General features: G+C 66.2%; 55 protein-coding genes (2 of these 55 only partly in view). 15 read left to right on the top strand and 40 right to left on the bottom strand.

The features are described 5' to 3' along the window. A protein-coding gene (locus tag O1A05_RS08365) for an SLC13 family permease (RefSeq protein ID WP_270104781.1) crosses the window boundary here: on the bottom strand, nucleotides 1–371 show its start. It extends 1,240 nt beyond the left edge of the window; the window shows 371 of its 1,611 coding nt (coding positions 1–371); its start codon is at nucleotides 369–371; its stop codon lies off the left edge, out of view. Between the two features lie 161 nt (nucleotides 372–532). Then, nucleotides 533–1,474 carry a hypothetical protein gene (locus O1A05_RS08360; protein WP_270104780.1) on the bottom strand — a complete coding sequence of 314 codons (942 nt, stop codon included), beginning with the start codon at nucleotides 1,472–1,474 and terminating at the stop codon, nucleotides 533–535. 137 nt (nucleotides 1,475–1,611) lie between these two features. On the opposite strand from O1A05_RS08360, the gene xseA reads away from it, so the two are divergent. Both xseA and O1A05_RS08350 read left to right on the top strand, forming a co-directional pair. Beyond that, nucleotides 1,612–2,874, top strand: coding sequence for an exodeoxyribonuclease VII large subunit (gene xseA, locus O1A05_RS08355; RefSeq protein WP_270104779.1), 1,263 nt, complete (start codon nucleotides 1,612–1,614; stop codon nucleotides 2,872–2,874). Further along, nucleotides 2,874–3,224, top strand: coding sequence for an exodeoxyribonuclease VII small subunit (locus O1A05_RS08350; RefSeq protein WP_270104778.1), 351 nt, complete (start codon nucleotides 2,874–2,876; stop codon nucleotides 3,222–3,224). Before xseA ends, O1A05_RS08350 begins: the two co-directional genes overlap by 1 nt. Here O1A05_RS08350 and O1A05_RS08345 read toward each other — a convergent pair whose 3' ends face one another. The 4 genes from O1A05_RS08345 to O1A05_RS08330 form a co-directional block, all read right to left on the bottom strand. Further along, entirely contained in the window at nucleotides 3,225–3,566 is a 342-nt protein-coding gene (locus O1A05_RS08345) for a hypothetical protein (RefSeq protein ID WP_270104777.1), read from the bottom strand. It lies immediately after the preceding gene. Between the two features lie 65 nt (nucleotides 3,567–3,631). Then, nucleotides 3,632–4,444, bottom strand: a complete 813-nt coding sequence (locus O1A05_RS08340) for a hypothetical protein (protein WP_270104776.1) — start codon at nucleotides 4,442–4,444, stop codon at nucleotides 3,632–3,634. Next, nucleotides 4,441–5,412: an ABC transporter ATP-binding protein gene (locus tag O1A05_RS08335; protein ID WP_270104775.1), complete on the bottom strand. Its 972-nt coding sequence runs from the start codon at nucleotides 5,410–5,412 to the stop codon at nucleotides 4,441–4,443. The genes O1A05_RS08340 and O1A05_RS08335 overlap by 4 nt, the downstream gene beginning before the upstream one ends. Before the next feature lie 15 nt (nucleotides 5,413–5,427). Continuing rightward, a complete protein-coding gene (locus O1A05_RS08330) occupies nucleotides 5,428–5,787 on the bottom strand; it encodes a GntR family transcriptional regulator (protein ID WP_270104774.1) in 360 nt (119 codons plus the stop codon). Nucleotides 5,788–6,178: 391 nt separating this feature from the next. Between O1A05_RS08330 and O1A05_RS15720 the strand changes: the two genes are divergently transcribed. The 3 genes from O1A05_RS15720 to O1A05_RS08320 are packed head-to-tail and all read left to right on the top strand — an operon-like array spanning nucleotide 6,179 to nucleotide 8,427. Further along, complete coding sequence (locus O1A05_RS15720) at nucleotides 6,179–6,232, top strand: chloramphenicol resistance leader peptide (RefSeq protein WP_011113070.1); 54 nt, start codon at nucleotides 6,179–6,181, stop codon at nucleotides 6,230–6,232. Between the two features lie 21 nt (nucleotides 6,233–6,253). Beyond that, nucleotides 6,254–7,429, top strand: coding sequence for a chloramphenicol efflux MFS transporter Cmx (gene cmx, locus O1A05_RS08325; RefSeq protein ID WP_005297378.1), 1,176 nt, complete (start codon nucleotides 6,254–6,256; stop codon nucleotides 7,427–7,429). Further along, nucleotides 7,429–8,427: an IS481-like element IS5564 family transposase gene (locus O1A05_RS08320; RefSeq protein ID WP_270104773.1), complete on the top strand. Its 999-nt coding sequence runs from the start codon at nucleotides 7,429–7,431 to the stop codon at nucleotides 8,425–8,427. The genes cmx and O1A05_RS08320 overlap by 1 nt, the downstream gene beginning before the upstream one ends. A gap of 104 nt (nucleotides 8,428–8,531) precedes the next feature. Here the strand turns inward: O1A05_RS08320 and O1A05_RS08315 are convergent, their stop codons facing one another. From O1A05_RS08315 to O1A05_RS08295, 5 genes are all read right to left on the bottom strand, one after another. Continuing rightward, on the bottom strand, nucleotides 8,532–9,098 hold the full coding sequence (locus tag O1A05_RS08315) for a type 1 glutamine amidotransferase domain-containing protein (RefSeq protein ID WP_270104772.1): 567 nt from the start codon (nucleotides 9,096–9,098) through the stop codon (nucleotides 8,532–8,534). Between the two features lie 93 nt (nucleotides 9,099–9,191). After that, nucleotides 9,192–10,115 carry a PPK2 family polyphosphate kinase gene (locus tag O1A05_RS08310; RefSeq protein WP_270104771.1) on the bottom strand — a complete coding sequence of 308 codons (924 nt, stop codon included), beginning with the start codon at nucleotides 10,113–10,115 and terminating at the stop codon, nucleotides 9,192–9,194. Next, nucleotides 10,105–11,331 (bottom strand): pyridoxal phosphate-dependent aminotransferase, encoded by a 1,227-nt coding sequence (locus O1A05_RS08305; RefSeq protein WP_270104770.1) that lies wholly within the window; start codon nucleotides 11,329–11,331, stop codon nucleotides 10,105–10,107. Before O1A05_RS08305 ends, O1A05_RS08310 begins: the two co-directional genes overlap by 11 nt. 71 nt (nucleotides 11,332–11,402) lie before the next feature. Further along, the gene (locus O1A05_RS08300; RefSeq protein WP_270104769.1) at nucleotides 11,403–12,473 is read right to left on the bottom strand and encodes a hypothetical protein; all 1,071 of its coding nucleotides are present in this window, start codon (nucleotides 12,471–12,473) and stop codon (nucleotides 11,403–11,405) included. After that, nucleotides 12,470–12,910, bottom strand: coding sequence for an NUDIX hydrolase (locus O1A05_RS08295; protein WP_270104768.1), 441 nt, complete (start codon nucleotides 12,908–12,910; stop codon nucleotides 12,470–12,472). Before O1A05_RS08295 ends, O1A05_RS08300 begins: the two co-directional genes overlap by 4 nt. Before the next feature lie 64 nt (nucleotides 12,911–12,974). On the opposite strand from O1A05_RS08295, the gene O1A05_RS08290 reads away from it, so the two are divergent. Further along, on the top strand, nucleotides 12,975–14,825 hold the full coding sequence (locus O1A05_RS08290; RefSeq protein WP_270104767.1) for a tetratricopeptide repeat protein: 1,851 nt from the start codon (nucleotides 12,975–12,977) through the stop codon (nucleotides 14,823–14,825). On the opposite strand, the gene O1A05_RS08285 is transcribed toward O1A05_RS08290, so the two are convergent. The 3 genes from O1A05_RS08285 to O1A05_RS08275 form a co-directional block, all read right to left on the bottom strand. Beyond that, nucleotides 14,822–16,075 (bottom strand): aminoglycoside phosphotransferase family protein, encoded by a 1,254-nt coding sequence (locus O1A05_RS08285; RefSeq protein ID WP_270104766.1) that lies wholly within the window; start codon nucleotides 16,073–16,075, stop codon nucleotides 14,822–14,824. The genes O1A05_RS08290 and O1A05_RS08285 overlap by 4 nt on opposite strands. Then, nucleotides 16,053–17,066, bottom strand: a complete 1,014-nt coding sequence (locus tag O1A05_RS08280) for a hypothetical protein (protein ID WP_270104765.1) — start codon at nucleotides 17,064–17,066, stop codon at nucleotides 16,053–16,055. The genes O1A05_RS08285 and O1A05_RS08280 overlap by 23 nt, the downstream gene beginning before the upstream one ends. Before the next feature lie 95 nt (nucleotides 17,067–17,161). Then, a complete protein-coding gene (locus O1A05_RS08275; RefSeq protein WP_270104764.1) occupies nucleotides 17,162–17,806 on the bottom strand; it encodes a GNAT family N-acetyltransferase in 645 nt (214 codons plus the stop codon). A gap of 63 nt (nucleotides 17,807–17,869) precedes the next feature. Between O1A05_RS08275 and O1A05_RS08270 the strand changes: the two genes are divergently transcribed. Beyond that, nucleotides 17,870–18,493, top strand: a complete 624-nt coding sequence (locus tag O1A05_RS08270; RefSeq protein WP_270104763.1) for a 5-formyltetrahydrofolate cyclo-ligase — start codon at nucleotides 17,870–17,872, stop codon at nucleotides 18,491–18,493. A 23-nt stretch (nucleotides 18,494–18,516) separates the two neighbouring features. Then, nucleotides 18,517–18,792 carry an FmdB family zinc ribbon protein gene (locus O1A05_RS08265; protein WP_270104762.1) on the top strand — a complete coding sequence of 92 codons (276 nt, stop codon included), beginning with the start codon at nucleotides 18,517–18,519 and terminating at the stop codon, nucleotides 18,790–18,792. A gap of 10 nt (nucleotides 18,793–18,802) precedes the next feature. On the opposite strand, the gene O1A05_RS08260 is transcribed toward O1A05_RS08265, so the two are convergent. The 7 genes from O1A05_RS08260 to guaB form a co-directional block, all read right to left on the bottom strand. Then, entirely contained in the window at nucleotides 18,803–19,027 is a 225-nt protein-coding gene (locus O1A05_RS08260; RefSeq protein WP_270104761.1) for a hypothetical protein, read from the bottom strand. Next, nucleotides 19,027–23,013: an AAA domain-containing protein gene (locus O1A05_RS08255; protein WP_270104760.1), complete on the bottom strand. Its 3,987-nt coding sequence runs from the start codon at nucleotides 23,011–23,013 to the stop codon at nucleotides 19,027–19,029. The genes O1A05_RS08260 and O1A05_RS08255 overlap by 1 nt, the downstream gene beginning before the upstream one ends. Nucleotides 23,014–23,174: 161 nt before the next feature. Next, entirely contained in the window at nucleotides 23,175–24,779 is a 1,605-nt protein-coding gene (guaA, locus tag O1A05_RS08250) for a glutamine-hydrolyzing GMP synthase (RefSeq protein ID WP_270104759.1), read from the bottom strand. 48 nt (nucleotides 24,780–24,827) lie between these two features. Further along, entirely contained in the window at nucleotides 24,828–25,391 is a 564-nt protein-coding gene (locus tag O1A05_RS08245; protein ID WP_270104758.1) for a DUF3817 domain-containing protein, read from the bottom strand. Then, a complete protein-coding gene (locus O1A05_RS08240) occupies nucleotides 25,388–26,350 on the bottom strand; it encodes an SURF1 family protein (RefSeq protein ID WP_270104757.1) in 963 nt (320 codons plus the stop codon). The genes O1A05_RS08245 and O1A05_RS08240 overlap by 4 nt, the downstream gene beginning before the upstream one ends. A gap of 48 nt (nucleotides 26,351–26,398) precedes the next feature. Continuing rightward, nucleotides 26,399–27,535: a GuaB3 family IMP dehydrogenase-related protein gene (locus tag O1A05_RS08235; protein WP_270104756.1), complete on the bottom strand. Its 1,137-nt coding sequence runs from the start codon at nucleotides 27,533–27,535 to the stop codon at nucleotides 26,399–26,401. A gap of 32 nt (nucleotides 27,536–27,567) precedes the next feature. Continuing rightward, complete coding sequence (gene guaB, locus O1A05_RS08230; protein ID WP_270104755.1) at nucleotides 27,568–29,112, bottom strand: IMP dehydrogenase; 1,545 nt, start codon at nucleotides 29,110–29,112, stop codon at nucleotides 27,568–27,570. A gap of 179 nt (nucleotides 29,113–29,291) precedes the next feature. Here guaB and O1A05_RS08225 point away from each other — a divergent pair, with 179 nt between their 5' ends. Further along, nucleotides 29,292–30,761 carry a TIGR01777 family oxidoreductase gene (locus O1A05_RS08225; protein ID WP_270104754.1) on the top strand — a complete coding sequence of 490 codons (1,470 nt, stop codon included), beginning with the start codon at nucleotides 29,292–29,294 and terminating at the stop codon, nucleotides 30,759–30,761. On the opposite strand, the gene O1A05_RS08220 is transcribed toward O1A05_RS08225, so the two are convergent. Both O1A05_RS08220 and O1A05_RS08215 read right to left on the bottom strand, forming a co-directional pair. Next, nucleotides 30,743–32,209: a dicarboxylate/amino acid:cation symporter gene (locus O1A05_RS08220; protein WP_270104753.1), complete on the bottom strand. Its 1,467-nt coding sequence runs from the start codon at nucleotides 32,207–32,209 to the stop codon at nucleotides 30,743–30,745. The genes O1A05_RS08225 and O1A05_RS08220 overlap by 19 nt on opposite strands. A gap of 85 nt (nucleotides 32,210–32,294) precedes the next feature. Then, the gene (locus tag O1A05_RS08215; RefSeq protein WP_270104751.1) at nucleotides 32,295–32,849 is read right to left on the bottom strand and encodes an AEC family transporter; all 555 of its coding nucleotides are present in this window, start codon (nucleotides 32,847–32,849) and stop codon (nucleotides 32,295–32,297) included. Here O1A05_RS08215 and O1A05_RS08210 point away from each other — a divergent pair. Further along, nucleotides 32,830–33,225 carry a GntT/GntP/DsdX family permease gene (locus O1A05_RS08210; protein ID WP_270104750.1) on the top strand — a complete coding sequence of 132 codons (396 nt, stop codon included), beginning with the start codon at nucleotides 32,830–32,832 and terminating at the stop codon, nucleotides 33,223–33,225. The genes O1A05_RS08215 and O1A05_RS08210 overlap by 20 nt on opposite strands. Here the strand turns inward: O1A05_RS08210 and O1A05_RS08205 are convergent. The 3 genes from O1A05_RS08205 to groES form a co-directional block, all read right to left on the bottom strand. Further along, nucleotides 33,222–34,202, bottom strand: coding sequence for a 2-hydroxyacid dehydrogenase (locus O1A05_RS08205; protein WP_270104749.1), 981 nt, complete (start codon nucleotides 34,200–34,202; stop codon nucleotides 33,222–33,224). The genes O1A05_RS08210 and O1A05_RS08205 overlap by 4 nt on opposite strands. Nucleotides 34,203–34,312: 110 nt before the next feature. Further along, nucleotides 34,313–35,908, bottom strand: coding sequence for a chaperonin GroEL (gene groL / locus O1A05_RS08200; RefSeq protein ID WP_270104748.1), 1,596 nt, complete (start codon nucleotides 35,906–35,908; stop codon nucleotides 34,313–34,315). Between the two features lie 106 nt (nucleotides 35,909–36,014). Continuing rightward, nucleotides 36,015–36,311, bottom strand: a complete 297-nt coding sequence (gene groES / locus O1A05_RS08195; RefSeq protein ID WP_270104747.1) for a co-chaperone GroES — start codon at nucleotides 36,309–36,311, stop codon at nucleotides 36,015–36,017. A gap of 213 nt (nucleotides 36,312–36,524) precedes the next feature. Here groES and O1A05_RS08190 point away from each other — a divergent pair, with 213 nt between their 5' ends. Next, on the top strand, nucleotides 36,525–37,856 hold the full coding sequence (locus tag O1A05_RS08190) for a THUMP-like domain-containing protein (RefSeq protein ID WP_270104746.1): 1,332 nt from the start codon (nucleotides 36,525–36,527) through the stop codon (nucleotides 37,854–37,856). A 6-nt stretch (nucleotides 37,857–37,862) separates the two neighbouring features. Here the strand turns inward: O1A05_RS08190 and O1A05_RS08185 are convergent, their stop codons facing one another. From O1A05_RS08185 to O1A05_RS08170, 4 genes are all read right to left on the bottom strand, one after another. Next, on the bottom strand, nucleotides 37,863–38,618 hold the full coding sequence (locus tag O1A05_RS08185) for an iron ABC transporter ATP-binding protein (RefSeq protein ID WP_270104745.1): 756 nt from the start codon (nucleotides 38,616–38,618) through the stop codon (nucleotides 37,863–37,865). Further along, a complete protein-coding gene (locus O1A05_RS08180; protein WP_270104744.1) occupies nucleotides 38,615–39,697 on the bottom strand; it encodes an iron chelate uptake ABC transporter family permease subunit in 1,083 nt (360 codons plus the stop codon). Before O1A05_RS08180 ends, O1A05_RS08185 begins: the two co-directional genes overlap by 4 nt. After that, complete coding sequence (locus O1A05_RS08175) at nucleotides 39,690–40,736, bottom strand: ABC transporter permease (RefSeq protein WP_270104743.1); 1,047 nt, start codon at nucleotides 40,734–40,736, stop codon at nucleotides 39,690–39,692. The genes O1A05_RS08180 and O1A05_RS08175 overlap by 8 nt, the downstream gene beginning before the upstream one ends. A 109-nt stretch (nucleotides 40,737–40,845) precedes the next feature. After that, a complete protein-coding gene (locus tag O1A05_RS08170; protein ID WP_333481974.1) occupies nucleotides 40,846–41,871 on the bottom strand; it encodes a siderophore ABC transporter substrate-binding protein in 1,026 nt (341 codons plus the stop codon). A gap of 326 nt (nucleotides 41,872–42,197) precedes the next feature. Between O1A05_RS08170 and O1A05_RS08165 the strand changes: the two genes are divergently transcribed. Continuing rightward, nucleotides 42,198–43,379 carry a glutamate--cysteine ligase gene (locus tag O1A05_RS08165; protein WP_270104742.1) on the top strand — a complete coding sequence of 394 codons (1,182 nt, stop codon included), beginning with the start codon at nucleotides 42,198–42,200 and terminating at the stop codon, nucleotides 43,377–43,379. Between the two features lie 15 nt (nucleotides 43,380–43,394). Here O1A05_RS08165 and tsaD read toward each other — a convergent pair whose 3' ends face one another. From tsaD to rarD, 10 genes are read right to left on the bottom strand one after another with little or no spacing between them, the layout of a single operon-like run. Beyond that, entirely contained in the window at nucleotides 43,395–44,513 is a 1,119-nt protein-coding gene (tsaD, locus tag O1A05_RS08160; RefSeq protein WP_270104741.1) for a tRNA (adenosine(37)-N6)-threonylcarbamoyltransferase complex transferase subunit TsaD, read from the bottom strand. A 10-nt stretch (nucleotides 44,514–44,523) separates the two neighbouring features. Then, nucleotides 44,524–45,096: a GNAT family N-acetyltransferase gene (locus O1A05_RS08155; protein ID WP_270104740.1), complete on the bottom strand. Its 573-nt coding sequence runs from the start codon at nucleotides 45,094–45,096 to the stop codon at nucleotides 44,524–44,526. A 13-nt stretch (nucleotides 45,097–45,109) separates the two neighbouring features. Continuing rightward, nucleotides 45,110–45,820 (bottom strand): tRNA (adenosine(37)-N6)-threonylcarbamoyltransferase complex dimerization subunit type 1 TsaB, encoded by a 711-nt coding sequence (gene tsaB / locus O1A05_RS08150; protein WP_270104739.1) that lies wholly within the window; start codon nucleotides 45,818–45,820, stop codon nucleotides 45,110–45,112. Between the two features lie 5 nt (nucleotides 45,821–45,825). Further along, nucleotides 45,826–46,392 (bottom strand): tRNA (adenosine(37)-N6)-threonylcarbamoyltransferase complex ATPase subunit type 1 TsaE, encoded by a 567-nt coding sequence (gene tsaE, locus O1A05_RS08145; RefSeq protein ID WP_270104738.1) that lies wholly within the window; start codon nucleotides 46,390–46,392, stop codon nucleotides 45,826–45,828. Further along, entirely contained in the window at nucleotides 46,389–47,591 is a 1,203-nt protein-coding gene (gene alr / locus O1A05_RS08140) for an alanine racemase (RefSeq protein WP_270104736.1), read from the bottom strand. Before alr ends, tsaE begins: the two co-directional genes overlap by 4 nt. Before the next feature lie 7 nt (nucleotides 47,592–47,598). Beyond that, a complete protein-coding gene (locus O1A05_RS08135; RefSeq protein WP_270104735.1) occupies nucleotides 47,599–49,182 on the bottom strand; it encodes a bifunctional ADP-dependent NAD(P)H-hydrate dehydratase/NAD(P)H-hydrate epimerase in 1,584 nt (527 codons plus the stop codon). A gap of 2 nt (nucleotides 49,183–49,184) precedes the next feature. Next, nucleotides 49,185–49,535, bottom strand: a complete 351-nt coding sequence (locus O1A05_RS08130; RefSeq protein WP_270104734.1) for a holo-ACP synthase — start codon at nucleotides 49,533–49,535, stop codon at nucleotides 49,185–49,187. A gap of 10 nt (nucleotides 49,536–49,545) precedes the next feature. Further along, the gene (gene glgX / locus O1A05_RS08125) at nucleotides 49,546–51,723 is read right to left on the bottom strand and encodes a glycogen debranching protein GlgX (protein WP_270104733.1); all 2,178 of its coding nucleotides are present in this window, start codon (nucleotides 51,721–51,723) and stop codon (nucleotides 49,546–49,548) included. Further along, a complete protein-coding gene (gene glmS / locus O1A05_RS08120) occupies nucleotides 51,720–53,591 on the bottom strand; it encodes a glutamine--fructose-6-phosphate transaminase (isomerizing) (protein WP_270104732.1) in 1,872 nt (623 codons plus the stop codon). Before glmS ends, glgX begins: the two co-directional genes overlap by 4 nt. 52 nt (nucleotides 53,592–53,643) lie before the next feature. Further along, nucleotides 53,644–54,603 (bottom strand): EamA family transporter RarD, encoded by a 960-nt coding sequence (rarD, locus tag O1A05_RS08115; protein ID WP_270104731.1) that lies wholly within the window; start codon nucleotides 54,601–54,603, stop codon nucleotides 53,644–53,646. 167 nt (nucleotides 54,604–54,770) lie between these two features. Here rarD and coaA point away from each other — a divergent pair, with 167 nt between their 5' ends. The 3 genes from coaA to mscL form a co-directional block, all read left to right on the top strand. Beyond that, nucleotides 54,771–55,682, top strand: coding sequence for a type I pantothenate kinase (gene coaA / locus O1A05_RS08110; protein ID WP_270107534.1), 912 nt, complete (start codon nucleotides 54,771–54,773; stop codon nucleotides 55,680–55,682). Between the two features lie 7 nt (nucleotides 55,683–55,689). Then, the gene (locus O1A05_RS08105) at nucleotides 55,690–56,514 is read left to right on the top strand and encodes a M15 family metallopeptidase (RefSeq protein WP_270104730.1); all 825 of its coding nucleotides are present in this window, start codon (nucleotides 55,690–55,692) and stop codon (nucleotides 56,512–56,514) included. A gap of 153 nt (nucleotides 56,515–56,667) precedes the next feature. After that, nucleotides 56,668–56,678, top strand: partial view of a large conductance mechanosensitive channel protein MscL gene (gene mscL / locus O1A05_RS08100; protein WP_270104729.1) — the 5' end (the start) only. Its footprint extends 418 nt past the window's final position; only the first 11 of its 429 coding nucleotides appear in the window; its start codon is at nucleotides 56,668–56,670; its stop codon lies off the right edge, out of view.

The following is a 56,678-nucleotide window of genomic DNA, read 5'->3' as shown; positions in this document are numbered from 1 at the left end:
AATCCGCCCATGAACAGGAAGATGACGTTGTTACCGTAGCTGGCGCCGATGGTGTCGACGCTGACGCCGCCGTCAGACTCCTCGGCCGGCACCAACACCGGAAAGATGATGAGCGGCAGTAGCGCGGTGGCCGGAATCGGCACGGCCTCGGTCATCCACCAGATCGCCATCAGCACCGCGGTGGCGGCGGTGAGCCGCGGCCAGACGCCGATGTCGCCGGGCATGATGAAGAACAGGAGGGCGGCGACGAACAGGCCCAAGCTGATGCCCAGCACGCGACGTCGCCAGGTAGTGCGTTCCAGCGGTGGGGTCTTCGCGCCGGGCGAAAGCTCCCGCTCGTCCGTACTGGGGTGATATTCCTGGGGGCTCATCGGGATTCCTCACGGTCGACGGCAACGTGCCCCGTGATGGTCCACATCGACGGGGACGCCCTGAGTCTACCCACCCCGCGCGTGATATGGACCACATCGTCGTCGCCGCCGACCGTCTTGAGGCTATCTTGAGGTTCAGGCAGCAGCCATTCAGGAGCAGGTCAGCGGCGGGTCATTGCGGTGACGGCGGCTGTGATCAGACCGATGAACACCGCCGCGGCCCCGCCGACCATCACCCACATGGTGTCGGGCAGCAGCACGGAACGAAAGCCGCCCACCAACGCCTCCACCATCGCCGATTCTGCGGTACCTTCCGCCGCGGTGGTGGCCTGGGTGAACTGCTCCTGCAGCCACCAGCGCGCCGCTGCTCCCCCGGCCAGCACGGCAGCGCCACCGAAGAGCCACACCAGCGACCGGCCGCGATAGGGCGCGACCATCAGGGCCACGAGGAACAGCACGACGGCGGCACCGGCGGCCCACATCCAGTACCCGACGACCGATTCGACGAACGCCAGCTGCCGCGGCGACACATCCTCGGTGGCCGGGAACCCGGTGGTCACACTCAGATCGTCGGGCACCTCGGCCACCGCGTCGTCGATCATCGCACCGATCTGATCCCCGAAGGGCAGCCCGGACACGGCGTCGCGCAGTGATGAGGTCAGCACCTCGGCGGAGAGCTGGGCGAGCGGGCCGATGTCCAGGTCCAGTTGGGCGGCGTCGTCGGGCACCTCACGACCGGCGTCGAGCTCGGTGCGGATGGCGCGCAGTTGCTCCACCCATCCAGTACGCGTCTGCTCCAGGGACGCCGACCAGGCCTGATCAAAACCCTCGTCGGCGACAATGTTGCCGGCCAGCGATCCGGTCACCTGCGACACCATGTCGGCGGCGAATCCGGGGGCGACGTCCTCGAGCGCTTGGCCCGCGGCAGAGCCCACCAGCTCCGGGGCAGCCTCGCGCAACGCCTGCCCCTCCGCCGAACTGGCAGCGATCTGCTGGAGCGGTTCCGGGGTGTGCAGCACGGCGTCGATGCGATAGCTGGCCACCGCCAGCACCGCGAGCACCCCGCTGAGCACGGCCAACAGCGCGGCAAGAACATGTCGCATGAGTCTCCTTCGACGTCGTGGGGGCTCAGGCGCGGCACGATTCGCCATCGAGAGCCGTTTCTACGATACGACGTCGGACTGAGACGATACTGTGGAAACGCAGTGCCCGCACGACCAGACCACGGAGAGGAGCACCGATGACCGAGCCAGTGCCTGGCACGGCCGGCGAAACGTCCGCCGAGAGCCCGTGGCCGCTGCGGTTGCTCTCCGAAAACCTGAAGGCCTACCTGGATCGCGCCCCGACCACCTGGATCGAGGGGCAGCTGATCGAGCACAAGGAGTCCCGGGGGCACTTGTGGTTGACCATGCGGGACCTGGATGAGGATTACTCGATGCCGGTGACGGTGTGGCGCTCCACCGCGGCGCGCCTGGGCCCGGGCATCGAGCAGGGCGCCCGGGTGGTGGCGGCGGTCAAGCCGAACTTCTACACCAAGACCGGGCGGCTGAACCTGATTGCCTCCGAGATGCGCCCGGTGGGTCTGGGCGACCTGTTGGCCCGAGTGGAGCGGTTGCGGCGTTCCCTCGACGCCGAGGGGCTGTTCTCTCCCGCATTGAAGAAGCCGCTGCCGTTGTTGCCTGAGCGCATCGGACTGATCACCGGGCGCGATTCCGACGCCATGAAGGACGTGCTGCGCAATACGCATCTGCGCTGGCCGGCCGCTGAGTTTGAGCTGCGCCCGGTGGCGGTGCAGGGTCCGACGGCGGCCCGCGAGGTGATGGCCGCGCTGGCCGAGCTGGATGCTGATCCGCGCGTCGACGTCATCGTGATCGCCCGAGGCGGCGGCGCACTGGAAGAGGTGGTGCTGCCGTTCAGCGATGAAGCACTCGTGCGTGCGGTGGCGGCCGCGCAGACCCCGGTGGTGTCGGCCATTGGTCACGAGGCGGACCGCCCGGTGCTCGACGACGTCGCCGATGTGCGCGCATCCACCCCGACCGATGCGGCCAAGCGCATCGTCCCCGACGCTGGCGAGGAACGCGCCCGCATCAACGACGCCCGGCTGCGGCTGGCTTCGGCGGTGGAGCGGCGCGTGCGGCAGGAAGCTGAGCACCTGCAGCAGGTGCGTTCCCGGCCCGTGTTGGCCGCCCCGGAGACCATGATCACCCAGCGTCACGAGGACCTGGTGCGTCTGCGTGATCGTGCCCGTCTCACCTTCACCGGTGCCCTGCGCCGCGAACACGACGTCGTCACCCAACTGCGCGCCCGGGTGCGCTCGCTGTCACCCCAGCACACTCTGGACCGCGGCTATGCGGTGGTGCAACACGACGCGGCGGTGGTGCGCGACGCCGCCGTCGTCAGCCTCGGCGATGAGCTCGACATTCTGCTGGCTGCCGGTCGACTCTCCGCCACCGTGTCGGGTAGTGCCTCGGGCACGACTCCCATCGAACCGAAAGGATCCTGATGACCTCCGCGAATTCTGATGCCCACCCCGAGCCCGGCCCCGGAGCTGGCCCTGCCGAGTCGGCGGTCGAAGGGTTCTCCTCCGCTGACGTCTCCGATGTGGTGACCCTGAGTTATGAGCAGGCACGCGCCGAACTCGTCGAAACGGTGACCCGGCTGGAGGCCGGTGGCGCCGGGCTCGAGGAGTCGCTGGCCCTCTGGGAGCGCGGAGAAGCGCTGGCCCAGCGGTGTGAAGCGTGGCTCGACGGCGCCCGGCGCCGACTCGACGAAGTGCGTGCTCAGGCCGGCGGCGAGGTTCCGGTGGCCGAGGGCGGATCGCCCGAGGCAGCGGACGGAAACAACGCCGGCTGATCAGACCCGTGGCGCGACTGATGTGACCCTGAACGCGGTTGCGTGAGCCGGTTCGGTTTCCACCCCCGTTGTCGACGCAGGCGCGGCCACCGTATTGCCACCATCGAACATGATGCACCTCGCACCACGCCGCGGATTCGTGGCCGCGGATTGCAGGGCACACCGTGCCTCGTGCCCGGCCTCGAAGGGAGAGATATTGGCACTGTCCTGCAGGAATCCCTTGGGGTCCCGGTAGCCGATCTTCCCTGCGGCGGGCAGGCCAAGCAGCTCGGACCTGTCCCGCGGTGAGTGGAAGGCATCCGCGGTGACGCCATCCAGCCGGGCCTGCACCCCGGCAGCCACCCCGCCCCGGAATACTCCGGTGACGGGGTGATGCGTAGAGTGACAGCGTCAACTGCGCAGTGGGTTCAGATCGTCGCCTTGCGGATCAGCGCGTAGTTGAGCACGGCGAGCAGCACGACGCCGAGCCCGAACCACGCCGCCAAGGTCAGCGTGGTCTGATTAAGGAACCAGAGCCACACGGACATCCATCCCTCCTGCAGGGTCACGACGGCCACCCAAGCCAGCAGCACGAGGACGACACCGATCATCACGATCCAGAGGTTCACCAGGGAGACCCGGCGGTAAAGGATCGCCCAGAAGAACCCGAAGAGCATAAAGAACAGGCACAGCACAGCACCCAAGACGCTCACGCCAAGGATTCCAGCACTGTCGGTGAACACAGGAGCGTCGAACACGTACACGTGCCGCCCCAGCCCGTCGGTCAGCCGCTCGATCACCGCACCCAGCGCCACGAAGGCGCCGAAGCCGACCGAGACCAACCCGAAGGCGAGGAATGCGCCCAGCACGTAGACACGACGCGAATAGCTCAGCGCCATCGAGAAGGGGAAGGTGTGCGATGCCGCATACGCCGCCATGAAGGCCAAACACCAGATGGTGGCTTGGGCCGCACCCGGTGCGATCAGCGGATCCTCGATCGGGTTGCGGTCGTCGATCTGGGCATCAATCATCAGCAAGATGCCGACGCCGATCGCCCACGAGAGCCCCATCACCATCAGCGGCACCCAGATCAGCGTGGAAGGTACCGCGAACTGCAGGCGGAACGCGGCGGGAACCCGAGCGAAGCTGGAGCGCTGTTCGGGTCGTTGGCCCGGGGCACTCGCGGTCACGCCCGTGTGGTCGGTGCGGGAATGGTTGTTGTTGGTCACGGTGGCATTCATCGCCGGTCCTCCAGAGTCAGGTCGTCGGACAGCGCAGCATCCATGGAAACCCCTGCGCCCACGGGCTCCGTGCGGTCGGCCCGCCGGGTGAGGTGCACGATCAGTTGCTGCAGCGAGACCGGTACCAGGTCGAGGTCCAGTTTCCGCACCAGCTGGTGCTCCTGCTCGCTCAGGGCTCCCAGCACGGTCATGCGCACCATGCGGCCCAGTTCCTCTTGGTGTAGCACTTCGCGGTTTCCCACTACCTGGGCGACGGCGTCGGCTCGCCCCACCACGGTGACAGCGCGGTCGCGCAGTTCCTCGGCGGATTCGTCCACCAGGATGGCGCCGTCGTCGATCACCACGACATTCTCAATCAGGTGGGCAATCTCGTCGATCAGGTGCGAGGAGATCACGATAGTGCGCGGGTGGGCGCTGTAATCCTCGAGCAGCCGGTCGTAGAACAGCTGGCGAGCCACGGCGTCCAGACCCATATAGGGCTCGTCGAAGAACGTGATCGGCGCCCGGGAGGCAATGCCAATAATGACGCCGACGGCGGATTTCTGCCCGCGCGACATCTTCTTGATCCGGGTTTTCATGGGCACCCGGAAATCAGCGATCAGCCGCTGTGCCAGCTCCTCATTCCAGAGCGGGAACGCTTCGGATGCCGCACGGAATGCGTGCCGAGCCAGGGCGTCCTCGGGGTAGCGCTGCTCCTCGCGGACGAAGCAGATACTCGGCATCACCTGCTCGTTTTCGTAGGGGCTCTGCCCGAAAATGCGGACCTCCCCCTCGGTGGGCCAGTCCTGAGCGGTCAGCAGCGACATCAGGGTGGTTTTGCCGGCGCCGTTGCGCCCTAGCAGTCCGTGGATCTGGTCACGCGCCAGGCTCAGCGAGACGCTGTTCACGGCGACGGTGTCCTTGAAACGCCGGGTGACATGACGCGCTTCGATGGAGACGGCGTCGCCCGGGCTGTCGTGGATCGACATGGTGTTCTCCTCGGTTCAGGACCGGTCGCGTTCGCGGATCATGGTGATCACCGCGTCGTCGTCCAGCCCGATGGCCCGCGCCTCGCTCAGCAGCGGGTTGAGGTAGTGGTCCGCGAATCGGGTGCGGCGCTCCTGACGCACGATCTCGCGTGCACCAGAGGCGACGAACATGCCCAAGCCACGACGCTTGACCAGGATCCCCCGGTCGACCAAGAGGTTGACCCCTTTGGCGGCGGTGGCGGGATTGATCCGGTGGAAAGCGGCGAGTTCATTGGTCGACGGCGCGCGCTCATCTTCGGCCAGCGATCCATCGAGCACGGAAGACTCGATCTGCTCGGCGATCTGCACGAAGAGAGGACGTCCATCGTCCATCACCCACCACCTTTCACGTGCCTGTCAGCATCGTACGCGAGGTCACCACCTCTGTGGTTCATTACTCTACTAATGAACCATGGAACCGGGCCATCCGTCAAGCACGACTACAAAATCCTCAGCAACTCGAAGTACCTGAGTCTTACCGATAGCGTGAACTCATGACCAAGCACAGAATATGGCGCTCTAGGTGTGATGTCCAGGGACGTTGTTCTGGCCCCCGCCCGTAATGACACCGTGCCGATTCAAGAAGTATCTGTCCAGACCGCTTGCCATTGAAGGCATGTTAGAGTTTGGGGCATGTCGAGTCCCGAATCAGACAGGTCAGGGGTTGTCGGTCACACCGCCAGCCCCTTGAACCACTAGTTACGACGCCCACGATCTGTGTGGGCGTATGTCTGGCGTACCCGGGGCGCTGGCCGTGGTGACAAGAAGAACCATTTCTTGATCTCACACCTCGGAGTACTCGATGCCTTTTGCCCTTTACATGCTTGCCCTGGCGGTCTTCGTCATGGGCACTTCAGAATTCATGCTCGCGGGATTGCTCCCCGCGATCGCGACCGAACTTGACGTCTCGGTCGGCACTGCGGGCCTGCTGACCTCCGCATTCGCAGTCGGTATGGTCGTCGGCGCGCCAGTGATGGCGGCATTCGCTCGCCGTTGGCCACCGCGGCTCACATTGATCGTTTGCCTTCTCGTGTTCGCGGGAAGCCACGTCATCGGAGCGATGACACCAGTGTTCTCTCTCCTGCTCATCACCCGGGTGCTCAGCGCTCTCGCAAACGCAGGATTCCTCGCCGTAGCACTGAGCACGGCCACTACCCTCGTGCCAGCGAACCAGAAGGGGCGTGCACTGTCGATCCTGCTCTCCGGCACGACGATCGCAACCGTCGTGGGCGTCCCCGCCGGGGCACTGCTCGGCACAGCGCTGGGCTGGCGAACGACGTTCTGGGCGATCGCCATCCTCTGTATTCCCGCGGCCGTTGGAGTCATTCGTGGCGTCACGAACAATGTTGGTCGGAGCGAGACTAGCGCGACCTCACCAAGGCTCCGTGTCGAGCTCAGCCAGTTGGCGACGCCGCGGCTCATCCTGGCCATGGCACTCGGAGCGCTGATCAACGGAGGGACCTTTGCGGCATTCACCTTCCTGGCACCCATCGTGACCGAGACCGCGGGCTTGGCCGAAGCGTGGGTGTCCGTCGCGCTGGTGATGTTCGGCATCGGATCGTTCCTTGGCGTCACGATCGCAGGACGACTATCAGATCAACGACCTGGCCTCGTGCTCGCAGTCGGCGGACCGCTATTGCTGACAGGCTGGATCGTGTTGGCAGTGGTCGCATCTCATCCCGTTGCGCTTATCGTCCTCGTCCTCGTTCAGGGATTCCTGTCGTTCGGCGTCGGCAGTACTCTGATCACGCGTGTGCTGTATGCAGCATCGGGTGCGCCAACGATGGGCGGTTCGTACGCAACCGCAGCATTGAATATCGGAGCTGCAGCGGGGCCCGTGCTTGGTGCGCTCGGGCTCGCGACCGGGCTGGGGCTGCTCGCGCCGGTTTGGGTCGCTTCGGTGCTGACAGCGATCGCTCTCGTCATCATGCTTCTCACCAGACGCGCGCTTACGAAGACCGCGGCGGAGGCCAATTGATGACCCATCCGAACGCTCTTCTCACTCCTCGTGCCCGTCTCCGGTTAGCTCGGCTGATTGTCGAAGACGGCTATCCGGCCACGATCGCCGCAAAGATGTTCATGGTCTCCCCGATCACTGCCCGGAAATGGGCAGGCCGCTACCGGGAAGAGGGTGAGTTTGGGATGCAGGATCGCTCCAGCAAGCCGCACCGGATCCCAGGCAGGACGCCCGAGCATGTCAAGAAGAAGATCATCAACCTGCGCTGGCGGCTTCGACTGGGGCCAGCCCAGATCGCTGCGCGACTTGGTCTCTCGACGTCGACTGTTCACGCGGTCCTCGTCCGTTGCCGCGTGAACCGCCTCTCGCATATCGATCGTGTCACTGGCGAGCCATTGCGGCGATATGAGCATCCTCATCCGGGATCGTTGATTCATGTCGATGTCACGAAGTTCGGCAACATCCCCGACGGCGGTGGACATCGTTACGTAGGTCGGCAGCAAGGCGCACGGAACAAGCTCGCGACTCCGGGATTACCACGAGGAAAAGATCACAAGCCGCGCACCGGGACGGCGTTCGTTCACACAGTCATCGATGACCACTCCCGCGTCGCATACGCAGAAATCTGGTCGGATGAGCAGGCGAGCACAGCGGTGGGAGTTCTCGAACGCGCCGTGGCCTGGTTCGCCGAACGAGGCGTGACCGTCGAGCGAGTCCTATCCGACAACGGGTCGGCATACAGATCCCACGCATGGAGGGACTTCTGCGCTCGGCTCGGCATCCGACACAAGCGGACACGCCCCTACCGGCCGCAGACGAACGGGAAGATCGAGCGATTCCACCGCACGCTCGGGGACGGCTGGGCCTATGCCAGGTTTTACGGTTCAGAGGCCGAACGACGCCTGGCGCTGCCCGGCTGGCTCCACTTCTACAACCACCACCGACACCACTCTGCGATTGGCGGCGTACCCTTCGACCGACTCAACAACGTCCCTGGACATCACATCAGGGTTCCGTGATCGGTGCCGTGATCCTCTTCGGCGGAACGGACGTTAAGATGAACGGCGCCTGCACTCTGTGGTGGAGTGCAGGCGCCGTCGTCGTGGGACGTGTGGGGCTAGGGTCAGGTGGTCTGGTCCTGGTGCTTGCCCTCGGCGGCTTCCTCGACGAGCTTGTCGTTGAAGGCATCCAGATCGTCGGGGGTGCGGGAAGTGGTGAGTCCGGCGTCGACGACGACTTCCTGGTCCACCCAGTCCGCGCCCGCGTTCTTCAGGTCCAGCGAAACGTTCGCCACCGAGGTCAGCGTGCGGCCCTCCGCGACTCCGGCATTGATCAGAATCCAGGGCGCGTGGCAGATCGCGGCCACCGGCTTGTGCTGGGAGAAGAATCCGCGCACGAAGCCCAGTGCGTCCTCATCCACGCGCAGAGTGTCAGCATTCAGGGTGCCGCCGGGCAGCACCAGCGAGTCGAAGTCCTCGGCGCGCGCATCGGAGACGTGCAGGTCCACGGTGAAGGTGTCGCCGTGGTCCCAGTCGCCAATCATGCCGGTGAGAGTGTCGCGCTGCGGGGAGACCAACACGGGGGTGCCACCCGCCTCCTTCACAGCTTCCCAGGGCGAGGTGAGCTCAATCTGCTCGACGCCGTTGGTGGCAAGAAAGGCGATGCGGTGTCCGGTCAGTTCTGCGGTCATGACTACCTCCTGGGGTGGTGCGGCTAGGTCATTGCGTGGTGCTATCCACGGTGCTCAGTCAAACACTGACTACCCGGGGTCAACAAGCCCCGCTCAACGGGTGGCTTCGAGACGGGTACGCTCTAAGTCAACGTCGAAATTCGCCGGCGGCCATTCCAGGTTCTTCGCACCCAATCGTTCCAGGAGCAGCTGCTGGACGGCGAGGCGGGCGTACCACTTCCGGTCGGCAGGAATCACGAACCAGGGAGCCTCGGGCTTGTCGGTCTCCTGCAGGGCGATCTGGTAGACCTCACGGTAGGCGTCCCACTTCTCGCGGGCGTCGACGTCGTCGGAGGTGAATTTCCAGTGCTTCCGCGGGTTGTCCAGCCGGGCCAAGAGGCGATGGTACTGCTCGTCCTTGCCCAGGTGCAGCAGCACCTTGATCACGTCGGTACCGTTGCCGGCCAGGTCCTTCTCGAACTGGCGGATGGAACCATAGCGTCGCTGCAATCGGGAGGGTGGGATGAGCTCTTCGACGCGGTGCACTAAGACATCTTCGTAGTGGGAACGGTCGAACACCGCGACCTCCCCGTGGCGCGGGGTGTGTTTGCGAATCCGCCAGAGGAAGTCGTGCTGCAGTTCTTCGGCGGTCGGTTTCTTGAACCCGACCTGGTGGACGCCCTGCGGGTCCATGGCGCCGATGACGTGGCGCATCACGCCACCCTTGCCGGAGGTGTCCATCCCCTGGATGACCAGCAGCACCGAGGTGCGCAGCCCGGCACCGACGGCATTGGCGAAGAGCAGTTCCTGCAGCTCGGAGAGCCGTGCGGAGTCCTCGGCCAGGCGACGCTGACCGTGCTTTTTCTTGCCCTCGAACCCAGGGGTGGCGCGGGTGTCCAGACCGGCGAGGTCGCGCAGCGCGCCAGCGTCGTCGAACGCGTACGAACGCAGGGCGGCGTGGAAGGGACCGAGTCCAGCGACCTCGGCAATGTCTTTGGGGGTGCCCTCGGTGGTCTCGGGGCGCGGCTCAGCGCTCACGGTATTCCTCCAGGAAGTCGGCGATCCGCCCGATGCCCTCCTCTAGGTCGTCCACCGACGGCAGAGTCACCAGACGGAAGTGGTCGGTGTTCGGGTAGTTGAACGCTCCGCCGTGGGAGACCAGGATCTTTTCCTGACGCAGCAGCTCGATGACGAACTTCTCGTCGTCGTCGATGGGGTAGATCTCCGGGTCCAGCTTCGGGAACAGATAGAGCGCGCCGTGGGCGGGCTGCACAGAGACCCCGGGAATGTCGGAGAGCAGCTTCTGGGCCAGGTTGCGCTGTTCGAGCAGACGGCCACCGGGCAGGAGCAGGTCGTTGATGGACTGGTAGCCGCCCAGCGCAGTTTGGATGGCGTGCTGGGCGGGAACGTTGGCGCACATGCGCATGTTGGCCAGCAGGGTGAGCCCCTCCAAGAAGTCCTCGGCGCGGTGCTTCGGCCCGGATACGGCCACCCAGCCGGAACGGTATCCGGCCACCCGGTACGCCTTGGAGAGACCGGAGAAGGTGAGGGTGAAGACGTCGTCGGAGAGGCCGGCGAGGTTGATGTGGCGGGCGCCGTCGTAGGTGATCTTTTCGTAGATTTCGTCGGCCATCAACACCAGATTGTTGCGCCGGGCCAGGTCGGTGATCTCCATCAGGGTCTGCCGGGAGTACACCGCACCGGTGGGGTTGTTGGGGTTGATCACGACAATGCCCTTGGTGCGCTCGGTGATCAGCGACTCCAGGTGCTCAATGTCCGGGGCCCAGCCTTCTTCCTCCACGCACCGGTAGTGCACGGCCCTGCCGCCGGCCAGGGTGGTGGCACCGGTCCACAGCGGGTAATCCGGTGAAGGAATCAGCACCTCGTCGCCGTCGTCCAACAGCGCGGTGAGCACCATGGAGATCATCTCGGAGACACCGTTGCCGATGTAGACGTCGTCGACCGTGATGTCGCGGATGCCACGGGACTCGTAGTACTGGGAGACGGCGGTGCGAGCCGAGTAGATGCCGCGGGAGTCGGAGTACCCCTGGGCGTGCGGCAGGTTCGAGTACATGTCCTTCAGGATCGCCTCGGGGGCTTCGAATCCGAAGGGTGCCGGGTTGCCGATGTTGAGCTTCATGATGCGGTGGCCGGCCGCCTCCAGGCGCTGCGCCTCCTCCAGAATCGGACCGCGCACGTCATAGCGGACGTTGAGCAGCTTGGAAGATTGCGTGAAGTGCTTGCCTGGTTTCATGGTTTCTCGCTTCGGACGTGGGGGGGCGGTGATGCGCGCGGCATCGTGTTGATTCTGTCAAACGCGGACGGCTAGAACCAGCCATCGGGTGCGTCAATGAGCTGCTGGTCGAACAACCAATAGCGGGCGGTGGTGGCAGCGTCGAGGTCCAAGGCGGCAGAGTCGGCGTGCTGGTGAATGCGGGTGAGCTCGGTGAGCTGTTCGCCGTCGAGTCGGGAGGCCAGCGTGGAGACGGCGTTGGGGACCGGCTCACCGATCGACTCGGTGGCGGTATTGAGGGCGTCGGCATCGCCAAGAATGAGGAACCGGCCTTCGGGCAGCAGCTGCTCGGAATCCTGCAGGGTAGCGAATCCAAGGTCAGCGATGCGCGGGTCGGCCCCATAGAGCAGCCCGGCGGCGTCGGGGGTCGTGAGCAGGTGCTCGACGGTGGCGGCGGTGGGATCAGTGGTGGAGCTGGGAGCGGCCTCGCCGTCGGAGGGGGCGTCGACCGTGCAGCCCAGGTCCTCCAGGTTCTCGACGACGAGGCCGGCCAGTGCAGGGGCCACGGCGCCCACACTCCAGTCGAGTTCGGGACAGATGTTGTTGGCGGTGACTTCCGAGCGTTCGGGTTCCCCGGAATCGGTGAGCCCGTCAAGCACACCCTGGCCGGCGGAGCCACGCTGCTCCGGGTCCAGATCGGAGACGGATTCGAGCCCGTAGAAGCTCGCGGTGGCGACGCTGGTCACCAGGTTCAGCCGCAGGGTCCCCGGGGTTTCGGCGAGCACCTCTTGTCCGGAATCCTCCAGGTAGGTCTCAACGTCCGTGGACACGGAAAACTCGTCATCCGTGGAGCCGCTGGAGTCGGTGTGCTCGGCCGCGGCCAGGGCAAGCGAATTCACGACGGCGATGTCGGTGCCGGACTGCGAGCGCCAGGGCTCAGCCACCGTGTTGACGGTCACAGTGGCACCCTGATCGCGCAGATACTCGGCCAGGGCGTGCCCCACCGCCTGATCCAGGGCGGCCGGGGCGGCGGCGATGTGCAGGGTGGGTGCCGGCTCGGCTGAGGGTTCGGGCTCGGGTTCGCCGGCGCATCCGGCGAGCAGCAGCGTACTGAGTCCGGCCAGGACCAGCAGTCGGGCCGGTGCGGGAACCGTCGCACTCATTCGCTGGGCACCGTCCGGTTCTCGAGCTGGGCCAGGGCGTAGCTGACGAACGTGGAGTGCCGGTGCTGACCCAGCTCTGACAGCGGGAACCAGGCGGCGTCGATGGAGGATCCGTCCGTTTCTGGCCGCAGGTCCCCGGAAACCACCGTGGCGGTGTAGAGGGTGCGGTGCATCATCAGGGCGCGGCCCTCGGCGCTCAGCCGTTGCTCGGCCGGAATGGTGTAGGTGGACACGCTGAGCAGGGAGTCGAGCCGCACCTGGTAGCCGGTTTCTTCAGAAACTTCGCGCCGACAGGCTTCCTCGGGCTGTTCGCCGAATTCGATGCCACCCCCGGGTAGCGTCCACACCTTCTCGACCGGTCCATCCCAGAGACTGAGCAGGATCGCGTCGTCGCGCACGATCAGGGCATAGGCTCCGGGACGCCAGTCGAAGGTCATGGGCACAGTCTAGTAGCTCTCGGGGTCGATCCCGGCTGTGACGACGCACTAGACTGGGATGACCATGACCGAGCCACAGAACCGCACCGGCGCGCCCGACGATTCCGCCGCCGGAGAGGTGTCCACCCGCCTGAACGGCTTACTGCGCAGCATCGATGAGGCCCCGCTGTGGAGTCAGGAGACGGCGGATACCGCGCCGGGCTGGCTGGATCTGGCCCATGAGGCCGCTTATGCCGACGATCAGCCCCGGGCCCGGCGCGCCGTGCAATCCGGGCTCAAGGCCCCGGGCAGCGAGCGCCCCGAACACCGCCTGGCCCTGTACCGCACCCTGGCCACCGTGCTGGCCGCCTCCGGCGAGAACCCGGAGGATGCGATCCGCGCCCGTGCGGCCGTGCTGCGCGAAGTGGGCCAGCCGCATCAGGCGGAACTGGAAGTGCAGCTCGGGGCCATGTTGCTGCGCGAACCGGAGTCGTTCGATGCCTCCGTGTTGGCCGGGGTGGTGGAGCAGGAGCGCGACGTCGACCCCCGTGACACCGTGTTGGTGGATGCCTTGGTCGCCCTCTCGGTGGCCCGAGTGGAAGAACAGCGGGCCGAAGAAGCCGTCGACCTGTTACGCGAAGCCTTGCGCGCCCTGGATGCCCGGGTCGCCGCCCACGCCGTGGTGTCCTCGGGTCAGCGCATTTCGGTCACCATGTTCTTGGCCCACGTACTGCTGATGCATCAGGACGGCGACGCCGCGGCCGCCACCGCCACCGAGCTGCTGGAGTCGGGCTGCAACCGTGCGGTGCGGGCCGCGATGTGGATGGTGCGCGCCGTGGTGGCCCAGCAGTCAGGCTCCTGGGACGATGCCGCCGAATATGCGCTGCGCTCCTGCGAGCTCTACGCCCGGTTGGGCGTGCGCCCCGGGGCTGCCTCCGCTGCCGGACTATTGGCCACCGTGAGTCAGACCGCCGGGCAGAACCACCAAGCCGTGCTGGCCTGGCGGCTGGCCATGCAGCAAGCGGAGCAGGGCGAGATCTCGGAGTCCATTGCGCTCGGTCTGGCTCTGGGGCACCAGCTGCTGGAGGTGGAGGATTTCCGCGAGGCCGAAGAGGTGCTCACGGGTCTGGTGCGCCGTGCCGAAATTATGGACGATTCGATCGCCCTGGGTCGGGCGCTGGTGGATTTGGGGCACGCCCTGCGGCACCAGGACCGCGCGCAGGAGACCCTCGAGCACTGGGACCGCGCCGCCGACCTCTTCACCGAACTGGACTTCCTGGAGGAGGCCGCCCGCGTGCAGCTGGCCACCGGGGCGCTGCTCTCCCGCGAACAGCGCCAAGACGAAGCCGTGGTCCGGCTGACCCGGGCCGTGGAAATCGCCCGCCGGCTGGAGCGTTCCGAGGCCGGGGTACTCCCCCAAGCCCTGCACGCCCTGGGCCATGTGCTTTCCGAACGCGGCGACACCGACGGCGTGCGACTGCTGGACGAAGCTATTGAACTCGCGAAATCCGCCTCCGCCGACTGGCATCACGCCGACTACACCGATACCCGGGCCCGGGCGCTCTGGGCGCTGCACGACGGCCCGGCGGCGGTCTCCACCGCGCTGACCGCGGCTGATCTGTACGCTGCCTCCAATGATCGCACCGCCGCCCAGCAGGCGGAGCTGTTCGCCGCCCACGTGCTGCTGGAACAGAGCAAAGCCTACGAAGCCGCCTCGCTGTTCCGGTTGCTGGCCGACGATGGCTCGACCGCGGCGTCGGTACGCATGGCGGCTTGGCTGGGCCTGGCCCAAGCGCTGGAACTCACCGAGGATGAGCCGGGTGCCGCCGAAGCCAAGCAGCGCGCCGAAGAGATTGCCGCAGAGCTGACTGATGACGATGCCGAAAACCCCGACCCTACCGACGGCGCAGGCGACTCCGATGCACCGCAGCCCTAGTGCGGTGGCGCGACCAGAGATTCGATGATCTGCAGGCGTTGCAGGGCCAGTTCGCGGGCATGATGCCGGGCGGCTTCGGCGCGCGGAGTACCCCTCAGCACCGGGTCCGGCGGCAGCAGGGTGCACACCACCGCGGCGGTGCGCAGCGCCAGGTCGTGCGGTGACACCGCGTCCGACCCGGCCGCCGGTCCGGTGATCGAGGCGGACAGCCGCTCCCGCAGCTCCGTGGTCGCGTTCCGGTAGCGGGGATCCACGGTGGGGAGCACAGACAGGTGCGCCAGCAGGCAGGCGGCGTCATCGATTCGGTGCCCGGGGCCCACCTCGTCTACGTCGAGCAACCCGGAGAGCGCTCCCCCGTCGAACAGTAAGTGCGCCTCGTAGAGATCCCCGTGCACGGGCACCAACGGGCCCGGATCCTGCCGTTGCAGCCCGGAGTGAATCTTTTCCAGCACGGTGTCCCAGCGGCGTTGCTGGTCGGTCAGTAGCGGGTGGGTGCGCGGGGCGAGATCGCTCAGGCGTGCGGCCCAGCTTGGGCGGGTCGGCAGGTCCAGCACCGTGGCGGGCAGCCGATCCAACACGCCGAGAATCTGCTGCGCGTCGTCCTCGCGGGTACGGTGGTGCACCAGGCGCGAGGCCAGCGAGCGGCCGGCCAGACCCCCCAAGGCCACCATCCCGAGTTCGGGTGCGGCGAGTACCGGGGCCACGGGCACGTCCGCCTCACTGAGTAGCCGGTGGCGCACCACGGTGGCTGCTGCGACGTCGTCGGGCAACACCTTCAGGTAGATACTGCGCGCCGGGGTCTGGGCGGTAGCACCCACATCCGCACGCAGGACCGCTCGACGTAGCGGCCGGTAGCTGATCATCCGTAACGCCAACAGGGGCTCAAACAGGGGTTCAGCACCGATCAGGCGGCGCAGAGGTTCCGGGTCGACGGCACGGGCGAGTCCGGGCAACCGGGGATCATGCGGATGCATCCAGAGCGACCAGCGGATTCCGTGCAGGATGTCCGTGCCGGCCACGGTGCCCGCGGGCAGCTCCGCGGTGGTGAGCCCCACGTGGCGTTCCGTCTCGCCGGACCCACCGGTGCGCACATGGGCTTCGATGAGCAGGGTGGTAGCGGACCCGGTGCGATCGACCTCGCGCAGGCTCCATCGGTTCAGGGTGTGGCCGAGGCGTCCGAGCAGACGTCCCAGTACCGTGTCGAGATCCCCGGGGTGGAGGCCGGGATCAGATGGCTCGACGGCGTTCAAGCACCTTGTCCAAATCGAGGCGGCGGTGGGCGCGCGCGGCCAGCTGTGCCTGGTATTCGGCGGAGACGCCGTCCTTGAGCTGCACGTTCGGGGACACCACCGGCTCGGCTTCGGGCTCGATCGGCTCCGGCTCCGGACGGGTCACCTCGGCGGCATCGAGGTACATGGGACGCGGCACTCGGGCCACGGCCGGACGTTCGTCTTCCGCGGCGCCCTCGAGGGAGCCCTCAGAGTCGGTCTCCGCGGTCGCGACTGGCCGCGCGGTAGCCTCCGCGGCCTGCATCGCTGCCGCAGTGTCGGCATCGCGCTCTGCAGATTCGGGGGCAACGGTCTCCGGCTGATAGTCGAAGACGGGGGCATCACGGTGCGTGACGACGTTTTCAGCAGTCCCCGCAGGCGCCGTCCGGACGTGCACGGGCTGACTCGTGTTGGCGGCCTCAGCGAAAGCGTCTTCCACGCGTTGGGCACGACGACGGCGCTGATCGCGCAGGGCGAGTCCGCGCAGGGTGGCCAGCGACCCCACGCCCACCAGCAGAGAGATCCCGGCCACGGTCACGGTGGCGGCACCAAAGGCAGACGCGATTCCGGTCACCAGGAAGGTACCCAGGGCGAGCACCGCCACGAGGAAGACGGCGGTGCGGCCCCAGCGCACAGTCATTCTCGGGGTCGGGCCTTCGGCGTGCCCTTCCGTCGATGCGGAACGGTGCGGGGTACTCGGTGCCATGGTGTTCCTCCGGATGCTGCCTGGGGTGGACGTGCTCGGCCGGGACCGAGTCTCAGCGCGGCGTTCCATGCGAGACGCCCACTGGCGACGTCGTCGTACCACCCGGTCGCGCAGACTCGGTGCGATCTGCAGTTCCTGTCGGGAGACCAACAGCATCCAGGTCAGCACGGCCACCAGCACCAGCATGGCGGTGGGGACGCGGACGTCCGGAAGCGCGCCGAGCGCCGAAGCGAGCGACTCTTCCAGTTCCCGAATACGATGGTCCACGTCTCAACGGTACTCACTGCGAATCACACCGTTGTGATTCATCCGGGTGTGTCGCTGAGTTTGGGCCAGAATCAGGCCAAGAATCGGCGAGCGGATCATCTGCGCAGCTGGGCCAGCAGCCCGCCCGGTGGCACGTCCTCCAGGGTGAGGGCGTACGTGTCGTGATCTTCCCAGGCGCCGTTGATGTGCAGGTAGTTCCGGCGCACCCCTTCGTGACGGAAGCCGAGCTTGTCCACCACCCGGTGGCTGGGCCCGTTGCGGGGCACAATGTTGATCTCCACCCGGTGGAGCCCGGCCCGGCTGAACAGGTAGTCCACCACCATGGCCACGGCACGCGGCATCAGTCCGCGCCCGGCCACATCTCGGTCGATCCAGTAGCCGATGCTGGCCGACTGCGCGGCCCCGCGCATGACATGGGAGACCACCAGTTGGCCGATGATCCGCGGCCGGGCACCCACCGGGGCGTCGTCGTCGCGCAGACACAACAACCACGGATACCCGCCCCCGGCGGCGGCGTCGCGATTCAGGGTGCGCACCATCTCCCGGAATGACCGCGGGGCGCGGGAGGGGTCCGGGGTGGTGGCGTCCCAGGGGGTGAGCCATGCTGCATTGCGCTGGCGCACCGCGTCCCATTCGTCCCGGTCACGGGCGCGAAAGGGACGCAGCACCAGCTCACCGTGCTCGAGCGTGACCGGCCACGCCCCGGAGAGATGGTCGAACGGTCCGGCGTCTCGACTCATATACTCGAGCATAGTCACCCCCACCGGCACCGTTGAAACAGACGCATCGCTTGAGAGGTCACCATGACGGACGCAGAGAAAACCGGGTTCCGCCAAGAGTATCGACGACGACGCCGCGAGCTGCCCGCGCTCGAGCGTGCCGCGCAGTCGGCCGCGCTGACCGACGGCGCGCTCAAGTTGTTGGCCGAGCGGAAGCAGCAGGCGGAGAACACGGGGCAGCCCTGGCACGGCCGGGTGGCCTCGGTGATGAGCTACGGCGCGGAACCCGATACCGGTCAGTTGCACGCGCGCCTGGCAGCCGAGGGGGTTGAGGTGTATGTTCCGGTGAGTCTGCCGCAGCGACAGCTGGGCTGGGTGCGTTGGTTCCCATCGGTGGCGATGGAACGTTCCGCGGTGGCACCGATCGAAGAGCCGGTGGGCGAGCGGTTCGGGGTGGAGCTGATGAGCCGGGTCGACGTCGTGTTCGTGCCCGCGCAGGCGGTAGACCCCGCGGGGTACCGGATGGGTCAGGGCGGCGGCTACTACGACCGGTTTTTGGCGCAGCTGTCGGAGCCGACACCGCTCACGGTGGCGGTGGTGTACACCCATGAACTGGTGGAGCGAGTGCCGCGGGACGAGATGGACCGTCCCACGGACGCGGTGCTCACCCCGGAGGGACTACACTGGAGTGTCCGAACGGAGCACTGAGGAGATCTCGAGGAGCCATCGCCGTGCCAACCTACGCTTACGCCTGCAAAGACTGCGGTCACACCTTCGACGCCGTGCAGTCCTTCACCGACGACGCGCTGACCGTCTGCCCCGAATGCCAGGGTACGCTGCGCAAAAAGTTCGGTGCTGTGGGGGTCAGCTTCAAGGGTTCCGGCTTCTACCGCACCGATTCCCGATCGTCGTCGTCCAGCTCCGTGAGCAGCTCGTCGAGCTCTACCGGTTCATCGAGTTCTTCCAGCACCTCCAGTTCAACGAAGGCCGCCACCAGCACGTCGTGATTCCCCGGGCTTAGCCCCAGTGCGGGGGTCGCTGCTCGAGTAACCAGCGATCCCGCTCGCTCAGCGCACCCAAGGTCTGCATGGGACGCTCGGCTGGTTTGCGCGGCGGAGCCGCGTCCGTCGCCTCCGGGCCCAGACGCGGCTCTGCATGGTCGGCCTCGGCAGGCCCGGTGCCGGGAGCATCCACGCGGCGCGACCGGCGCGGGCGCGGAGGCTCCCCCGATTCTCGGTTCATCAGCGCGTGGCTTCCCCGTCGTCGGCGGGGAGGCCCAACAGCCCGGCGATCTCCTCGGTCACACCCAGCGGGTTCGAGAACACGTCGATCGTCCAGAGTGGCTGATGTCGCCAGCCCAGCCGTTCCAGGGCGGCCGGCCGCAACCGGGACCGCTCGCGCACGCTCATCGCCCGGCCCCGCTCGGAGCCATCCGACGACAGCGCCACCGGGGCGGCATAGTCCTCAGATTCGGCCCCGTCCCACTGCGGCAGTCCGCGCGGGTTCCAGGCGGCTAGGTCGATCATCCCGGCGCCGTCCACCTCGGCGGTGGCCCCGCGCTGGTCGAGCAGCTGAGCGATGTCGTGAATCAACGGATCCGATGCGGAAGCATCAGTACCAGCACCGGCCTCGGTGCGCGTGGGCTCATCGGCGTCGTGCAGGAACATCTCCAACACCTCGCGCAGGTGATAGGAGGCGCCCTGCAGCCGCTTCGGGTCCAGGTCAGCGGGGTGAATGCAGGTCAGAATCCGCAGGCTGGACCGGGCCCGGGTCAGCGCGGTGGCGTAGTACTGGTGGCTGTGTTGCTCGGACAGCGGACCGAAGTGGTGCACCACCGATTCCTGCGCCCCGCGACCGTAGCCCAGAGTGAAGATGATGGCGTCGCGGACCAGCCCGTGGGCGCGCTCCATCGGCGCCACCACGAAAGGCTCGCCGCCGTTGCCGGAGTCAGCCGCAAAGTACGGCATGGCCCACTTATTGTCGGGCAGGTTCATCCGGATCGCCTCGGCCACCCGTCGAGCATGGGTGGCGGTGGCGGTGATCACCGCGAGCGAGGTGGTCGGGTGGTTCTTCAGGTGCTCAAACACCAGGTCCACGGTGCGGTTGACCTCTGCGGTGGTGGATTCCATACCGTCATCGCGCCAGGAGACCGCCCCCTGGGGCACGTGCTCGACGACGACGGCGGGCTCCCCCAGCCCGGTGAATTCCTCGGCGGACGGCAGGCGGTCGAGCTCGCCGTAGAGTTGGCGGCCCAACAGCCGGGTGAGCCGCTGGGAGACCCCGCGATGCTGGTAGCGCAACGGCCCCTGGGGCAGCACCCGTGACAGGGCGGCGTGCGTGGACTCGGCATCCGTCGGGGTGCGCCGGGTGGAGGCTGAATCGACCGCCACCTGGAAAGGCTGCGGGCGCCCGGAGACGGCGTCGCCGAAGGCCACGGTCTGGGTGGCGCGGGCGATCGGCCCCAGCGCGGAAGCGACCGCCAGGGTTTCGGCGTCAAGCAGCAGCACCGTGTCGAAGCGCAGGTCGGCCGGCATTTCCGCCAGGGCCAGCGGGGAGGTGGTCCAGATCGGCACCAGCGGCTGCAACACGGCGGCGTCGATCTCGGCCAGCTCCGAGATCTCCGGCGCCCCGCCCTTGAGCAGGTTCCGCAGCGCATCGGCCGCTTCCGGGTGAGAACCGGTGGCCGCCTCGAACCGGGTGGCCAGCAGGTGCCGCAATCGTGACGGGCCAGCGGCGAGGTGGGCGGCGTCGGCGAGCCGGAATTCGGCGTCGATGCGGCGCAGTTCGGCACCGTCCATCATCGCCAAGTGGTCGTCCCCAGAAATCATGGCTTCCAGGGCGGACTGCCACCAGGAGACGTCGAGTTCCGCGCGCACCTGGGTTGCGGGGATCTCGCGGTCCTGGAAATCGGCGAGCAGTTCTGCCAGGCCCTGTTCGCGCAGCTGATCCAGCACCAGTGTGCGCTCGGGCAGGGTCTGCAGCGTGTCCTGATCGGCCACCAGCCGGTCCAGCAGCACGGCCAGCTCGCTGATCGGCAGGTTCTCCAGCCGCTGCGTGTCGGCTTCGGGGGTGGCCAATACTTGCTGGAGCCGTTCCAGGTTCTCGGCGAGAGCGCGGCCCTCCTCGGCCAGGGATTCCAGCCCGGAGGGGATCACCGGGTGGCGCTGGGAGGTGGCCCACTGCCGCCACACGGTCAACTGCGACTGCACCTTGACCAGGGCGGTGTGCAGGTCGTCCACGTGCATACCGGGGCGCACGTACTCCTTCGCCACACGACGCAGCCGGGAGCGGGTCATCGCCGACATTTCCACCCCGTGTTCGCGGCGCCAGGAACTCGACGCGGTGGCGGCGATCAAGTCGGTGACGGGCCGGTCGAAAATATCCGGGGTGAAGTGGTCCAGGGAACCGCGCACGTGCTGGAGCAACTCGATCTGTTCCGACCAGGAGGTCACGGTGTCGCCGGTGCGCAGCTGCGACTGGGCGGCTGCCTGTTGGATCTTCACCCGCACCACGGGCAGCGCTTTGGCCACCTGTTCGGCCAGGGTGTACGCCTCTTCGGCCTCCTGGACGTTGCGCAACCGCGCCCCGTACCAGGGCGACTCGACGGCCTGGCGGGAGAAGGCACCCAGCTCGGCGGCTCGGTGGAGCTGCTCGGCGACGGCCTCGCGGTTCACGGTGGCATCCAGCACCGAGCGTTTCAGCCGCACCGTGGTGGCCGGGGCCGGGTCTAGGGCGGTGAGCTGGGCCAGTTCGCGCATCGCTTCGAAGGGCGAGCAGTTCCAGCGGGTGCGCACCTGGTGCAGGCTGGCACTGTGGTCAGCCAAGCGGTGGCGGCGCTCCTGCACGGTGGCCTGCACGCGCTTCACAGCCGGCTCGGTGGCCCGCTCGCCGCGCAGGAGGGCGTGGATGAGCTGCTCGCGCAGGTGCGCCGGGGTGGTGGACGAGGAGACGTTGAGCGCCAGGCTGGCGAGGTCGAGACGTTCCAGGCGACGGCGCACGTCATCCAGGGTGGCGGTGCGTTCGGCCACGATGAGCACCCGCTTGCCCTCGGCGGCCAGCCCGGCGGCAGCGGCGACGGCGGTCTGGGTTTCGCCGGTGCCGGGAGGGGCGGAGACCACGAGGGAACGCCCGGCCAGAATATGGTCCACCGCCGTCTGTTGCGAGGGATCCAGGTCGAGCACGAGCAGTTCCTCGGCCGGGTCGCGCTCGTCGATCGGAGTCAGGGCGGCGTCGTCGAGCTCGGTGACGTCGACGTCGGCTTCGGCACCGTCGCGGTACAGGGCGTTGATGACCGGGTGGTCGGTGGAGATCAGCTGCGAGGTGGCCGAGGCGGAGTCGGTGAGGTCGGCGAAGGTGGAGAGCACGAGGCGGTGTTCGACCACGAGCCCGCGGATTGACGAGTTGTGGGCGCGCAGCAGCTCCAGGGCCGGCTGCGGCTCGAACTTCGCGGTGACGTAGGCGGCACGCTCAAATTCTGCCGGGTCCAGGGTGATGCCGTAGGTGGTGGCGAAGAAGCGCACCAGGGCCGGGTTCAGCCGGGCGCGTTCGGTGATCTGGACTTCGTAGTCGTCACGTCCGGAACGCTGGGTGAGGCTGATCCGGGCCAGCATCACCGGCGCCGACATCTGCACGGAATGCCCGTTTTCGGAGACCCGCCAGGTGGCCAGGCCCGCTGCAGCGTAGCCGACGTCGATGCCGCGATCGGCGGAGAGCTCTTCCATTTTGGCGCTGATCTGCCGGGCGGCAACGTAGGCCTGGTCCAGACCGCTCTGATCGCGCAGCAGCGTGGAGAGCCGGGTGCGGCGCCCGGTCACGAACTGGGTGAGCCCGGAGGGGTGGGCGTGGGTGACGTCGATGCTATTGTTCGCCGTCGGGCCGAAGCGCAGCATGGTGTCGGAACTGGTGGAGGTGCGCAGCCCGGTGAGCCACTCATCGAAGCTGAACCGGGGCTCGTTCGGTTGCGGCGCGCTGGGTTCTTCCTCGGCGGCGGGCTCAGGTTCGGAGTCCACCTCGGACTCTGATTCCGCCTCGGCAGACTCGGCCGTGTCGGATTCAGCGGCGGCGTCGGCTTCGAGGTCTTCGGGTAACGGGGCGCCGGCGGTAACTTCTCCACCGGTGTCCGGCTCGGCGCTGGTGGCGTCCGTGACGTCCGTCTGGGCTGCCGCGGGGGCGTCCTCGACCGGTTCGGTGGAGTCTGCCTGGGGGGTGCGGTCGTCCGAGTGGCTCACAGTCGTCCTTCCTCTGCCATTCGCCGCCTCCGGAGGGTCACCGGTTCGGCGTGCACACAGTTGTGCTCACAGAATAGTGTGACCCACCGTGCCCCGAAAACCTGGTGACGACATGAGGATTCGGCCGGTTCGGTGTGAATTCACAGTCCGAACCGCCCGAATCACTCCCACTCGATGGTGCCCGGAGGCTTCGAGGTCACGTCCAGCACGACGCGGTTGATGCCGTCCACCTCGTTGGTGATGCGGTTCGAGATGCGGCTGAGCACGTCGTAGGGCACCTTGGCCCAGTCGGCGGTCATCGCGTCTTCCGAGGTCACTGGGCGCAACACGACCGGGTGGCCGTAGGTGCGACCGTCGCCCTGGACGCCCACGGAGCGCACATCTGCGAGCAGGACCACGGGGCACTGCCAAATCTCACGGTCCAGCCCGGCCACGGTGAGCTCTTCGCGCACAATGGCATCGGCTTCACGTAGCAGGTCCAGGCGTTCCTTGGTGACCTCGCCGATGATGCGGATGCCCAGTCCCGGTCCGGGGAAGGGCTGGCGCATCACGATCTCGTCGGGCAGTCCCAGCTCCGAGCCGACAGCCCGGACTTCGTCCTTGAACAAGGCGCGCAGCGGTTCGCAGAGTTCAAATTCGATGTCATCGGGCAGTCCGCCCACGTTGTGGTGGGACTTGATGTTGGCGGTGCCCTCTCCCCCACCGGATTCGACGACATCTGGGTACAGAGTCCCCTGCACCAGGAACTTCACGTCGGTGGCGTTCGGGTCGTTCTGCGAGGCCAGCACAATATCGGCCTGAGCCTGCTCGAAGGTGCGGATGAACTTTTCGCCGATGATCTTGCGCTTGGTTTCCGGGTCGGTGACGCCGGCCAGGGCGTCCAGGAACACGTCCTCGGCGTCGACCATCACGAGTTTGGCCCCGCCCGTTGCTTTGCCAAAAGCCTTCTCGATCTCGTCGGATTCGTTCTGACGCATCAGCCCGTGGTTGACGTACACGCAGGTGAGCTGGTCACCGATGGCGCGCTGGACCAAAGCCGCGGCAACCGCCGAATCGACGCCGCCGGAGAGACCGCAGATGGCCCGGTGCTCCCCGATCTGTTCGCGGATCAGAGCGACCTGCTCGTCGATGACGTTGGTGGTGGTCCAGGTCGGGGTGAGTCCGGCCCCCTGGTACAGGAAGTTCTCCAGCACCTGCTGGCCGCGGTCGGAGTGGCCCACTTCGGGGTGCCACTGCACGCCGAAAATTCGCCGGTCCGTATCTTCGAACGCGGCGACGGGGGCGCCAGCAGTGCTGGCGGTGACGGCAAAGCCCTCCGGCGCCTCGGTGACGGCGTCGCCGTGGGACATCCACACCACCTGATCGGCGTCCTGCCCGGCGAAGAGCGTGCACTCCCCTGAGATCTCCTGCAAGCGGGTGGAGCCGTATTCGCGGGCTCCCGTCTTGGCCACGGTGCCGTCCAGTGCCGCCGCGATGGACTGGAAGCCGTAGCACAGGCCCAGCACGGGCACCCCGGCCTCGAGCAGGGCCGGGTCCAGGCGTGGGGCGCCGTCTTCGTACACCGAGGAGGGTCCGCCGGAGAGGATGAGCGCGGCCGGGCGTCGGGAGAGAATCTCTTCAGCGGACAGCGTGTGCGGCACCACTTCGGAGTAGATGCGGGCTTCTCGCACACGGCGGGCAATCAGCTGTGCGTACTGGGCGCCGAAGTCGACCACCAACACGGTGGGGAAATCGGCGGAGATCTGAGGATTATCTGCGGCGGTCATCACGGCTTCCAGAATAGTCGGTGCTCGAGGATTCTCTGAACGGGCCCGCTAGTAGCGGCGCACGGCCTCGGGGTGGGCTTGGACTTCGGCCACGGTCTGCCGGTGGATCTGCTTCTCGACGATGAACGACAGGAAAGGCACCACGCCGCCACCGGCCATCAGCAGCAGGCGCATCCCGTTCCAACGCATCAGCGACCAGAGGCGGAAACTGGCCAACAGGTAGACGACGTACATCCAACCGTGGACGATGAGGATCAGCAGGGAGATGTTGATCCCGTCGACGATCTCCCCGGCCGGGTGGAAACCGAGCACGTTGGAGGCACCGGCGGCAGAGGCGTCCTCCAGGCCGACCCGGGTGCCGCCGGCGAAGAGCTCCAGGTTGAACCCGTACTTCAGCACCATTTCGGCCACCAGAAGCAGCAGCAAAATACCGGTGAGCCAGGCGCAGATCTTGTAGAAGGTCAGCGCCCCGCGAATCTGCCGGTTGGTGCCGCCGAATCGGCGCTGGGTGCCGCTGGGACGCGGCGGTGCCGGCGGCAGGTCGGCTTCGGTGATCTGCTCCGGATCGGGCAACTCGGCCGGGTTCACCGGTTCTGATTGCTGGTGGCTCATCGGTCCTCCTGGTTCGGGGCGGTCTCGCTGTGAAACTGGTGATTTGCCTTTTCGGCGGTTGCTTTGGCAGCACGTGCTTCAGCTCGACGTCGTTCCAACTCGCGGGCGCGCCACTGGCGCTCCCATTCTTCGTCGAGCAGTTCCTCGCGCCGGTCTTTCAGGTGGTCGTCGCGCATGAACCGCCACCACAGGTACAGCGCCATGCCGGCGAAAATGATCCATTCGATGGCGTAGAAGATGTTGAGCCAGACGACTTCCTGCTCCTGCGGCTGCGGGGCCACCAATACCTGCTCGATGCCGGCGGTACCGTCGGCTTCCAGCGTCTCGCCGGCGGAGCCATCAGCACCGATAGGGGCGAAACTGCTGGCGGCAATGTAGGCGGCGTAGAGCGGCTGGTTCCAGATGTTGACCAGTTCAGAAGTCGCCACCGCGGAGTTGGTCATCGGTGTGACGGAGCGGTCCAGTGCACCGGCTACGGGGCCTTCGGGAGGCAGCAGCCGTCCGGTGACCTCTACCGTGGTGCTCGATGCGTCCACTCCGGTGGCTTCGGTGAACAGCTCACGTAGCTGGGCTTCGGAATCCGCGGCCGGCGGCTCTGCACTCCAGCCCCAGACCACGGGGATCCCGTAGTTTCCGGGGGCGTCGTCCACATCGGCCAGGGCCACCAGCCAGTAGCCGGTTTCGCCGTCGCGGAGCCGATTTTCGATGACGACCGTGCTGGCCGCATCCACCGTACCGGTGAAGGTAACGATCTGGTCGGCCTGGGCGCCCATCAGCGGTTCGCCCGGTTCGAAGTGCTCGGTGAGCTCGACCGGGGTCTCCGTCTGGCTCAGCGGCGGCGGCGCCGTGGAGACAGATTGCTCAAACTGCCACCGGCTGAGGAACACGAACACCGTGGACACGACGATCGCGAGGATCAGGAAGCCGATCCACTGGGGTTTCAGGGCGGTTTTCAGCACGCGGGATCCTTGATCGGGCTGCTCTTCTCTCTCGTAAGTGGACGACGGTCAGGACTGCGGAGGCGAGGCCACCTGGACCTCGACCTTCTGGAATTCCTTGAGCTCGGTGTAGCCGCAGGAGGCCATAGCCCGGGCCAGGGCACCCATCAGGTTTGCGGTGCCGTTGGTGTGGTGGGTGGGGCCCACCAGGACCTCTTCCAGGGTGCCGACGGTGCCCACCTGGGTGCGGTCGCCGCGCGGCAGGGTCGGGTGTGCTGCTTCGGCGCCCCAGTGCCAGCCGGCCCCGGGGGCTTCCTCGGCGCGAGCGAGTGTAGCACCCAGCATGACGGCGTCGGCGCCCATGGCCAGCGCCCGGACGATGTCGCCGGAGTTACCCAGTCCGCCGTCGGCGATGACGTGCACGTAGCGCCCGCCTGACTCATCCATGTAGTCGCGTCGGGCCTCGGCGATGTCCGATATAGCCGTCGCCATCGGCACACGCACACCCAGGGCGCGGCGGGTGGTGGAGGAGGCTCCGCCACCGAAGCCGACGAGCACACCGGCGGCACCGGTGCGCATCAGATGCAGCGCCGGAATGTAGCCGGCCGCGCCGCCGACAATAACGGGAACGTCGAGCTCGTAAATGAACTGCTTGAGATCCAGGGGCTCCTGGGTGGCGGAGACGTGCTGGGCGGAGACGGTGGTGCCGCGAATGACGAACATGTCCACGCCAGCGTCGATCACCGTGCGGTAGTGCTCCTGGGTGCGCTGCGGGGTCAGGGCCCCGGCGACCACCACACCGGCGTCACGGATTTCGGCGATGCGCTGGCTGATCAGTTCCGGCTGAATCGGCGCGGAGTAGAGCTGCTGAAGCCGGGCGGTGTTCTCTGGGGAGAACTGCTCGGCGTTCAACGCCGCGATCTCTTCGAGAACCGGCTCGGGGTTCTCGTAGCGAGTCCACAGCCCCTCAAGGTTGAGCACGCCCATGCCGCCGAGCTTGCCCAGCGCGATGGCGGTGGCCGGTGACATTACCGAGTCCATCGGCGCACCGATCACCGGCATGCCGAAGTTGAAAGCGTCGATCTGCCAATCCAGGTTGACGTCTTCCGGACCGCGGGTGCGGCGGGTGGGGACGATGTTGATGTCGTCCAGGGCATAGGCACGACGGCCGCGCTTGCCGCGGCCGATCTCCACTTCATAGCTCACAGTGCTTCTCGTTCCTTAGGCTTCCCGTAGGGTCAGCGGGCGCGGTAGTTCGGCGCTTCCACCGTCATCATGATGTCATGCGGGTGGGATTCCTTCAGACCCGCAGGAGTGATGCGCACGAATCGGCCATCGCGCTTGAGCTCGTCGATCGTTCGTGCCCCGGTGTAGAACATGGTCTGGCGCAGGCCGCCCACCAGCTGGTGCAGCACCGCTGAGAGCGGACCGCGGTAGGGCACCTGGCCCTCGATGCCTTCGGGGATCAGCTTGTCTTCGGTGGGCACATCGGCCTGGAAGTAGCGGTCCTTGGAGAAGGATCGCTGTCCATTGCGGGTCTGCATGGCACCCAGCGAACCCATGCCGCGATAGGCCTTGAACTGTTTGCCGTTGTAGAAGACCAGATCACCGGGCGACTCAGCGGTGCCGGCCAGCAGCGAACCCAGCATCACGGAGTCAGCGCCGGCCACTAGGGCCTTGCCAATGTCGCCGGAGTGCTGCAGACCGCCGTCGGCGATCAGGGGAACACCCGCGGGGATGGTGGCCTTGGAGGCTTCATAGATCGCAGTAATCTGCGGCACACCCACGCCAGCGACGACGCGGGTGGTGCAGATCGAGCCCGGGCCCACACCCACCTTCACGGCGTCGGCCCCGGCGTCAACGATAGCCTTGGCGCCGGCGTAGGTGGCTGCCTGGCCGCCGATGATGTCGACGTGGGCCGAAGCCGGGTCTTTCTTCAGGCGGGCGATCATGTCGAGCACGCCCTGGGTGTGGCCGTTGGCGGTGTCGACGACGAGGACATCCGCGCCGGCTTCCACCAGCGCCATGGCCCGGTCATAGCCGTCGCCGAAGAAACCGACGGCGCCGCCGACGCGCAGTCGGCCCTCGTCGTCCTTGGCGGCGTTGGGGTACTGTTCGGCCTTGTCGAAGTCCTTGACGGTGATCAGCCCCTGCAGGCGGTTCTGGTCATCCACCAGTGGCAGCTTTTCAATGCGGTGGGTGGAGAATAGCTCCACGGTTTCTTCGCGAGAGATGCCGACCTTGCCGGTGACCAGTGGCATCGGGGTCATGGCCGTGCGCACGGTGCGGGTGGCGAATTCTTCGCGGCGGATGAAGCGAGTGTCGCGGTTGGTGACGATGCCCAGCAGCACCTTGTTCTCGTCGACGACGGGCAGGCCGGAGACGCGGTACTGGGCACAGAGTTCCTCGAGCTCCTCGAGGGTTTCCTCGGGGCCGACGGTCACCGGGTCAATGATCATTCCAGACTCGTTGCGCTTGACCCGGTCCACCTCGGTGGCCTGGTCCTCGATCGAGAGGTTGCGGTGGATGATACCCATACCGCCCTGGCGGGCCATGGCGATGGCGAGACCGGCTTCGGTCACGGTGTCCATGGCGGCCGAGATGACGGGAACGTTGATGTTGATGCGCCGGGTGAGCCGGGTGGTGGTCTCAGCGTCGGCGGGGATGACGTCGGTGGCGTTGGGCAGCAGCAGGACGTCGTCATAGGTGAGACCGGTGAAGCCGAACGGGTCAGCCGCCTGGGCGACGGGATCGGGAGATGGTCCAGAGGTGGGGGTGCTCACAGAAAAATGGCCTTTCGATCTACATGCCCGGGTGCGGATGCTCAGCTCAACATGGCGGTGCACCCAGTGTATTCCCCCGCGAGGTTTCGACTGAACCGAGTGACCGATGGTGACACCGCGACGTGGCCAGGATCACCGAGTAGCCTGGGGCCACGCCCACCAGCGGAAACGGAGCCACCATGTCAGCAGATTCACCGCGTCGCCACCTCTTCGAGCACATGATCACTGTGCCCCACTCCCGTGAGACCGTTGCGGCCTGGCACGAGCGCGGCGGAGTGTTGCCTCGGTTGAGTCCGGATTGGTCGACCACGGTGTTGCAGGAACCAGATCAGGGGCTGCATCCCGGGTCCCGAGCCCGGTTGCTGATGGGACCAGCCGGGCTCGTATCGCTATTACCCTCGGCTCGGCTGGCCCGTCGTGCGGGTGTGCGCTGGGAGGCGCTGCACACCGCATGGGAGCCCGGGCACGGGTTCACCGATGTGATGGAGTCCGGTCCCCTGCGCTCCTGGACTCACCAGCACGGGTTTGTCGACGACGAACCGGAAGCGTCGTGCCGGATCGAGGACCGGATCGAATATGAACTTCCCGCCGCCATCGAAAGCATCCCCGGGGCCGCCGCCCGCTTCGACGCCGAGCTCGAGCGGATCATGGCCTTCCGGTCGCGAGTGATGCGCGACGACCTGGATTTCCAGGCCCGGGTTGCCACTGATCACCCCCTGACGGTGGCGATCACCGGTGCCTCCGGATTGGTGGGAACCCAAGTCTCGGCGCTGTTGCGCTCCGGCGGCCACCGGGTGATCACCCTGGTGCGCCATTCCGGCCCCAGCCGTCGGATCGACGAGCACCACATCAGCTGGGACCCCGCGCAGGGCGAACTCGATGCGTCCTTACTGATCGGCGTCGACGCGGTTATCAACCTCTCCGGAGCCTCGATCGCCGGCCCCTTCACCGCAGCCCATCGCCGGACGGTCTTCGCGTCCCGGGTCGACTCCACTTCCACCCTGGTCACCGCACTGCGTTCCGTGGCCGACCGGGGCGGTCCACACACCCTCATCAGCGCCTCGGCTTCGGGGTTCTACGGTCACGATGCGAGCGCTCACGATGAGGATGCCGCCCACCTCGATGAGACCGCACCCAGTGGAGATGGTTTTCTGGCCGCGGTGTGTCGACAGTGGGAGCAGGTGGCTTCCGGTGCCGCCGAGGCAGGAATCCGAGTCGTCACCGTGCGCACCGGGCTGGTGCTTTCCTCCACTGGCGGGCTATTGGCCGCCCAGCTGCCGCTGTATCAGGCCGGTGCCGGTGGCCCGATGGGCTCGGGCGGGATGTGGCAGCCTTGGGTGTCCCTGGATGATCTGGCGCAAATCTACGTGTGGGCGGTCGTCCGGCCCGAGGTCACTGGACCGGTCAACGCGGTGAGCCCGCAGCCGGTGCAGCAGCGCGAGTTCGCCGCCACGCTGGGCGATATTCTGCATCGACCAACTGTGCTGCGTACCCCGAACATCGCCCCGGCAGTGCTGCTGGGCCGTCAGGGAGCGCGCGAGCTGGCGCTGAGTTCGGCACGCCTTGCTCCGGCTGAGCTGGAAAGGTCCGGGTACCGTTTCCGGCACCCGGACCTGACCTCGGCCCTGCGTCACACGCTGGGTCGCTGAGCCGATCCGGCTTCGGCGCCGACGCGCTCGGCGTCGACCGGCTCGTCCTGCGCGTGGTCGACCACGTCCTGCGTCTCTGGCTCGGCCAGTTCAACGTCGTCATTCATCAGCTCCACGCCAGCATGCTTGGCGTTGTAGAGTGACTCATCCAGGATGCCCTCCTGTTTCGACACCAGCGCCGGCACCAGGGCCTGGCCCACCACGTTCACGGCGGTGCGGCCCATGTCGACAATCGGATCCACCGCAAGCAACAGACCCACGCCGGCCAGCGGCAGCCCCAGCGTGGACAGGGTCAGGGTGAGCATCACGACGGCACCGGTGGTGCCCGCGGTCGCTGCCGACCCAAGCACGGAGACCACCACGATGAGCGCGTAGTCGGCCAGCGTCAGCTGGATACCGAAGAACTGGGCCACGAACATCGCGGCAATCGCCGGGTAGATAGCAGCGCAGCCGTCCATCTTGGTGGTGGCGCCCAACGGCACAGCGAACGCAGCGTAACCGGAAGGCACTCCGAAGTTTCGCTCAGCCACGCGCTGAGTGACCGGCAGCGTGCCGATCGAGGAGCGGGAGACGAAGCCCAGCTGGAAGGCGGGCCACACACCGGAGAAGAACTTGCGGATGCTCAGCCCATGGGCCTTCACCAGCACCGGGTAGAGCACCAGCAGCACAATAGCCAGACCGGCATAAATGGCGAGCACAAAGGTACCGAGGGCGCCCATGGTGGTCCAGCCGTAGGACGCCACCGCGTTGCCGAGCAGACCCACGGTGCCGATCGGAGCGATACGGATGATCCACCACAGCACCTTCTGGATCACGGCCAGGGTGGACTGCGAGAAGTCCAGGAACGGCTCGGCTTTCTTGCCCAGTTTCAAGGCGGCCACACCGACGACGATCGCGATCACCAGGATCTGCAGCACGTTGAACGACACCGAGGTCGTCATGGTGCCATCGTCACCGGCAGTGGTCGAGGCCGACAGTCCCAGGAAATTGGAGGGGATGAGACCCTGCAGGAACGCCAGCCAGTCGCCGGTGCGACCCGCGTATTCCTCCGGGGCTTCCTGCCCGGTGCCGACGCCGGGTTGGAAGATCGCGCCCATGGCAATGCCGATGAGCACAGAAATGAACGCGGTGATGGCGAACCAGAGCAAGGTTTTCCACGCCAGGCGGGCGGCGTTGGTGACCTGCGCGAGGTTGGCGATGGAGGCGACGACGGCGAAGAACACCAGCGGGATCACCGCGGCGCGCAGCAAGGAGATGTAGCTGGAGCCGATCAGTTGCAGCGTCGTGCCCAGACCGGTCGGAGTCTCCTCGGTGTGGCCGGCAGCGCGGGCCATCAGGCCGAGAACGACGCCGAGCACGAGAGCGGCCAGGATCTGGAATCCGAAATTAGTCATCCACCCGGGCAGGGTCCTCTGCCGGGGTTGGATATCAGTGCGAGTTGAAGACATGCCAGCACCGTAGTCCGAAAACGCTGAACGACCTGACCGATCGGTCACGTGAGGACACACTGTGACCCCGGTGACTCTGCAAGCGTTATCCGGGAGCCAGCAACAGAGTAATCAGGAGGATCACCGGCAGCGAGAGAAAAGAGCTGGCGAAGATCGTGTCACGCACCAACAAGGTGGGCAGCCGAAACTGGGATGCGAAGAGGAACTCGTTCTGCGCGGTGGGCAGTGCCGCCATGGCTACCACCCCGAACAGCTCGAGCCCACTGAGCCCAAACACGAAGTGCCCCAGCAGCCAGGCCGCTGTGGGCATCAGGGCCAGTTTCGTCAGCTTGCCCAACACCAGGTCACTGAAAATCTCTCGGTTCCGGAACGGCTTCTGCCCGTGCAGACTCATCCCGAAGATGAGCAACAACAGCGGAATCGAGGAGTGTCCCAGCATGTCCAGGGGTTGCCAGATCACCTCTGGCGGCGTCCAGGAAGTCAGTGACACCGCTGCGCCGACGACGGCGGCAATGCTCACAGGATTCGCCACTGCTTTCAGCACCGTCTTCCACAGCGGCTCCTTCGTCTCGGCCCGGTGGCGGGAGAGGAAGGAGAACACCGTGAGGTAGATCGGGGCGATGACCAACAGCTGCGCCATTAGCACGGAGACGGCGGGCATAGCCGATTACGTTGCCGAGACCACCAGCGGTTTGAATTTCAGCCCATTGCTGCTCGCTTGGGTGATTGCGGCGCTGCTGCCCATCGCCTTGGGCTCAGCCACGGTTGCCGTCGCCACCGCTGCCGGTGTGGCCGCTCCCCTGGTGGCTGCCACCGGTGCCTCACCCGAACTGATGGCCCTGGCGACCGCGTGCGGGTCGATCGCCTTCAGCCACGTCAACGATCCGGGCTTCTGGATGTTCATGGAGTACTTCAACCTCAGCGTCGGGCAGGCGCTGGCGGTGCGTACGACTTACACCACGGTGCTGGCCGTGCTGGGCATCATCGGGGTCTTTGGACTCAGCCTGGTCTTCTAGACCGGGGTGACCAGCGTCCGGCTGGTCACCCAGCTGCGCACGTTCTCCAGGGTCAGCCGCGCCATATCCTCGCGGGTCTCGTGAGTGGCGGATCCGACGTGAGGGTAGAGGACAGTGTTGTTCAGCTCGAGATAACGGTCATCAACGTTGGGTTCGTCGACGAACACGTCGAGACCGGCAGCAGTGATGGTGCGGTTCTGCAACGCGACGATGAGTGCTTCGTCGTCGATGACCGATCCGCGTGCAATGTTGATGACCACTCCGTTGTCCCCCAGAGCTTGAAGGACTTCGGCGCCGACGAGCCCGGCCGTGTCGGGTCCACCGACTATAGCGACCACCAGGATGTCGACTGCTTCGGCGAGTTCGCGCGGCGTCGAATGGTAGGTGTAGCCCGGGGTGTCCTTCGCGCGGCGGGACCAGTAGTGGATTTCACTGCTCAGGGCTTCAAAGCGGCGGGCAATATCGAAGCCAATGCGCCCGAGCCCGAGGATGCCCACCCGGCGGTGGTGCGCTCGGGTGCTGAAGGGGAACGGCCCTTCCTGCCATTTTCCGCTGCGCACGAACCGGTCGGCCGCGGAGAAGCGACGCATGGTGTCGAGGTAGAGCCCCAGTGCGGTGTCGGCGACACATTCGTTGAGCACGTCGGGGGTGTTCGACAGCGGGATGTTGCGCTCGCGGAGCCCTTCGACGTCGTGAGCGTCGTAGCCGACCCCGAAATTCATCACGGCCTCGAGGTGCGGCAGCCGGTCCAGCATCATGGCGTCGACCCCGCTGCCGGCGGTGGCCACCGCGATCTTGATGGTCTCCCCGTGCTCGACGAGAAACTCGGCGCGGTCGTGCCGGGAAGCCGGGTAATGCAGTGGCTGGAGCTGGCCTTCGAGCTCCTCCTCGACCAGCGGATGCTGGCGTCCGATAGAGAGGACCGCGCCACGGTAGGCGTCGAGGGCAGAGGCAGGCAGGTTCAGCAATTCCGACATGGTCTTCATCCTACCCACGACAATGCCCTGCCGGACCAGGTCCAGCAGGGCATTGAGCGCGAATCAGTGACCAGAATCGGTCACCTGGGATTCAACGTGATCAGCGGGGATCAGTCTTCGTCCTCATCCTCGACCTTGTCAGCCACCAGGGTCTCGGTGGTCAGCACCAGAGCCGCGATGGAGGCGGCGTTCTGCAGGGCAGAGCGGGTGACCTTCACCGGGTCGATGACGCCGTCGGCGAGCAGGTCGCCGTAGACGCCGGTCTTGGCGTTGAAGCCGTGGTTGGGCTCCAGCTGGGCCACCTTGGAGACCACGACGGAGCCGTCTTCGCCGGCGTTCAGGGAGATCCAGCGCAGCGGCTGCACCAGGGCCTTACGGACGACGTCGACGCCGTGTGCCGCATCGCCAGAGAGCGCGGACACATCAGCATCCTCGTCCAGTACGGACAGGGCGTTGATCAGTGCGGTACCGCCGCCCGCCACGATGCCCTCTTCCAGAGCAGCGCGGGTGGAGTTCACGGCATCCTCGATGCGGGCCTTGCGCTCCTTGAGCTCCACCTCGGTGGCAGCGCCGACCTTGATGACGCCCACGCCGCCGGCCAGCTTGGCCAGGCGCTCCTGGAGCTTCTCACGGTCCCAGTCAGAGTCGGTGGCGTCGATCTCAGCCTTGATCTGTGCCACGCGTGCCTCCACGTCGTCCGCGGAGCCTGCACCCTCGACGATCGTGGTGTTGTCCTTGGTCACGGTGATACGGCGAGCAGAGCCGAGCACCTCGGTGCCGACCTGATCCAGCTTCATGCCCAGATCCGGGGAGACCACCTGTGCGCCGGTGAGGATCGCGATGTCCTGCATCATGGCCTTGCGGCGGTCACCGAAGCCCGGAGCCTTCACGGCCACGGCATTCAGGGTGCCGCGCAGCTTGTTGACCACCAGGGTGGACAGGGCTTCGCCCTCGACGTCCTCGGCGATGATGAACAGCGGCTTCTTCTCCTGCAGGATCTTCTCCAGCAGCGGCAGGAACTCCTGAACGTTGGAAATCTTGCCGGAGTTCAGCAGGATGTAGGCATCCTCCAGCACGGCTTCCTGACGCTCGGCGTCGGTGACCATGTGCGGGGAGAGGTAGCCCTTGTCGAACTGCATACCCTCGGTGATCTCCAGCTCGGTGGAGGTCGTGGAGGACTCTTCGATGGTGATCACGCCGTCGGCGCCGACAGTGTCGAAAGCGCGGGCCAGCAGCTCGCCGACCTCGTCGGACTGAGCCGAAATCGCGGCCACGTGGGCCACATTCTTGCCTTCGACGTCGCGGGCGTTCTCCTGCAGGCGCTTCTCGACGGCGGCGGTGGCCACCTCGATGCCCTTCTTGACCTCGTTCGGGGCCGCACCGGCGGCCACCAGACGCATGCCCTCGTTCACGAGAGCCTGGGCCAGCACGGTGGCGGTGGTGGTGCCGTCACCGGCGATGTCGTTGGTCTTGGTGGCGACTTCCTTCGCCAGCTGAGCACCCATGTTCTCGTAAGGGTCCTCAAGCTCCACGTCGCGGGCGATGGTCACACCGTCGTTGGTGATGTTGGGTGCGCCCCAGGCCTTATCGAGCACCACGTTGCGGCCCTTGGGGCCGAGGGTGACCTTGACGGTATCGGCGAGCTTGTCGATACCGGCCTGTAGCGCACGGCGAGCGTCGTCGTTGAACAACAGCTGCTTTGCCATGTGTTGTTACTCCTCTAAATCTGTTCTGACGTCTGAAGTAGAGCGGCCCAGCCGGCCGGTGGCCGACCGGGCCCGCTCTCAGGTGGTCTTAATCAGCGCTGCTGAGTCACTTGGTGACGACGGCCAGCACGTCGCGAGCGGAGAGCACCAGGTACTCCTCACCGCCGTACTTGACCTCGGTGCCACCGTACTTCGAGAACAGCACCACGTCGCCCTCGTTCACGTCCACGGCGATGCGCTCACCGTTGTCGGCCACGCGGCCGGGGCCCACTGCCACCACGGTGCCCTCCTGGGGCTTCTCCTTGGCGGTGTCCGGGATGACCAGACCGGAAGCGGTGGTCTGCTCGGCTTCCAGCGGACGGACAACAATACGATCCTCGAGGGGCTTGATAGAGACGGCCATGTCCGCACTCTCCTTCTGTAGTTCCATAAATCTGTTGTGCGCCGGGGGCGAGCCAACCGTCGTCGCGGGTGCCGGATGGCTAGTCCTTCAAGGCTTTGTCACTCGCTATGCTCGAGTGCTAATCCGACTCTAAGCCGAGACTTAGCACTCGGTCAAGGTGAGTGCCAGTGTTGCGTTCACCTAAGCGGCTACAGACGGCGGTACCGTGGAGTGGTGACTGATTCCTCCACCACCGGCGCTTCGGCGCTTGCCCCCGTATTGCGCCCCGAGGGGTGGGAGCTGCTACGGCGACTCTCGGATGAGCTCGGCGACCATCGCGCCTACCGCGACGAGGATGCCCTACGCTGGTCCACCCAGTTACGCGGCGAGGGACACGACCCAGAAACCGTGGCCGCGGTGCTCACCCAGTTGCGGCTACGGTCCCGAGCGGTGGAGAAATTCGGCCCGTTCACCGATCACATGGTCTTCACCGACGACGGCTTACAGCAAGCCACCCGGCTCTCGGTGGCGGCCCGGCACGCTCACCGATTCCAGGACGCCGGGGTGACATCCGTGGCAGACCTCGGATGCGGACTGGGCGCTGACGCCCTAGCCATGGCCGCCCTGGATCTGAATGTCACCGCGGTCGAGATGGACGAGTCCACTGCGGCGGCGGCCATGATTAATCTCATGCCGTTCCCGAACGCCACCGTTATCTGTGCCGACGCGATGGACTGGCACGACGGGCTGGACGAGAGCTCACGCCCGGAGGCGTACTGGTTGGATCCGGCACGGCGAGTGCTCGATGGCTCCAGCGCAGACACCACCGGGGGCTCGACACGAATCTTCGATCCCGCGGCGTTCTCGCCTCCCCTGTCCTTCGTGGAGCGCCTGGCCGGCACCGGAGCCCCAGTGGGGGTCAAATTGGGCCCGGGCCTACCCCATGCAGCCATTCCGGAGACCGCAGAAGCGCAGTGGATCTCGGTGGATGGGTCACTGTTGGAAACCGTGCTGTGGTTCAACGCGGTGCGTCGAGATGATGTACGTCGCGGCGCATTGGTGATCGATGCGGCAGGAAGCACCAGCGAGCTGATCAGCGCCGCTGATTTCGACGATGACCCGGAGGTGCCGGTGTCCGGGCGCGAGGGCATCGCCGGGTACTTATACGAGCCTGATTCCGCGGTGATCCGTTCCGGGCTCATCCGACAGCTGGTGGCCGATACCTTCGGTTCGGTGGGCGGGCGAATGTTGGACGAACACATCGCCTATTTCTGCGCCGATGAACCCGTGTCTACGCCGTTCGCTACCGGCTACCGGGTGCTGGACGTGCTGCCATACAGCGTCAAGGGGCTGCGCCGCTGGGTGCAGGAGCAGTCGATGACGCGACTCGACATCAAGAAACGCGGTGTCGATGTGGTGCCCGAGGAACTGCGCCGACTGCTGATGTCGGGTCAAAAGAAGAAGCAGCAGAAGTCCGGCGGCTCCACGCCTGCTCCGCGCACGGCAACCCTGGTTCTCACTCGTGTGGGCGAAGACCGGCTCGCCGTGGTGGTCGAGCCGGTCTAATCCGTCCTAGAAGTAGACCGCCAGCGGGAGACCGGCGTCGTCGCGCACCGAGACGTCAGTCTCGAAGATGCCGCTGAGCACATCGTCGCGCATGATCTCTTCGGGCGTGCCGAAATGCACCGCCTGACCGTTCTTCATCGCCAGGATGCGGTCCGCATATCGACCCGCGAAGTTGATGTCGTGCAGCACCACGACCACGGTGCGCCCCAACTCATCGGCGGCGCGTCGCAACTGCTTCATCATGCGCACGGAGTGCTTCATGTCGAGGTTGTTCAGGGGTTCGTCGAGCAGGATGTAGTCGGTGTCCTGAGCCAGCACCATGGCGACGTAGGCCCGCTGGCGCTGCCCACCGGAGAGCTGGTCGAGGAAACGATCCTGCAGATCAGTGAGCTCCAGGAACCCCAAGGCAAGATCGATCTGACGCTCACATTCCGGCGTCAGGCGGCCCTTGGAGTACGGGTAACGGCCGAAGCCCACCAGCTGGCGCACAGTGAGGCGGGTGACGAAGTGGTTCTCCTGACGCAGGATCGCCAGCGTCTGAGCCACGTCCTTGCTGCGAGCCTTAGTGACATCGAGACCGGCCACCTGGATAGTGCCGGTGTCGACCTCCTGGAGGCGGCCGATCATCGTGAGGATCGTGGATTTTCCGGCACCGTTGGGTCCCACCAGCGCGGTGATTCCGCCCGCCGGAATCTCGACGTCGACGGGTCCGATCGTGACGGAGTCGCTGTAGCGCCGCGAGACATTCTCGAGAGTGATCACAGTCGTCCCTTTCTCATCACCACGATCAAGAAGACCAGACCACCGATGAGTTCGATGATGATGGTGACCGCTCCCTGAGCGTAGAAGAAGTTGCGAAGAATGAAGTAAGCCCCGGCCAAGATGACGTATCCCAGCAGGAACGCCATGGGCAGGATGAGCCGGTGGTCGTAGGAGTCCGTGAATGTATACGCCAGGGTGGCGATGAGGAAGCCGAGGAAGGTCATCGGACCCACCAGCGAGGTCGTCACAGACATGAGGATGGAAACGAGCAGGAGGGTGATCATCACTTCGCGACGGTGGTTCAGCCCCAGGTTGTTGGCGGTGTCGCGGCCCAGGGCGATGACGTTCATTTTCCGTGCCCGCAGCCACAGGATGACACAGCACACCACGACCATCGGGATGGCGTAGGGCAAGTATTCGCTGGAGGCGTTGGAGATATTGCCAAACATCCGGGCCGAGAGCACGTCGAACTCGTTGGGGTCGAGCATGCGTTGCATGAAGGTAGACATCGATCCCAGACCGCCGCCGATCACCACGCCGACGAGCAACATAATGTGGATATTGCTGAACCGGCCCGAAAGTAGCCAACCATACAGTGCGGCGGCAAAGCCGATCATCAGCAGAATCTGTCCGAGGTAGGCGCCCACGCCCAGCACCATGGTGACCCCGCCTGCACCGAAGAAGAAGATGACCGCGGTATTCACGGCCAGGTACAGGGACTCAAAACCCATAATCGACGGGGTGATGATCCGGTTGGAGGTGGCCGTCTGGAAGGACACGGTGGCGAAGGACTGACACGCGATCACGATGATCATCACGATGAGGTTGGTGGCCCGCATCTCGGCAATCTTCCAGAAGCCCGGCGTACCGAAGTCCATCGGATTGTCGTAAGCGAGGAAACCGAAGGTGATCGCCACTGCGGCAATGCTCAGGCCGGTCATGATCAGGATGTACCGGCGGCGGTGCCTGGCATCCATGAAGGCGCCGGTCCGTCGGGCCGATGTGGAGGTCGCCTCGCCAGCGCCGCGCAAGGAGTCCAGTTCGAAGGTGGACTCCGCAGGCTTCAGAACATCAGACATGACGACGCCTCCTGACGAGCAGGATCACGAAGACGGTGGCGCCCAGCACCCCCAGGATCAATGAAACCGGAATCTCGAAGGGCATGATGATGGTGCGACCGATGATGTCGCAGAGGGTGACGATGCAGATGCCCACCAGACAGACCCAGGGCAGATTGGAGCGCAGGTTGTCGCCGCGGAACAGCGAGACGATGTTCGGCACGATGAGCCCGAGGAAGGGCAGAGCGCCAATCACCACGGTCACGACGCCGGAGACGATGGCGACCATGGACACGCCGGTGAAGATGACCGCATTGTAGTTCAGCCCGACGTTGGTGGCGACCTCTTTGCCGAGCCCGGCCACGGTGAACCGGTCGGCGATGATGAACACGAGCACGGTGACGATCGCGACGATCCACAACAGTTCGTACCGGCCGCGCACCACCCCGGTGAAGGAGCCGGCGAACCAGATGCCCAGCTGCTGGAGCATGTCGGTCTGGAGCGCCAGGAAGGTGGAGACGGATCCGATCACCGCACCAAGCATGATGCCAATCAGCGGGACGATCAGTGAGGATTTCAGGGTCACCCGGCGCAAGAAGAGGAAGAAGACCACGGTGCCGATGAAGGCGAAGATGATGGCGCCGACCATCCGCACGAAAATTGAAGGGTTCGGCAGCAGGATCATCGTGAGCAATAGTCCCAGTCCGGCCCACTCGGTGGTGCCCGTGGTCGAGGGCTCCACGAACCGGTTCTGCGTCATCAGCTGCATCACCAGCCCGCACATGGCCATGGCCGCACCGGCCAAGACCAGGGCGATGGTCCGGGGAACGCGGGTGATGAAGAACATCTCCTGACCATCTTCGTGGCCAGCAATATCAAAAACGCCGATGTGCAACGAGAGGTACACGAGCCCGCCGGTGATCACCACACCGATCAGCAGGGGCCACGCCTGCGACCACAGGGACTTTCGCTCTGCCAGCTCACTCGGCGGATCCTTCTCCGCCCCTAGCGGGACGGAAGCGCGCTCGACTGCGGCCTCGTCGTCAATGGTCGTACTCATCTCATGCCCCTCATGGTGTGTCTCCCCCGGCACGCAATCACCGACCGGAAGCCGTTTCCCGCTTCCGGCCGGTGGACCAACCGCGTGGGTTATTAGCTCAGCTCAGCGATCAGCTGGCCGCCTCGAAGGCGTCCGCCAGATCATTGAACAGCTCGGTGTAGTGCTGGATGTCCTCAGCGGTGTAGAAGTCCGGGTTCAGGTAGACGATATTGCCTTCCTGGATGGCCGGAACGTTCTGCAGGGCCTCAGACTCTTCGAGCAGTTCCTCAGCGGAGTTGGCCTGGGCGTCACCGGTGCCGGCGTCGCGGTCCAGCACGATCAGCCATTCGGGGTTGGCGTCAGCGATAGCTTCCACGGAAATATCATCGCCCTGGTGGTTGGTCGAGCCATCCTGCTCCAGCGCCGGGGTCAGGTCCAGTACGTCAAACACGGGGCCAACAGCGCGGCCGGTGCTTGGTGCGGAGTAGTTGATGTCGCCGCCGGTAGTGATCAGACCGGCCACGGTCCACTCCTCGTTGTAGGCAGCCTGAGCGCGCTCGATGGATTCATCGAAGTCGGCGATGAGCTGCTCGGCGGAGTCCCGCTGGCCGAAGACCTCGCCCAACAGCGTGGTGAGTTCGCGCAACTGCTCGTCGAGCGGGTTGGCTTCGATGTCGATGTTGGTGTCCACGAAGGCCGCATCCGGTGCCAGTTCCTGGAGATCTTCGGCGTACTGGGTGAAGCGCTGACCGTTGAGAATCAGGTCGGGCTCCACCGCCACGACACCCTCCATGTCGGGCTCGCGGTGGTTGCCGAGGTTCACGATGTCGGAGTTCTCGTGGTAAGCAGCCAGTTGGTCGTTCTCGGGCATCAGGTCCACGGGAGCTGCGGTCAGCTCGACACCCCAGTCGGCTAGGGTGCCGAAGATGCGGTTGTCGGTGGCCACGATCGACTGCGGGTCGGCAGGAAGCTCGACGGTGTTGCCGGACATATCGGTCACGTCGCTGGCGGCTTCGCCACCTTCGGCGGCTGCGTTCTCGGTGGTGGTCGCTTCGGCGTCACCGGCGCCATCGCCGGAAGCGTCGCCGCCGCAGGCGGTCAGGCCGAGTGCGGCGGCGGTGACGAATGCCATCACTCCGAGCCGAGTGCGACTCATCTTCTTCATCATGTATCTCCCAAGTGTGTTCGGTATGAACGTCAGATTTCTTCAGTGTTCGCGCGGTCTAAAACCAGCCATGACGACCAGGCCGTGTAAGCCAAGGTAAACCTAACACGAAATAGTCTAGGGATGAACCGCCTATTAATCGAGGTTGATCTCAGCATGACACGCACCTCGGACTGCGGAATCTCCCCGCGACCACAGTCAAAATGTGTTCAACACCACACACTTGGGGTCCCGAAGATGACGTGTGCTTGCCCGGTGTGTGAGGCCAGTAGGATGACCTGAAGAATCCGAGAGCACCCCGCACCCCAGGAGCGACCATGTCCCTGACCTTCGCCTCATCGCCCGCCTCCACGCTGGGCCTGGAATGGGAGCTGGCGCTCGTGGATCCCGACACCGGTGCACTGCGGCCGGTGGCGGAGCAGGTGATCGCCGAACTGAATTCAACCCCGGAGGCCGACCGCATCGTCGTCGGGCATGTCACCGGCGAATATCTGATGAACACGGTGGAGTTGGTGACCGGGGTGTGTTCCACCGTCAGCGAGGGACTGGACCAGCTGGCGTCGACGGCGCAGCGAGTGATTTCGGTGGCGCAGCGCCACGGGGCACATCTCTACAGCCAGGGTTCTCACCCGTTCGCCGAGGCCCTGCACGAGCCGGTCTCTCCGGCTGACCGCTACGGGAAAATGCTGGACCGCACCCAGTGGTGGGGCCGGCAGATGGTGATCTACGGGGTGCACGTGCACGTCGGGGTGGCGCAGCGGGACCGGGCGATGGCCGCGGTCAACCAGTTGGTCAATTACTCCCCGCACCTGCTGGCACTCTCGGCGTCGAGCCCATTTTGGGAGGGCGTGGATACCGGATACCAGTCGCAGCGCACCCTGATGTTCCAGCAGTTGCCGACCTCGGGACTGCCGTTCCAGTTCGAGCAGTGGTCCGGGTTTGAGCAGTGCGTAGCGGATCTGACGCAGACCGGAGTGATCGACGACGTCTCGGAGTGCCGCTGGGACCTGCGCGCGGTTCCCCGGTTGGGCACGGTGGAGATGCGGGTGTGCGACGGGATGTCCACGCTGGAGGAGATCGGGGCGGTGGCCGCGCTGACCCAATGCCTGGTGCATGACGCCACCGAGAACGGCGCGCCGGTGGAGATCATGGCGCCCTGGTACGTCCAGGAGAACAAGTGGCGGGCTGCCCGGTATGGGCTTGACGCCATCATCATTGTCAACGGTGACGGTGACGAGCTCTTGGTGACTGAGCATCTGGACGCCGAGATTGAGCGACTGACCCCGGTGGCCGAGCAGCTGGGCTGCGTCGAGGAGCTGGGGTGGGTGCGTCGGATCATCGAGCAGGGCGGCACGGCTGCGCATCAGCGCCAGGTGGCGGCGCGCGCCGGGAGTGTTCCGGTGTCTGGCGGCCAGGTTGCGGCGGATCCGGCGTTGGTCGAGGTGGTGCGGGATGCCTCGCGCCGCACCCACACCTCCGTGCTGGAGTGGAACAACTAGCCCCGCAGCCTCGGTTCAGACGCTGACGAGCGTGACGGGCTGCGAGGGATCCGCGGAGAACGACGGGTCCGAGGGGGCCACCCCGGCGGCGACGAGTTGGGCGCCCAGGGCCGCGACCATCGCACCGTTATCGGTGCACAGCGACGGCGGCGGCACTGTGAGGGTGATCCCGGCCGAGGCGCAGCGGGCCCCGAGTAGTTCGCGCAGCCGGGAATTCGCGGCCACTCCCCCGCCCAACAACAGGTGGGTGATGCCGTGTTCCTGGCAGGCGCGCACCGCTTTGGCTGTGATGACATCGGCCACCGCCTCTTGGAACGAGGCGGCCACGTCGGCCACCGGCACGTCCGCCCCGCGGGAGGTGAACTGTTCGGTGGCGCGGGCCACGGCGGTTTTCAACCCGGAGAAAGACCAGTCGTGTCGGCGCGGGCCGGGCTCTTCCGCGGTGCCCACGAATTTCGGGGCGCTGAGACCGCGCGGGAACCGGAACGCCTTCGGGTCGCCTTCCCGGGCGAGGCGGTCGATGACGGGTCCGCCCGGATAACCGGCGCCGATCAGCCGAGCCACCTTGTCGTAGGCTTCTCCAGCAGCATCGTCGATGGTGGATCCCAGCAGTTCGACGTCGTGGGTCAGCGAGCGCACTTTCAGGACCTCGGTGTGACCGCCGGACACCAGCAGCGCGCCGAGGGTGCCTGCGCGCTCGGCTTCGGCGGGACTCTGCTTGCCCTCTTTGGGCCCGGCTGCGGTGAGGGCTTCATCCAGGAACCCGACCCCGACGTGGGCGACCAGATGGTTGATGCCATACAGCGGTTTCCCAGCAGCGGAGGCGAGCGCCTTGGCTCCGGACACCCCGACCATCAGGGCGCCCGCCAGCCCGGGCCCAGCGGTGACCGCGAGCGCGTCGACGTCGTCGAGACTCAGCCCGGCCTCATCCAGGGCGGCGCGCACGGTGGGGATGAATTCGGTGACGTGCGCGCGGGCCGCGATTTCCGGAATCACCCCGCCGAAGGCCACGTGTTGTTCCATGGACGAGGCCACCTGGTGGGCGAGCAACCGGGTGCCGGCCACCACGCCGACCCCGGTCTCGTCGCAGGAGGTCTCGATTCCGAGCACGACGGGGGTGTGTCTCTGGTTCATCGTTGTCCTCTCAGTCCCACCGGCATGGCCCGGTATGCAGGTGACGGCGCATGATCTTCGCGTCCATGCCCTGCGGATAGTAGCCGCTGCGGGTGTGAATATGATCGAATCCATGGCGAGCGTAGAGGCGTTGGGCCCGGTGGTTGTCGGCACGCACCTCCAGCAGCAGGTCTTCGGCACCGCGCCGCCCGGCCTCCGCCACCATCCAACGCAGCAGGGCCGAGCCGAGTCCGAGCCCCTCGAAGTCCGGGTGCACCCCGATGGTTTGTACATCGGCCAGCGGGGGCACACTCATCAGTCCGGCGTAGCCGACGATGCTCCACTGCTGATCGTGCGCAGGATTGTTGGTTTCGGTCGGAGCGCGGCGTTCCAGCACCCGGTACTCGCGGGTGCCGCCCTGCTCCGCCGGTCCGGCCTGCTCCAGCTCCTCGAGAAAAAACTGCTCCGGCCAGGCGTCTTCCGGGAACAGGGTGCGTTCCAGAACCAGCAGGGTGTCGACGTCGTCGGTGTGCAGACGGCGCAACCGGAAGCCCTCGGGGAGCTCGGGGCCGTCAGCGGTGTGGGTGTCGGGGAGATCAGTCATGTCCGGCGCCGATTCAGCCGTCCCGCCGGGCCAGGTGTGTGGGGATGGTGGCGTCGGATTCGCGCAGGTACTGCGGTTCGGGTGCTACCAGTCCGCGGCCGCGGCGTAGGCCCAGCTCGGCCACCAGGCCGAGGTCGCCGGCGTGCGGAACGGTGTGGTCGAACCCCTCGACGACGTGCAGCTGTTCGGGGTAGAGCCCGGCGCCCGCCCCGTACACGGGTAGCTCGGTGACGTCGCCCGGCGCGGTGACGAAGGGCCCGTGCAGGCGTTGGAACTGCCCGCCCACGGTGGAGTAGTGCGCCCAGTACACTTCACGACGGCGGGCGTCGGTCGCCACGATGAATTCTTCGGCCCCGCGCCGCCAGGCATCCTCGGCCGCGCGGTAAGCCAGGGCGTCGAGACTCATGACGCCGAGCACCGGGGTGTCCCAGACGAAGCCCAGGCTCTGTGCGGTGACGATGCCGGCGCGCAACCCGGTGAAGGGTCCCGGGCCGACGCCGACCGCGAGGTGGGTGAGCCGTTGGTCGGGGCCCGATGCTACGCCGGCCTCGGCAAGTACCCGGTTCACCAAGGGGGTGAGCACTTCGGCGTGGTGGTGAGTGGATTCAGTCTCAGCGGCAGCGAGCACGGTGCCCTGGTGGATCAGGGCAGCGGAGGCGGTGGCGGAGGAATCCACGGCAAGGATCAAGGGGTCCCGGTCCTCGGGTATTGCGGTGCTAGGCATGGGGATCAGTCTACGAGGTTGAGCCCGGTGAAGCGGGCACCAAACGTTCGCAGCACACCGGTGCGCGGTTCTTCGACGTCGTCTTCGAAATCCGTGACCCATTCCCCTTCGACGGTGGGGCCCGTGGGTTCAGCGCTGCCGGGGGCGCGATGCAGCTCGAGGTCGAGCCAGCCGGCGTCTCCGGCCAGGTGCTCGGCGAGGTCGCGGCCCCATTCGATCACCGTGACGGAGTCGGCCAGCGTGGACTCCAGGTCGAGGCTGGTCAGAGCGTCGGCGGACTCCAGCCGGTAGGCGTCCACGTGGACCAGGTCCGGACGGGGTGCGCCATCCGAATCGACGCTAGCGTTGCGGTGGTGCCGGGCGATAACGAAGGTGGGTGAGGTGATGGGATCGGTGATGCCGAGTGCGGCCCCCAGCGACTGGGTGAACGTGGTTTTGCCGGCGCCGAGCTCACCGGTGAGGATCAGCACGTCCCCGCCGCGCAGCTGGCCCGCCAGGGTACGTGCGAAACGGGCGGTGGCGTCCAGATCGACCAGCTCAATCCGGTGTTCGCCGGTGAGTTCCGCCGTCATTTCTTCTCCTCCGCGCCGCGGCGGGCGGCCTCGCGGTTCACGTGAATCCGGGGCACTCGCGCCCCGACGCGGGTGACGATCTCGTAATTGATGGTGCCGGCGGCATCCGCCCAATCGCTGGCCAGAATCCCGGAGCGCGGGCCGAAGAGCTCGACGGGCGCGCCGACCTGGATCTCCTGCTCTTCGGTGTGCAGGTCCACCATGAACTGGTCCATGGCGATCCGCCCGGACACCCGATAGGTACGACCGTCGATCCACACGGGAGCCTCATCGGCGGTGCGCGGCACACCGTCGGCATAACCCAACGGCACCAGCCCGAGCCGGGTGGCGGCACCGGTGCGGTAACGGTACCCGTAGGAGACCCCCTGGTTGGCGGGCACGAGCTTGTTGGCGGCCAGCGTGGTGGTCAACGACATCACCGGGCGCAGGTTGAAGGTCTCGGGGCCCTCCCCGGCGAAGGGGCTCAGCCCGTACATGCCCACCCCGAAGCGCACCATGTCCAGGTGGGTGTCGGGCCGGGCCAGCGTGGCCGGAGTGTTGGCCAGGTGCCGCAGATCCGGGTCCAGGCCGTGCGAGCGGGCCAAGGCGACGGCGTCGTGGAAACGATTCAGCGCGGCATCAACTTCGTGTTCACGCTCGGGCTCATCGGCCACCGCCAGATGCGAAAAAACTCCGACGACGCGGATCAGTCCGGGGCGCTGCAGTTCGGCGGCGCGGGCGCACAGGGCGTCCCAGTCCTCCGGCGGGCAGCCGTTGCGACCCAGCCCGGTGTCGATCTTCAGGTGCACCCGTGCCGGACGCTCCAGGCGCCGCGCGGCCTCGGCGATGGCGTCGAGTTCCCATCCAGAGACACCCAGATCAATACCCTCTTCGACGGCGCGGCCGAAGGGGGTGCCGGTGGTGTGCAGCCAAGCCAGGGTGGGGGTGGTCAGCCCGGCCTCGCGCAGCTGCAGCGCTTCGGACACGTGGGCCACGCCCAGCCAGGTCGCGCCGGCGGCCACCGCCGTGCGGGCACATTCGATCATCCCGTGCCCGTAGGCATCCGCTTTGACCACCGCCATCACCTGTGCGGGCTGCGCCCAGGAGCGCACCGTGTTCACGTTGTGGGCCAGGGCGGCGTGATCGATGACGGCGGCGCGCTCGGCCGGGCCGTGGGATGCGGACGTCGGGGACGACGAGGAGGAAGTTTCAGCACTCATATCGCAGTCATTCTCCCACTTCTGCCAGCACCTCACGCACCGCCGGTGCTAGCGCAGAGGCACCGAAGGGTCCGTGTTGTTGTGCGCGTCGCCCGGCCAGGGCGTGCAATCGCACCGCCGCGGCGATCTTATCCAGCGTGTCCAGCGTCCCGCCCCCGGCCTTCGTCAGGGTCCGGCCCAGGGCGGAGCCAACCAGCCCGGCGAGGGTATCTCCCGAGCCCGCGGTGGCCAGCTCCGGGCCCCCGGTGGTATCAAGGCGTGCTTGACCGTCGGGTGCGGCGATCACCGTGGTGGGGCCTTTCAACAGCACGTGGGCACCCACATGTGCCGCCATTCGCCGGGCGCGCCACAGTTCGACAGCGTCAACGCGGCCGTGGCTGTCATCGGCACCGGGTTCGGTGAGCAGCCGTTCTTCGAGGCGGCCCAGTTCCCCAGCGTGCGGGGTGAGCACCACGGCTCCCCCGGCACGCCGAATTTCGGCAAACCGCGCGACGTCGTCATGGTTGATGAGCTCCAGCGCCGAGGCATCCAACACCACCGGGGTGCCGCGCTGTCCCGCCAGGTCCAGCACCTGCCGATATCGGGCGTGCACGTTCTCACCGGTGCCCCAGCCGGGGCCGAGCACCCAGGCATCGGCGCGTCCGTCCGCCTCGTGTCCGGCGACCACTTCCGGGTGCGCTGCCACCACACCGGCAGACACCATGTCAGAGTCGTCATCGCCATCATCGCCAGTAACGCCGACCCAGCGCACCATGCCGACCCCGGTGGCCACTGCGGCGGCGACCGTCAGCACCGCGGCCCCCGGATACTGGGGCGAGCCGGCACTGATGGCGATCACCCCGCGGGAGTATTTGTGTGCGTCCCACACCGGCGGCGCAAACACCGCTCCCACCGGAGCTGAGGTATCTTTCTCGAAAACACCTACCATCTGGTCGGTAGGGGTTTCTCCAAGAAGGGGTTCCAGTCCCACGTCGATCAGCTCCACCCGCCCGGCAACGCGAGGCCCCTCACCGAGCAGCAGGCCGGTCTTGAGCCCACCGAAGGTCACCGTCAGATCGGCGGGCAACACTACCCCGGGAATCTCGCCGGTGCTCGCGTTCAGCCCCGACGGCACATCACAGGCGACCACCACGGCATGTTCGGGCACGGTCACCCCAGCGTCCCGTAGCATTGTCGGCACATCGGCCGAGCCCCGAAACCCGGTGCCAAAAATCGCGTCCACCACGACGGCGGTGTCCTCGGGGACGTGAGTCGCCATGCTCCCGCCTGCTTGCAACAGGGCGTCCCGGCCCTCGGCGTGGAGATCTGCGGCAGTGATATCGGCCCCGTGGTCCGCGCCCACGGGAATCGCCACGGCATGGACACCGCGGCGTCGCAGGAAGGCCAGGGCCCACAGTGCGTCCCCGCCGTTATTCCCCTTGCCTACGAGCGCGGCAACCGTAGCCCCAGACACCCGGGAATGACGGGCACGTAGCAGGCGCAGAATGTGCTGAGCGAGCCCGTAGGCCGCACGGCGCATGAGCGGCTCACCCGCAGCGAGCAAGGGCTGTTCGGCAGCCCGGATCTGCTCCGCAGTGTACGCCCAGCGCACGGTCAGTCTTCGCCGACCACCATGGCGGTGGCCCAGTCGCCGTCGTGACTGAGCGAGAGGTGCCAGCGGCGTACGCCCTTGGCGGCGGCAATATCGGCCACGGTGCCGGTGAGCACCACATGGGGTGCCCCGGCGGCGTCCACAGTGATCTGGCAGTGCTGCCAGTTCATGCCCGCCGGCGCCGAGAGAGCCTTGGCCACCGCTTCCTTGGCGGCAAAACGGGCGGCGAGAGATCGGATGTTGAGCTCGCGTTCGGCGGGCGTGAAGAGCCGCTCACGCAAGGCCGGAGCCTTCGTCAGCTGGTTTTCGAAACGCGAAACCTGCACCAGGTCGATCCCAATACCGATAATCATGGGCTCTATCCTATCCGCTCTTCTCGGACACGGGGATGGGCTGTGACGACCGCATGACCACCGCACCGCGACCGGGCACGGTCACCGTCTGGCCCGCGGTGAAGGTCTGCTGGTCCAACGCGGACGCGGTATCGACGACGACCTCCCACTGGTCCGGGAACGGGGTGCCGGGCAGAGTGTAGTCCACGGTCTCCCAGTAGGCGTTGAACAGGATGTAGAACCCGTACTCCGGGGTTTCGGCACCGTGGCGGCCGGACGCCGGCAGGTGCTGGGAGTTCAAGAAGAACGCGATCGACAGCGCATGGTAGGAATCCCAGTCGGATTCGTCCTTCGCCGTCGCATCCGGCTCCAGCCAAACAATATCGGGCAACCGGTCGGTGTCCTCCCGCGCGGCCGGGCGGCCGTCAAAGAAGCGGCGACGCCGAAACACCGGGTGCTCATGACGCAGGCTGATCAGCGCGGCGGTAAAGTCCACCAGCTCCTCATCCACGCTGGACCAGTCGATCCAGGAGAGTTCGTTGTCCTGGCAGTACACGTTGTTGTTGCCGCGCTGGCTGCGCCCGAGTTCATCGCCGTGGGAGAGCAGGGGCACCCCCTGGCTGAGCAGCAGGGTGGTCAAGAAATTCCGCTGTTGCGCAGCCCGCAACCGCAGGATCTCCGGGTCTTCGCTGGGCCCCTCTTCCCCGCAGTTCCAGGAGCGGTTGTGGGTTTCGCCGTCGTTATTGTCTTCCCCATTGGCACTGTTGTGCTTCTCGTTGTAGGACACCAGGTCGCGCAGGGTGAAGCCGTCGTGGACGGTGACGAAGTTGACCGAAGCGCGCGGGGTGCGATTGTCGTCCTGGTAGAGATCGGCCGATCCGGTGATGCGGGTGGCGAACTCGGCCAGCGTGCCGGGCTCCCCGCGCCAGAAATCACGCACAGAATCACGATACTTACCGTTCCATTCGCTCCACAGCCCCGGGAAATTCCCTACCTGGTAGCCGCCCGGACCCACATCCCAGGGCTCGGCGATCAGCTTGACGGTGCGCAACACGGGATCTTGGCGCACGACGTCGAAGAATGAGGAGTACATATCGGGCCCGGCGCCGTCCTCGGAGCGGGTGAGCGTGGTGGCCAGGTCGAACCGGAAACCGTCCACGTGCATCACCTGCACCCAGTACCGCAGCGAGTCCATCACCAGTTGCAGCACCATCGGATGCGAGAGATCCAGCGAGTTCCCGGTGCCGGTGTAGTCCATGTAGTGGGCTTCGTCATCGGGCACTAGGTGGTAGTAGTTCAGGTTGTCCAGGCCGCGGAAGCTCAGGGTGGGACCCAAGTGGTTACCCTCGGCGGTGTGGTTGTAGACGACGTCGAGAATCACCTCGAAACCGGCGGCATGCAGGTCCGCAACCATCTGCTTGAACTCGGTGACCTGCTCGCCGGCATCCCCGCCGGAAGCGTAGGTATTCTGCGGAGCGAAATAGCCCAGCGTGTTGTACCCCCAGTAGTTCGACAGCCCCTTCTCCTGCAGGTGGGAGTCGTTGGTGAACTGGTGCACCGGCATCAGCTCAATGGCGGTGACTCCGAGACGCCGGAAGTGCTCGATCATCACCGGGTGCGCCAGCCCGGCGTACGTGCCGCGCTGGGTTTCCGGAACCTCCGGGTGTAACGCGGTCATGCCCTTCACGTGGGCCTCGTAAATCACCGTTTCGGTGAACGGAGTGCGCGGGCGCTGGTCTTCGGCCTCGCCCCAGTCAAAATCATCATCGACGACGACGCAGACCATGCCGGCTGCCAGCGAGTCCTCGTCGTTGCGTTCGGCCGGGGAGCCGAAGGTGTAGGCGAACATGGGCTGGCCCCAGGCGATCTCCCCGGACAGTGCCTTGGCGTAGGGGTCCAACAGCATCTGGGCAGCATTGAACCGCAGCCCCGCCGCTGGTTCCCAGGGACCGTGCACGCGGTACCCGTATCGGGCTCCGGCGCCCACCCCGGCCACATGAACGTGCCAGGTGCTGCCGGAGTGCTCGGTGAGTGGGATTCGAGTCTCCCGGAATCCTGCTGGTTCGGCTTCGTCGGACTCGAGCAGGCACAGCTCAACCAGCTCGGCATGTTCGCCGACAGCCAGGGCAAAGTTGGTGCCCTGGCTATCGGGAGTGGCGCCCAGTGGGTAGGGCAGCCCGGCGCTGAGCACCGACGGCTCGACGCTCACTCGACCGTGACAGACTTCGCCAGGTTGCGCGGCTGATCGACGTCGTATCCCTTGGCCGAGGCCAGTTCCAGGGCGAAGATCTGCAGCGGCACGGTGGTCAGCAGCGGCATCAGCATCGGCAGCGTCTCTGGAACGTAGAAGACCTGCTCGGCGTAGTCGCGCACCGCTTCATCGCCAGCCTCGGCCACCACCACGGTCTTGGCGCCGCGGGCGCGCACCTCCTGGATGTTGGAGACGACCTTAGCGTGCAGCGAGTGGCGGTCCATCGGTGAGGGCACGACGACGAACACCGGCTGGCCCTCGTCGATCAGCGCAATCGGACCGTGCTTGAGCTCGCCGGCGGCGAAGCCCTCGGCGTGAATGTACGCCAGCTCCTTCAGTTTCAGCGCCCCTTCGAGGGCCACCGGGTAGCCGATGTTGCGGCCCAGGAACAGCACCGAGGTGGTGTCCTTCATGTTGCGGGCCAGTTCCTTGACGTCGTCGGACGTCTCCAGCACCTGCTGAATCTTCGCGGGGATCTCGCTCAGCGCGCCCAGGATGTCGCGGATCTGCTGGGTGAACAGCTTGCGCTGCAGCTGAGCCAGGTAGAGGCCCAGCAGGTAGGCGGCGGTGATCTGCGCCAGGAACGCTTTCGTCGAAGCCACCGCGATCTCCGGGCCGGCATGTGTGTACAGCACGGCGTCGGATTCGCGCGGAATGGTGGATCCATTGGTGTTGCAGATGGCGATGGTGCGTGCGCCCTGTTCGCGGGCGTAACGCACCGCCATCAGGGTATCCATGGTCTCGCCGGACTGGGAGATGGACACCACCAGGGTGTTCGGGTCGATGATCGGGTCGCGGTAGCGGAACTCGTGGGAGAGCTCGACTTCCACCGGAATCCGGCACCAGTGCTCGATGGCGTACTTGGCCACGGTGCCCGCATACGCAGACGTGCCAGCCGCGAGCACGATGATCTTGTTCACTCCGCGCAGTTCGTCCTCAGAGATGCGCAGTTCGTCCAGCACCAGGCGGCCGGCGGCGTCGGTGCGACCCAGCAAGGTGTCTGCCACGGCGGAGGGCTGCTCGTTGATTTCCTTCTCCATGAAGGTGTCGTAGCCGCCCTTCTCGGCAGCGGAAGCATCCCAGTCCACGGTGTAAGGCTTGCCTTGGGCAGGGTTGCCGTAGAAATCGGTGATCTCCACGCCGTCGGCGGTGATAGTCACCACCTGGTCCTGTTCCAGCTCGATGGCGTTCTTCGTGTAGTCGATGAACGCAGCGACGTCGGAGCCCAGGAAGTTCTCGTTCTCGCCCAGGCCGACCACCAGCGGGGAGTTGCGACGCGAGGCCACCACGCGGTTCGGGTCATCGGCGTGCACCGCGAGCAGGGTGAAGGCACCCTCGAGGCGCTGGCTAGTCAGTTGCATGGCGCGGGTCAGGTCACCCTCTGCCTCGCCCCGGTAGATCTTGCCGAGCAGCGCGGCGGCTACTTCGGTGTCGGTCTCCGAACGGAAGGTCACGCCGTCGGCGGCGAGCTCCTGCTTGAGCACCGCGAAGTTCTCGATGATGCCGTTGTGGATCACCGACAGCTGGTCATGGTCGGCCAGGTGCGGGTGGGCGTTCTGATCGGTGGGTCCACCGTGGGTGGCCCAGCGGGTGTGGCCAATCCCGATCGTCGAGGCGCCCAGCGGGTTCGCGTCCAGCTCCTCGCTCAGGTTGACGAGTTTGCCTGCTTTCTTGCGCGACTCCACGCCGTCTTCGGCCACCACGGCGACACCTGCGGAGTCATATCCGCGGTATTCCAGGCGGCGCAGGCCCGCCATCAGGACGTCGATCGCCGAGTGATCACGATCGAGGGCAGGATTTCCAACGTATCCAACGATTCCACACATGCTCACCAGGATAGCGTTACTTGAGGCTGCTCGTGTTCAGGTACGGTACGCGTCACGAGGATGACGACGGAGGTATCGGGTTTCGGCGTCGTACCCGCAGGACATCGGCCAGCAGCAAGACCACCGCCACCCAGACCAATCCGAAGCCCCACCAGCGCCCCGCGCTCATCTGCTCTCCGAGAACAACGTAGCCCACCACGAATTGCAGGATCGGGGCGATGTATTGGAACATGCCCACACTGGAGAGCCGCAGCCGGGAAGACGCCCCGGCGAAGAGCATCAGCGGGGTCACCGTCGCCACACCGGTGGCCAACAGTGCGACCAACTGCCAGGTGCTGATCTCCCCTACCAGTCCGGCACCCAGCGCGCCGACCCCCGGGATCAACCCGCCCACGCACAGCCACGCGACGGCGGGCAGGGTCAGCCAGGTGGTCTCCACGGTCATGCCGGTGAGCGGATCCACCGAGGAACCCAGCCGGTTCTTCACCAGACCGTAGAGCGCAAACGATCCCGCTAGCGCCAGGGAGATCCAGGGCAGGGCACCGTAGTCCCAGGTCAGCACGGCCACCGCCACCACGGATACTCCCACGGCCACCCACTGCAATGGTCGCAGCTTCTCCCGCAGCACCAGCACGCCAAGCACAATCGTGGCCAGTGGGTTGATGAAGTACCCCAGCGAGGCCTCCAGCACGTGCCCGGTCGTCGAGGCCACGATGTAGAGGTACCAGTTCACTGCGATCAAGAACCCGGCCAGCGCCAGCATGCTGTGCTCGCGCCGCCGTCGTGCCACCGCGGCCAAGCGCTTCCAGCCACGGGTTACAGCCAGCATCAGCACACACATCACCAGGGCACACACGATGCGCCAGGCCAGCACATCGACGGCGTGGAACGCGGTGAACACCGCGAACAGTAAGGGCAGTACGCCCCACATCCCGTAGGCGCCGATGGCGCACAGCACGCCGTCGCGGGTGCGGCGACTCGCGGCCGAATGCTCAGCTGAAGGTGTGGTCACGGCTTTACCTTACGCGTCGTTCACGCGCCGTCCTCATAAAACACACAGCACGTTCATCGACATGGATAATGGCAGGTGTGACTATTCACACTCACGACAGCAGCGACACCTCTGCCCTCTCGTCCCACACGTCAGAGTCTGAGCAGAATTACTCGCCCTTCACCGAACTGGATCGCCCCACCTGGGCGCGCCTGGCCCATGAGCTGGAGCAACCCTTCGATCTGGACGACATCGACCGGCTCCGCGGCATCGGCGAGCATCTCTCGCTCACCGAAGTGGAAGAGGTGTACCTCCCACTGTCCCGGCTCCTCTCTATACATGTGGCCGCATCTCGGCAATTGCGCCGGGCCTCCAATGAGTTCCTCCGCGAGTACACCGACCCCACCCCCTATGTGATCGGTGTGGCCGGCTCGGTGGCGGTCGGGAAGTCGACGACGGCGCGCGTGTTGCAGGAAATGCTGCGCCGCTGGCCGAACACACCGCGGGTCGAGCTGGTCACCACCGATGGTTTCCTCTACCCGAACGCCGAGCTGGAACGGCGCGGACTGATGGATCGCAAGGGCTTCCCGGAAGCCTACGACCGGCGTCGGCTGCTGCGCTTCGTGGCCGATGTGAAATCGGGCACCCCCGAGGTCCGCGCCCCCGTATACTCGCACCTGACCTATGACATCGTCCCGGATGAGGAAGTGGTGGTACGCCGCCCCGACGTGCTCATCGTCGAGGGGCTCAACGTGCTCGCACCCCCGCGAGTACGCGCCGATGGCACCGCCGGACTCTCCGTCTCCGATTTCTTCGACTACTCGATCTACGTCGATGCGAAGACCTCGATGGTCAAGGACTGGTACATCAGCCGGTTTATGGGGCTGCGCTCCGGCGCCTTCGCCGACCCGCAGTCGTACTTCCACCGCTATTCCAAGCTCTCGGATGCCGAGGCGGTGGAGACAGCCTCGGATATTTGGGACCGCATCAACGGGCCGAACCTGGCGCAGAACGTGCTGCCCACGCGCGGGCGCGCCAAACTGGTGTTGACCAAGAATCAGGAACACGCGGTGACCCGCGTGCTGATGAGGAAGGTCTGAAACCGAGATGACCCGCCACTCCGCCGCGCTCACCTTGATGATGATCACCGCACTACTCGCCACCGGTTGCACCTCCGAGAACCCGGCGACCGAGGAGGAGACCGTGCGCTCTGCGACCCCCTCGGGCTCCCCCAGCACGGACACCTCAGCGACTCCCCCGACGACGTCGACGCCTGCGACCGCATCCCCGTCGAGCCCCGCCACCTCGGCAGCGAGTACCCCCGAGGCAGCGGCCAGCGGTGCGTCCGGCCAGCAGGATCCGTCCTCGCTGACCGTCGTCGTGAATAAGCAGAATCCACTCAACCCGCCGCAGTGGGCGCCGACGGATCTGACCGGCCTGAGCGTGTCCACCACCAAATCCGGCCTGCAGCTGCGCCAGCCCGCCGCGGACGCCGCCGCCGCGCTCTTCGCGGCTGCCCAGGCCGATGGCGTGTCGCTGAGCGTGGTGAGCGCTTACCGCTCTTATGACTATCAGGTGGGCACCTATCAGCACTGGGTCAACCAACAGGGCGCTGCCGCGGCCGACCGTATTTCCGCGCGCCCCGGATATTCCGAGCACCAGACCGGGCTGGCCATGGATGTGGTGGGCTCCGACGGCGCCTGCACGCTGGAGACCTGTTTCCAGTCGACGCCGGCGGGGCGCTGGGTGGCCGAGCATGCCGCGGAGCACGGCTGGGTGATCCGGTATCCGGACGGCGCGGAATCGGTTACCGGCTACAGCTACGAGCCCTGGCACCTGCGCTATCTGGGCACCGAGGCCGCGCAAGAGATCATGGACGCTGGCGGTGTGCTCGAGACCGCCTGGGGTTTGCCAGCCGCACCGGGCTACTGATTCCAATACCGCACTGACTTCGCGGGATACCCGCATCTGGGTTACTCATCAGTTCTGGCAAGAGCTGAGCAAACCGATAAACATTAGCAGGCACCGGCGTGGCGTCGACAAATGTGTCTTCGGTTGACAGATTTCGTCCCGTACACTGTTGCCATGCTTAAAGG

The organism is Citricoccus sp. NR2 (genome assembly GCF_027594385.1).
Taxonomy (GTDB): domain Bacteria; phylum Actinomycetota; class Actinomycetes; order Actinomycetales; family Micrococcaceae; genus CmP2.
Note: the sequence above shows the minus strand (reverse complement) of the source record. Positions and strands in the feature narration are given on the sequence as shown.

Coding starts and splice junctions, on each gene's coding strand:
- O1A05_RS08360 (WP_270104780.1), bottom strand. CDS start 1,474: ATGCGACATGTTCTTGCCGCGCTGTTGGCCGTGCTCAGCGGGGTGCTC.
- xseA (WP_270104779.1), top strand. CDS start 1,612: ATGACCGAGCCAGTGCCTGGCACGGCCGGCGAAACGTCCGCCGAGAGC.
- O1A05_RS08350 (WP_270104778.1), top strand. CDS start 2,874: ATGACCTCCGCGAATTCTGATGCCCACCCCGAGCCCGGCCCCGGAGCT.
- O1A05_RS08340 (WP_270104776.1), bottom strand. CDS start 4,444: ATGAATGCCACCGTGACCAACAACAACCATTCCCGCACCGACCACACG.
- O1A05_RS08335 (WP_270104775.1), bottom strand. CDS start 5,412: ATGTCGATCCACGACAGCCCGGGCGACGCCGTCTCCATCGAAGCGCGT.
- cmx (WP_005297378.1), top strand. CDS start 6,254: ATGCCTTTTGCCCTTTACATGCTTGCCCTGGCGGTCTTCGTCATGGGC.
- O1A05_RS08320 (WP_270104773.1), top strand. CDS start 7,429: ATGACCCATCCGAACGCTCTTCTCACTCCTCGTGCCCGTCTCCGGTTA.
- O1A05_RS08315 (WP_270104772.1), bottom strand. CDS start 9,098: ATGACCGCAGAACTGACCGGACACCGCATCGCCTTTCTTGCCACCAAC.
- O1A05_RS08305 (WP_270104770.1), bottom strand. CDS start 11,331: ATGAAACCAGGCAAGCACTTCACGCAATCTTCCAAGCTGCTCAACGTC.
- O1A05_RS08300 (WP_270104769.1), bottom strand. CDS start 12,473: ATGAGTGCGACGGTTCCCGCACCGGCCCGACTGCTGGTCCTGGCCGGA.
- O1A05_RS08295 (WP_270104768.1), bottom strand. CDS start 12,910: ATGACCTTCGACTGGCGTCCCGGAGCCTATGCCCTGATCGTGCGCGAC.
- O1A05_RS08290 (WP_270104767.1), top strand. CDS start 12,975: ATGACCGAGCCACAGAACCGCACCGGCGCGCCCGACGATTCCGCCGCC.
- O1A05_RS08275 (WP_270104764.1), bottom strand. CDS start 17,806: ATGAGTCGAGACGCCGGACCGTTCGACCATCTCTCCGGGGCGTGGCCG.
- O1A05_RS08270 (WP_270104763.1), top strand. CDS start 17,870: ATGACGGACGCAGAGAAAACCGGGTTCCGCCAAGAGTATCGACGACGA.
- O1A05_RS08260 (WP_270104761.1), bottom strand. CDS start 19,027: ATGAACCGAGAATCGGGGGAGCCTCCGCGCCCGCGCCGGTCGCGCCGC.
- guaA (WP_270104759.1), bottom strand. CDS start 24,779: ATGACCGCCGCAGATAATCCTCAGATCTCCGCCGATTTCCCCACCGTG.
- O1A05_RS08245 (WP_270104758.1), bottom strand. CDS start 25,391: ATGAGCCACCAGCAATCAGAACCGGTGAACCCGGCCGAGTTGCCCGAT.
- O1A05_RS08225 (WP_270104754.1), top strand. CDS start 29,292: ATGTCAGCAGATTCACCGCGTCGCCACCTCTTCGAGCACATGATCACT.
- O1A05_RS08220 (WP_270104753.1), bottom strand. CDS start 32,209: ATGTCTTCAACTCGCACTGATATCCAACCCCGGCAGAGGACCCTGCCC.
- O1A05_RS08210 (WP_270104750.1), top strand. CDS start 32,830: ATGACCAACAGCTGCGCCATTAGCACGGAGACGGCGGGCATAGCCGAT.
- O1A05_RS08215 (WP_270104751.1), bottom strand. CDS start 32,849: ATGGCGCAGCTGTTGGTCATCGCCCCGATCTACCTCACGGTGTTCTCC.
- O1A05_RS08205 (WP_270104749.1), bottom strand. CDS start 34,202: ATGTCGGAATTGCTGAACCTGCCTGCCTCTGCCCTCGACGCCTACCGT.
- groL (WP_270104748.1), bottom strand. CDS start 35,908: ATGGCAAAGCAGCTGTTGTTCAACGACGACGCTCGCCGTGCGCTACAG.
- groES (WP_270104747.1), bottom strand. CDS start 36,311: ATGGCCGTCTCTATCAAGCCCCTCGAGGATCGTATTGTTGTCCGTCCG.
- O1A05_RS08180 (WP_270104744.1), bottom strand. CDS start 39,697: ATGTCTGATGTTCTGAAGCCTGCGGAGTCCACCTTCGAACTGGACTCC.
- O1A05_RS08175 (WP_270104743.1), bottom strand. CDS start 40,736: ATGAGTACGACCATTGACGACGAGGCCGCAGTCGAGCGCGCTTCCGTC.
- O1A05_RS08170 (WP_333481974.1), bottom strand. CDS start 41,871: ATGAGTCGCACTCGGCTCGGAGTGATGGCATTCGTCACCGCCGCCGCA.
- O1A05_RS08165 (WP_270104742.1), top strand. CDS start 42,198: ATGTCCCTGACCTTCGCCTCATCGCCCGCCTCCACGCTGGGCCTGGAA.
- tsaD (WP_270104741.1), bottom strand. CDS start 44,513: ATGAACCAGAGACACACCCCCGTCGTGCTCGGAATCGAGACCTCCTGC.
- O1A05_RS08155 (WP_270104740.1), bottom strand. CDS start 45,096: ATGACTGATCTCCCCGACACCCACACCGCTGACGGCCCCGAGCTCCCC.
- tsaB (WP_270104739.1), bottom strand. CDS start 45,820: ATGCCTAGCACCGCAATACCCGAGGACCGGGACCCCTTGATCCTTGCC.
- tsaE (WP_270104738.1), bottom strand. CDS start 46,392: ATGACGGCGGAACTCACCGGCGAACACCGGATTGAGCTGGTCGATCTG.
- alr (WP_270104736.1), bottom strand. CDS start 47,591: ATGAGTGCTGAAACTTCCTCCTCGTCGTCCCCGACGTCCGCATCCCAC.
- O1A05_RS08130 (WP_270104734.1), bottom strand. CDS start 49,535: ATGATTATCGGTATTGGGATCGACCTGGTGCAGGTTTCGCGTTTCGAA.
- glmS (WP_270104732.1), bottom strand. CDS start 53,591: ATGTGTGGAATCGTTGGATACGTTGGAAATCCTGCCCTCGATCGTGAT.
- O1A05_RS08105 (WP_270104730.1), top strand. CDS start 55,690: ATGACCCGCCACTCCGCCGCGCTCACCTTGATGATGATCACCGCACTA.